64 protein-coding genes and 1 tRNA gene (2 of these 65 cut by a window edge) are annotated in these 56,219 nt (G+C 31.0%); 32 read left to right on the forward strand and 33 right to left on the reverse strand.

All coding sequences use genetic code 11. The annotated features are described in order from the left end of the window. Positions 1–111: the end of an aldo/keto reductase gene (locus PMT9312_RS00265; protein WP_036924439.1), read on the forward strand. 852 nt of this gene lie to the left of the window's left edge; only the last 111 of its 963 coding nucleotides appear in the window; the start codon falls outside the window, past its left edge; it ends in the stop codon at positions 109–111. A gap of 8 nt (positions 112–119) precedes the next feature. Here the strand turns inward: PMT9312_RS00265 and PMT9312_RS09650 are convergent, their stop codons facing one another. After that, positions 120–257, reverse strand: a complete 138-nt coding sequence (locus tag PMT9312_RS09650) for a hypothetical protein (RefSeq protein WP_193741842.1) — start codon at positions 255–257, stop codon at positions 120–122. A gap of 480 nt (positions 258–737) precedes the next feature. On the opposite strand from PMT9312_RS09650, the gene PMT9312_RS00270 reads away from it, so the two are divergent. Continuing rightward, positions 738–1,862, forward strand: coding sequence for a THUMP domain-containing class I SAM-dependent RNA methyltransferase (locus PMT9312_RS00270; RefSeq protein WP_011375619.1), 1,125 nt, complete (start codon positions 738–740; stop codon positions 1,860–1,862). Between the two features lies 1 nt (position 1,863). Here the strand turns inward: PMT9312_RS00270 and PMT9312_RS00275 are convergent, their stop codons facing one another. Continuing rightward, on the reverse strand, positions 1,864–2,250 hold the full coding sequence (locus PMT9312_RS00275) for a phage holin family protein (RefSeq protein WP_011375620.1): 387 nt from the start codon (positions 2,248–2,250) through the stop codon (positions 1,864–1,866). 1 nt (position 2,251) lies between these two features. After that, a complete protein-coding gene (locus PMT9312_RS00280) occupies positions 2,252–2,713 on the reverse strand; it encodes a DUF883 C-terminal domain-containing protein (RefSeq protein ID WP_011375621.1) in 462 nt (153 codons plus the stop codon). Positions 2,714–2,901: 188 nt separating this feature from the next. On the opposite strand from PMT9312_RS00280, the gene PMT9312_RS09555 reads away from it, so the two are divergent. From PMT9312_RS09555 to PMT9312_RS00295, 4 genes are all read left to right on the forward strand, one after another. Then, complete coding sequence (locus PMT9312_RS09555; RefSeq protein ID WP_002806908.1) at positions 2,902–3,039, forward strand: hypothetical protein; 138 nt, start codon at positions 2,902–2,904, stop codon at positions 3,037–3,039. 79 nt (positions 3,040–3,118) lie between these two features. After that, entirely contained in the window at positions 3,119–3,481 is a 363-nt protein-coding gene (locus PMT9312_RS00285; protein WP_011375622.1) for a hypothetical protein, read from the forward strand. Positions 3,482–3,557: 76 nt separating this feature from the next. After that, a complete protein-coding gene (gene smc, locus PMT9312_RS00290; RefSeq protein ID WP_011375623.1) occupies positions 3,558–7,148 on the forward strand; it encodes a chromosome segregation protein SMC in 3,591 nt (1,196 codons plus the stop codon). 45 nt (positions 7,149–7,193) lie between these two features. After that, positions 7,194–8,243, forward strand: coding sequence for a PRC-barrel domain-containing protein (locus PMT9312_RS00295; protein WP_011375624.1), 1,050 nt, complete (start codon positions 7,194–7,196; stop codon positions 8,241–8,243). A gap of 3 nt (positions 8,244–8,246) precedes the next feature. Here PMT9312_RS00295 and PMT9312_RS00300 read toward each other — a convergent pair whose 3' ends face one another. Continuing rightward, positions 8,247–9,512 (reverse strand): hypothetical protein, encoded by a 1,266-nt coding sequence (locus PMT9312_RS00300; RefSeq protein WP_011375625.1) that lies wholly within the window; start codon positions 9,510–9,512, stop codon positions 8,247–8,249. Positions 9,513–9,537: 25 nt separating this feature from the next. Beyond that, positions 9,538–9,619: transfer RNA gene (locus tag PMT9312_RS00305), tRNA-Leu, on the reverse strand. 262 nt (positions 9,620–9,881) lie between these two features. Here PMT9312_RS00305 and accC point away from each other — a divergent pair. Beyond that, positions 9,882–11,228 carry an acetyl-CoA carboxylase biotin carboxylase subunit gene (gene accC, locus PMT9312_RS00310; protein ID WP_011375626.1) on the forward strand — a complete coding sequence of 449 codons (1,347 nt, stop codon included), beginning with the start codon at positions 9,882–9,884 and terminating at the stop codon, positions 11,226–11,228. An 18-nt stretch (positions 11,229–11,246) separates the two neighbouring features. Here the strand turns inward: accC and PMT9312_RS00315 are convergent, their stop codons facing one another. Further along, positions 11,247–11,552 carry a YggT family protein gene (locus PMT9312_RS00315; RefSeq protein ID WP_036924477.1) on the reverse strand — a complete coding sequence of 102 codons (306 nt, stop codon included), beginning with the start codon at positions 11,550–11,552 and terminating at the stop codon, positions 11,247–11,249. 90 nt (positions 11,553–11,642) lie between these two features. Here PMT9312_RS00315 and psbX point away from each other — a divergent pair, with 90 nt between their 5' ends. Both psbX and PMT9312_RS00325 read left to right on the forward strand, forming a co-directional pair. Further along, positions 11,643–11,828: a photosystem II reaction center X protein gene (psbX, locus tag PMT9312_RS00320; protein WP_011375628.1), complete on the forward strand. Its 186-nt coding sequence runs from the start codon at positions 11,643–11,645 to the stop codon at positions 11,826–11,828. A gap of 80 nt (positions 11,829–11,908) precedes the next feature. Then, entirely contained in the window at positions 11,909–12,835 is a 927-nt protein-coding gene (locus PMT9312_RS00325; RefSeq protein WP_011375629.1) for a Ycf66 family protein, read from the forward strand. Here PMT9312_RS00325 and PMT9312_RS00330 read toward each other — a convergent pair whose 3' ends face one another. The 5 genes from PMT9312_RS00330 to def are packed head-to-tail and all read right to left on the reverse strand — an operon-like array spanning position 12,836 to position 16,422. Further along, positions 12,836–13,111 carry a chlorophyll a/b-binding protein gene (locus PMT9312_RS00330; RefSeq protein WP_011375630.1) on the reverse strand — a complete coding sequence of 92 codons (276 nt, stop codon included), beginning with the start codon at positions 13,109–13,111 and terminating at the stop codon, positions 12,836–12,838. An 8-nt stretch (positions 13,112–13,119) separates the two neighbouring features. Beyond that, the gene (locus tag PMT9312_RS00335) at positions 13,120–15,102 is read right to left on the reverse strand and encodes an ABC transporter ATP-binding protein/permease (RefSeq protein WP_011375631.1); all 1,983 of its coding nucleotides are present in this window, start codon (positions 15,100–15,102) and stop codon (positions 13,120–13,122) included. Positions 15,103–15,144: 42 nt separating this feature from the next. After that, complete coding sequence (locus PMT9312_RS00340) at positions 15,145–15,423, reverse strand: hypothetical protein (protein WP_011375632.1); 279 nt, start codon at positions 15,421–15,423, stop codon at positions 15,145–15,147. A gap of 47 nt (positions 15,424–15,470) precedes the next feature. Further along, a complete protein-coding gene (locus PMT9312_RS00345) occupies positions 15,471–15,812 on the reverse strand; it encodes a histidine triad nucleotide-binding protein (protein ID WP_011375633.1) in 342 nt (113 codons plus the stop codon). Between the two features lie 4 nt (positions 15,813–15,816). Further along, positions 15,817–16,422: a peptide deformylase gene (def, locus tag PMT9312_RS00350; RefSeq protein ID WP_011375634.1), complete on the reverse strand. Its 606-nt coding sequence runs from the start codon at positions 16,420–16,422 to the stop codon at positions 15,817–15,819. 81 nt (positions 16,423–16,503) lie between these two features. On the opposite strand from def, the gene PMT9312_RS00355 reads away from it, so the two are divergent. Next, positions 16,504–18,429 (forward strand): alpha/beta hydrolase family protein, encoded by a 1,926-nt coding sequence (locus PMT9312_RS00355; RefSeq protein WP_011375635.1) that lies wholly within the window; start codon positions 16,504–16,506, stop codon positions 18,427–18,429. Here PMT9312_RS00355 and PMT9312_RS00360 read toward each other — a convergent pair. From PMT9312_RS00360 to sufB, 4 genes are read right to left on the reverse strand one after another with little or no spacing between them, the layout of a single operon-like run. After that, positions 18,426–19,679, reverse strand: a complete 1,254-nt coding sequence (locus tag PMT9312_RS00360) for an aminotransferase class V-fold PLP-dependent enzyme (protein ID WP_011375636.1) — start codon at positions 19,677–19,679, stop codon at positions 18,426–18,428. The genes PMT9312_RS00355 and PMT9312_RS00360 overlap by 4 nt on opposite strands. Then, positions 19,679–20,896, reverse strand: coding sequence for a SufD family Fe-S cluster assembly protein (locus tag PMT9312_RS00365; RefSeq protein WP_011375637.1), 1,218 nt, complete (start codon positions 20,894–20,896; stop codon positions 19,679–19,681). Before PMT9312_RS00365 ends, PMT9312_RS00360 begins: the two co-directional genes overlap by 1 nt. Before the next feature lies 1 nt (position 20,897). Beyond that, positions 20,898–21,683: a Fe-S cluster assembly ATPase SufC gene (sufC, locus tag PMT9312_RS00370; RefSeq protein ID WP_011375638.1), complete on the reverse strand. Its 786-nt coding sequence runs from the start codon at positions 21,681–21,683 to the stop codon at positions 20,898–20,900. 21 nt (positions 21,684–21,704) lie between these two features. Further along, positions 21,705–23,147, reverse strand: a complete 1,443-nt coding sequence (sufB, locus tag PMT9312_RS00375; RefSeq protein ID WP_011375639.1) for a Fe-S cluster assembly protein SufB — start codon at positions 23,145–23,147, stop codon at positions 21,705–21,707. Positions 23,148–23,243: 96 nt separating this feature from the next. Between sufB and PMT9312_RS00380 the strand changes: the two genes are divergently transcribed. From PMT9312_RS00380 to PMT9312_RS00400, 5 genes are all read left to right on the forward strand, one after another. After that, positions 23,244–23,597, forward strand: coding sequence for a hypothetical protein (locus PMT9312_RS00380; RefSeq protein WP_011375640.1), 354 nt, complete (start codon positions 23,244–23,246; stop codon positions 23,595–23,597). Between the two features lie 270 nt (positions 23,598–23,867). Continuing rightward, complete coding sequence (locus tag PMT9312_RS00385) at positions 23,868–24,968, forward strand: DUF4912 domain-containing protein (protein ID WP_011375641.1); 1,101 nt, start codon at positions 23,868–23,870, stop codon at positions 24,966–24,968. Positions 24,969–24,980: 12 nt separating this feature from the next. Next, on the forward strand, positions 24,981–25,151 hold the full coding sequence (locus PMT9312_RS09560) for a hypothetical protein (protein ID WP_011375642.1): 171 nt from the start codon (positions 24,981–24,983) through the stop codon (positions 25,149–25,151). A gap of 32 nt (positions 25,152–25,183) precedes the next feature. Further along, positions 25,184–26,821 carry an alpha-D-glucose phosphate-specific phosphoglucomutase gene (locus PMT9312_RS00395; protein ID WP_011375643.1) on the forward strand — a complete coding sequence of 546 codons (1,638 nt, stop codon included), beginning with the start codon at positions 25,184–25,186 and terminating at the stop codon, positions 26,819–26,821. Positions 26,822–26,853: 32 nt separating this feature from the next. Further along, the gene (locus tag PMT9312_RS00400; protein ID WP_011375644.1) at positions 26,854–28,143 is read left to right on the forward strand and encodes an AAA family ATPase; all 1,290 of its coding nucleotides are present in this window, start codon (positions 26,854–26,856) and stop codon (positions 28,141–28,143) included. On the opposite strand, the gene PMT9312_RS00405 is transcribed toward PMT9312_RS00400, so the two are convergent. Further along, positions 28,140–28,796 carry a 4'-phosphopantetheinyl transferase family protein gene (locus tag PMT9312_RS00405; RefSeq protein WP_011375645.1) on the reverse strand — a complete coding sequence of 219 codons (657 nt, stop codon included), beginning with the start codon at positions 28,794–28,796 and terminating at the stop codon, positions 28,140–28,142. The genes PMT9312_RS00400 and PMT9312_RS00405 overlap by 4 nt on opposite strands. Between PMT9312_RS00405 and bcp the strand changes: the two genes are divergently transcribed. Next, entirely contained in the window at positions 28,796–29,263 is a 468-nt protein-coding gene (gene bcp, locus PMT9312_RS00410; protein ID WP_011375646.1) for a thioredoxin-dependent thiol peroxidase, read from the forward strand. The two genes, PMT9312_RS00405 and bcp, sit on opposite strands and share 1 nt — an antisense overlap. 3 nt (positions 29,264–29,266) lie before the next feature. Here bcp and PMT9312_RS00415 read toward each other — a convergent pair whose 3' ends face one another. Then, on the reverse strand, positions 29,267–29,950 hold the full coding sequence (locus PMT9312_RS00415) for a type III pantothenate kinase (RefSeq protein ID WP_011375647.1): 684 nt from the start codon (positions 29,948–29,950) through the stop codon (positions 29,267–29,269). A gap of 15 nt (positions 29,951–29,965) precedes the next feature. Then, on the reverse strand, positions 29,966–30,691 hold the full coding sequence (locus tag PMT9312_RS00420; RefSeq protein WP_011375648.1) for a phosphoadenylyl-sulfate reductase: 726 nt from the start codon (positions 30,689–30,691) through the stop codon (positions 29,966–29,968). 95 nt (positions 30,692–30,786) lie between these two features. Here PMT9312_RS00420 and PMT9312_RS00425 point away from each other — a divergent pair, with 95 nt between their 5' ends. Genes PMT9312_RS00425 through PMT9312_RS00440 form a run of 4 tightly spaced genes read left to right on the forward strand, consistent with a single transcriptional unit; the run spans position 30,787 to position 35,970 of the window. After that, the gene (locus PMT9312_RS00425) at positions 30,787–31,980 is read left to right on the forward strand and encodes an NAD(P)/FAD-dependent oxidoreductase (protein ID WP_036924436.1); all 1,194 of its coding nucleotides are present in this window, start codon (positions 30,787–30,789) and stop codon (positions 31,978–31,980) included. 49 nt (positions 31,981–32,029) lie between these two features. Next, the gene (locus PMT9312_RS00430) at positions 32,030–33,838 is read left to right on the forward strand and encodes an SLC13 family permease (RefSeq protein WP_011375650.1); all 1,809 of its coding nucleotides are present in this window, start codon (positions 32,030–32,032) and stop codon (positions 33,836–33,838) included. A 5-nt stretch (positions 33,839–33,843) separates the two neighbouring features. Continuing rightward, positions 33,844–35,247, forward strand: coding sequence for a TrkH family potassium uptake protein (locus PMT9312_RS00435; protein WP_011375651.1), 1,404 nt, complete (start codon positions 33,844–33,846; stop codon positions 35,245–35,247). An 18-nt stretch (positions 35,248–35,265) separates the two neighbouring features. After that, the gene (locus PMT9312_RS00440) at positions 35,266–35,970 is read left to right on the forward strand and encodes a potassium channel family protein (RefSeq protein WP_011375652.1); all 705 of its coding nucleotides are present in this window, start codon (positions 35,266–35,268) and stop codon (positions 35,968–35,970) included. Between the two features lie 6 nt (positions 35,971–35,976). On the opposite strand, the gene PMT9312_RS00445 is transcribed toward PMT9312_RS00440, so the two are convergent. Continuing rightward, complete coding sequence (locus PMT9312_RS00445) at positions 35,977–36,279, reverse strand: ribbon-helix-helix domain-containing protein (protein WP_011375653.1); 303 nt, start codon at positions 36,277–36,279, stop codon at positions 35,977–35,979. A 125-nt stretch (positions 36,280–36,404) separates the two neighbouring features. Here PMT9312_RS00445 and PMT9312_RS00450 point away from each other — a divergent pair, with 125 nt between their 5' ends. Together PMT9312_RS00450 and PMT9312_RS00455 are read left to right on the forward strand one after the other, a co-directional pair. Beyond that, the gene (locus tag PMT9312_RS00450; protein ID WP_011375654.1) at positions 36,405–36,743 is read left to right on the forward strand and encodes a hypothetical protein; all 339 of its coding nucleotides are present in this window, start codon (positions 36,405–36,407) and stop codon (positions 36,741–36,743) included. A 35-nt stretch (positions 36,744–36,778) separates the two neighbouring features. Then, positions 36,779–37,009: a hypothetical protein gene (locus PMT9312_RS00455; RefSeq protein WP_011375655.1), complete on the forward strand. Its 231-nt coding sequence runs from the start codon at positions 36,779–36,781 to the stop codon at positions 37,007–37,009. On the opposite strand, the gene PMT9312_RS09655 is transcribed toward PMT9312_RS00455, so the two are convergent. Further along, on the reverse strand, positions 36,987–37,163 hold the full coding sequence (locus tag PMT9312_RS09655) for a hypothetical protein (RefSeq protein WP_011375656.1): 177 nt from the start codon (positions 37,161–37,163) through the stop codon (positions 36,987–36,989). The genes PMT9312_RS00455 and PMT9312_RS09655 overlap by 23 nt on opposite strands. Positions 37,164–37,235: 72 nt before the next feature. Between PMT9312_RS09655 and abc-f the strand changes: the two genes are divergently transcribed. Then, complete coding sequence (gene abc-f / locus PMT9312_RS00460; protein ID WP_011375657.1) at positions 37,236–38,846, forward strand: ribosomal protection-like ABC-F family protein; 1,611 nt, start codon at positions 37,236–37,238, stop codon at positions 38,844–38,846. A 163-nt stretch (positions 38,847–39,009) separates the two neighbouring features. Further along, complete coding sequence (locus PMT9312_RS09660; protein ID WP_193741841.1) at positions 39,010–39,153, forward strand: hypothetical protein; 144 nt, start codon at positions 39,010–39,012, stop codon at positions 39,151–39,153. Positions 39,154–39,158: 5 nt separating this feature from the next. Here the strand turns inward: PMT9312_RS09660 and PMT9312_RS00465 are convergent, their stop codons facing one another. Further along, on the reverse strand, positions 39,159–40,280 hold the full coding sequence (locus tag PMT9312_RS00465) for a trypsin-like peptidase domain-containing protein (RefSeq protein ID WP_011375658.1): 1,122 nt from the start codon (positions 40,278–40,280) through the stop codon (positions 39,159–39,161). 175 nt (positions 40,281–40,455) lie between these two features. On the opposite strand from PMT9312_RS00465, the gene PMT9312_RS00470 reads away from it, so the two are divergent. From PMT9312_RS00470 to PMT9312_RS00480, 3 genes are all read left to right on the forward strand, one after another. Beyond that, the gene (locus PMT9312_RS00470; protein ID WP_011375659.1) at positions 40,456–40,719 is read left to right on the forward strand and encodes a DUF2973 domain-containing protein; all 264 of its coding nucleotides are present in this window, start codon (positions 40,456–40,458) and stop codon (positions 40,717–40,719) included. A gap of 27 nt (positions 40,720–40,746) precedes the next feature. Beyond that, the gene (locus tag PMT9312_RS00475) at positions 40,747–41,130 is read left to right on the forward strand and encodes a hypothetical protein (protein WP_036924475.1); all 384 of its coding nucleotides are present in this window, start codon (positions 40,747–40,749) and stop codon (positions 41,128–41,130) included. A gap of 65 nt (positions 41,131–41,195) precedes the next feature. Beyond that, a complete protein-coding gene (locus PMT9312_RS00480) occupies positions 41,196–41,342 on the forward strand; it encodes a high light inducible protein (protein WP_011375661.1) in 147 nt (48 codons plus the stop codon). Positions 41,343–41,346: 4 nt separating this feature from the next. Here the strand turns inward: PMT9312_RS00480 and PMT9312_RS00485 are convergent, their stop codons facing one another. The 5 genes from PMT9312_RS00485 to PMT9312_RS00505 form a co-directional block, all read right to left on the reverse strand. Further along, on the reverse strand, positions 41,347–41,646 hold the full coding sequence (locus tag PMT9312_RS00485; protein WP_011375662.1) for a hypothetical protein: 300 nt from the start codon (positions 41,644–41,646) through the stop codon (positions 41,347–41,349). A gap of 1 nt (position 41,647) precedes the next feature. Beyond that, on the reverse strand, positions 41,648–42,568 hold the full coding sequence (locus PMT9312_RS00490) for a YihY/virulence factor BrkB family protein (RefSeq protein WP_011375663.1): 921 nt from the start codon (positions 42,566–42,568) through the stop codon (positions 41,648–41,650). Between the two features lie 89 nt (positions 42,569–42,657). Next, a complete protein-coding gene (locus PMT9312_RS00495; protein WP_011375664.1) occupies positions 42,658–43,458 on the reverse strand; it encodes an inositol monophosphatase family protein in 801 nt (266 codons plus the stop codon). Next, the gene (locus tag PMT9312_RS00500) at positions 43,455–44,888 is read right to left on the reverse strand and encodes a TolC family protein (RefSeq protein WP_011375665.1); all 1,434 of its coding nucleotides are present in this window, start codon (positions 44,886–44,888) and stop codon (positions 43,455–43,457) included. The genes PMT9312_RS00495 and PMT9312_RS00500 overlap by 4 nt, the downstream gene beginning before the upstream one ends. Then, complete coding sequence (locus tag PMT9312_RS00505) at positions 44,881–46,293, reverse strand: TIGR03279 family radical SAM protein (RefSeq protein WP_011375666.1); 1,413 nt, start codon at positions 46,291–46,293, stop codon at positions 44,881–44,883. Before PMT9312_RS00505 ends, PMT9312_RS00500 begins: the two co-directional genes overlap by 8 nt. A gap of 187 nt (positions 46,294–46,480) precedes the next feature. On the opposite strand from PMT9312_RS00505, the gene PMT9312_RS00510 reads away from it, so the two are divergent. Both PMT9312_RS00510 and nadB read left to right on the forward strand, forming a co-directional pair. Next, positions 46,481–47,248: a DUF3120 domain-containing protein gene (locus PMT9312_RS00510; RefSeq protein ID WP_036924432.1), complete on the forward strand. Its 768-nt coding sequence runs from the start codon at positions 46,481–46,483 to the stop codon at positions 47,246–47,248. Further along, positions 47,248–48,915 carry an L-aspartate oxidase gene (gene nadB / locus PMT9312_RS00515; RefSeq protein WP_011375668.1) on the forward strand — a complete coding sequence of 556 codons (1,668 nt, stop codon included), beginning with the start codon at positions 47,248–47,250 and terminating at the stop codon, positions 48,913–48,915. Before PMT9312_RS00510 ends, nadB begins: the two co-directional genes overlap by 1 nt. On the opposite strand, the gene PMT9312_RS00520 is transcribed toward nadB, so the two are convergent. After that, complete coding sequence (locus tag PMT9312_RS00520; protein ID WP_011375669.1) at positions 48,905–49,840, reverse strand: vitamin K epoxide reductase family protein; 936 nt, start codon at positions 49,838–49,840, stop codon at positions 48,905–48,907. The genes nadB and PMT9312_RS00520 overlap by 11 nt on opposite strands. Before the next feature lie 101 nt (positions 49,841–49,941). On the opposite strand from PMT9312_RS00520, the gene rimO reads away from it, so the two are divergent. After that, entirely contained in the window at positions 49,942–51,306 is a 1,365-nt protein-coding gene (rimO, locus tag PMT9312_RS00525; RefSeq protein ID WP_036924474.1) for a 30S ribosomal protein S12 methylthiotransferase RimO, read from the forward strand. Positions 51,307–51,311: 5 nt separating this feature from the next. Here rimO and PMT9312_RS00530 read toward each other — a convergent pair whose 3' ends face one another. The 5 genes from PMT9312_RS00530 to PMT9312_RS00550 form a co-directional block, all read right to left on the reverse strand. Next, positions 51,312–51,404, reverse strand: coding sequence for a cytochrome b6-f complex subunit PetL (locus PMT9312_RS00530; protein WP_011375671.1), 93 nt, complete (start codon positions 51,402–51,404; stop codon positions 51,312–51,314). Positions 51,405–51,468: 64 nt separating this feature from the next. Next, positions 51,469–51,855 carry a DUF4346 domain-containing protein gene (locus PMT9312_RS00535; RefSeq protein ID WP_011375672.1) on the reverse strand — a complete coding sequence of 129 codons (387 nt, stop codon included), beginning with the start codon at positions 51,853–51,855 and terminating at the stop codon, positions 51,469–51,471. A 61-nt stretch (positions 51,856–51,916) separates the two neighbouring features. Further along, entirely contained in the window at positions 51,917–53,071 is a 1,155-nt protein-coding gene (locus PMT9312_RS00540; RefSeq protein WP_011375673.1) for a GNAT family N-acetyltransferase, read from the reverse strand. A 17-nt stretch (positions 53,072–53,088) separates the two neighbouring features. Next, entirely contained in the window at positions 53,089–53,739 is a 651-nt protein-coding gene (locus PMT9312_RS00545; RefSeq protein ID WP_011375674.1) for a RibD family protein, read from the reverse strand. Continuing rightward, positions 53,736–54,662, reverse strand: a complete 927-nt coding sequence (locus tag PMT9312_RS00550; protein ID WP_011375675.1) for a 6-pyruvoyl trahydropterin synthase family protein — start codon at positions 54,660–54,662, stop codon at positions 53,736–53,738. Before PMT9312_RS00550 ends, PMT9312_RS00545 begins: the two co-directional genes overlap by 4 nt. A gap of 50 nt (positions 54,663–54,712) precedes the next feature. Here PMT9312_RS00550 and PMT9312_RS00555 point away from each other — a divergent pair, with 50 nt between their 5' ends. Beyond that, a complete protein-coding gene (locus tag PMT9312_RS00555; protein WP_011375676.1) occupies positions 54,713–55,270 on the forward strand; it encodes a shikimate kinase in 558 nt (185 codons plus the stop codon). Here the strand turns inward: PMT9312_RS00555 and PMT9312_RS00560 are convergent. Beyond that, positions 55,267–55,524, reverse strand: a complete 258-nt coding sequence (locus PMT9312_RS00560; protein ID WP_011375677.1) for a chlororespiratory reduction protein 7 — start codon at positions 55,522–55,524, stop codon at positions 55,267–55,269. The genes PMT9312_RS00555 and PMT9312_RS00560 overlap by 4 nt on opposite strands. Here PMT9312_RS00560 and PMT9312_RS00565 point away from each other — a divergent pair. Continuing rightward, a protein-coding gene (locus tag PMT9312_RS00565; RefSeq protein ID WP_011375678.1) for a DUF6816 family protein crosses the window boundary here: on the forward strand, positions 55,523–56,219 show its 5' portion. The gene runs 14 nt beyond the window's last position; 697 of the gene's 711 nt are visible here — the first part of the coding sequence; its start codon is at positions 55,523–55,525; its stop codon lies off the right edge, out of view. The two genes, PMT9312_RS00560 and PMT9312_RS00565, sit on opposite strands and share 2 nt — an antisense overlap.

Consider the following 56,219-nt stretch of genomic DNA (forward strand, 5'->3'; position numbering starts at 1 on the left):
GTATCGAATGTTTTTAACTGGAATTTAAATAAAGATGAATTTAAAGAACTTCAGGAGGTTTCAGAAAATTGCTTAAAAAAAATGCCTAAAAATCCTTTTTCAAGTATTTAATTAAATTTTCAGGTAGCTATCTTTTTATTTTTTTTGATTTGACAATTACTATTCCATAGTTCAGTAGGAAATTTTTCACCAGTGAATCTAATAACTTTAGGTTTGAGATTTGTTAATAAGTCATTTAAGTTTTTATTAGGTTCCATTTTCAAGATTAGAGTTTTTAATAAGATAAATCAATTCAAACTAATCTTCTCACTAATTTATACTTATAAAATTAAAAAATTTTGTTTAATACAATCAATTGCAGCAATATTTACAAAATAATAAATTATCTACTACAAATTCTTAGTTATTTAAAAAAGTGGAGTCCTTCCAGACTCCGCGTATCATTTGGTTGATAAGGCTGATATCACCCCATCTCCTTAAGGATCAAGCGGCAACTAGTGCTGTTTGACGGGAGAAACTAACGATTTTGTTAGCGTTTGTGTTTTTGCTCTAACCGAGCCGGCTTCAGTCACCTTCCTTATGCCCCGTCGAAACCATTACAACCCCAAAAAGTGGAGTTGAGCGGAATCGAACCGCTGTCCGAAACATCGGTTGAGATCACCTAGTCCAATTGGACATTTATATTCTGACAGGCAAAATGAGTATTGAATAGTTTTTTTATTAAGTTTTTATCGTATATGAAGGTAGTTGCATCCGCTCCACAGGGACTTGAGAAATATTTAGCTGAAGAAATTTCAAATTTAGGTGGCTTTAATATTAATACTTATAAAAGATTTATTAATTTTGAATGTGATTATGAAACTTTTTATAGAGTTCATTTCTATTCCAGATTAGCTTTTCGCTTTTATAGAGAAATTGCAAGTTTTAATTGCTACGATAAACAATCTTTATATGAGGGTGTTAGAGATTCATTTAATTGGTTAGATTGGTTGCACTATAAAAAAACGTTTAATGTTCAAGTAACTGGGAGAACATCTTCTTTAAGTCATACACATTTTTCTGCTCTTGAAGTTAAAAATTCTATAACTGATTTGCAACAGGCAGTTTGGAATAAAAGATCAAATATTTCTTTAGATGATCCTGATTTTATAATTCATCTTCATTTAAATAATAATAAAGCAATTATTAGTCTTCAAAGTAGTTTGGAAAGCTTACACAAGCGCGGTTATAGACCCGCAGTTGGAAATGCACCATTAAAAGAAAATTTAGCTTCTGGATTGATAAATATGACTCAATGGAATGGCAAAGTCCCTTTAATTGACATTATGTGCGGCTCAGGAACTTTTTTAATTGAGGCAGTTAACCAATTTATTGAAGTTCCTATAAATATTCATCAAGTATATCTTTTTGAGAATTGGTTGGACTTTAGGAAAGATATTTATCTTAATGAAAAAAATAAGGCAAAAAATAAAATTATAAATTATGAAAAATTACCAAAAATTATAGGCTGCGAAATTAATAAAAAGGTTTTTGAGCAGGCGAAAGTAAACATATCATTGGCAGGACTCGAAAATTATATTGAACTTATAAATAATGATTTTTTAGAACTCCAGTTAAAATTTACACCTGGGATAATTATATGTAATCCTCCATATGGCAAAAAATTGGGCGATGAAAATGAATTAATTTGTTTATATGAACAAATGGGTACTTTCCTAAAGAATAACTTTTCAGGCTGGGAATTTTGGCTGCTAAGTGGAAATCCAAAACTAACAAAATATTTGAAAATGAAATCTTCATTGAAAATTCCTGTTAGTAATGGGGGGATTGATTGCAGATGGATAAAGTATTTAATAAGGTAATTTATTTTTTGCCTAAAACGGCTTTTGTTGTCTTGCCTAAACCCTCCAATGTTTGAGGAAGATAAGGTCCTTTGGCTAATTTTCCTCCAAGCTTCAAACTTAAACCTGCAAGAAATAAATCGATAAAAATTATAAGTAATAAATTATATTCTGTATTCCAGTTATTATAGTTCTTTAGAAAAAGATAAAAAATAATATGGATGCACATTAGAACTAATAATAGTAAGGTCAATCCAATTGCCAAAAATATTCCACCACTAATTAATCTTCTTTTCTCTCTATCTACTTCTTGAAGAGCTATTTTTACATGCAAATCCATCACTGAACTTGCGATAGCTGAAATTCTGGAAGCTGTATTTGCAAAGTTTTTATTTTTTGGTTTTTCCATATTATTTTCTGCCACTGTTTAGAAGAGTTCCTATTAGTAAACCAATACCAGCGGCAATAGCAATAGATAATATTGGTTTTTTTCTAATTGGACTTTCTATTTTTGGTCTAAGTGTATTGTTCAGTTCCTCTAGTAACTCTTCTAATTGACTTTCTATAGGTTCAATTTTTTCTGATATCTCCCAATTGTTTTCTCGGATTGAATCAATGATTTCAAATAGTTGGCGTTTGATTCCAATTGCTGAGGTTCCACTATGGCTAGCTATTACTTCAACTAAATCATCAATACTTCCTTTTGTGGCTTCAATGGTTTGCTGAGCAATGGTAGGCCATTTTTCTTTTATTAAAGGTATTAAACTGTCAATTTTTTCAAGTAACCATTTCTCAGAGATAACTTCTTTCTCAGGAAGTTCAGAGTCATCTTCTTTTTCTTCTACTTCTTTGGGAGGATGGTAAGTCTCCATTATTTAGGCTTATTTATTTTAAGATTAGACCCTATTTTCTTAATTTGGAACCCTTATCTAAAGATTTGTGCAATTTATATAGAATAAAAACATATAAATGTTTATTTACATTTTATTTATCTACTCTGTTCTGCAAGAAGGTTTTGTTAAGCTATTACTGAATTTATTAAATTAGTTTAAATTTCATCATGGATATCACATTTGCATCATTAATTTTTGCATCTCGCACAATCCCTACAGATTTTGGATTAGTAGCGGCAGCAATCGCTGGAGCTGGAAGTTTGCTATTCATTGCTTTAAGATTTGTCCCTGATGCAAGTAATTAAATGCCAGGAATGATCTTAAATAAGATATATTTCTCAACTTTCTTTTGAAAATAGATTCGATTGATTTATCAACTAGATAATGAATAAATGGGTTTTGCTTGAACATACAGTTTATTCTGCTAACTCTTTAGATATTCATTACGATTTTCTTGTTGAAAATGGAATAGATTGTTTAACTTGGAAATTTTTAAAACTACCTTTTTTAAATCAAGCTTCTATAGAAATTTTTAAACAGCCGAATCATAGACTTGTATGGCTATCCAGGGTAGAACATGAACTGTCTGCAAATCGAGGATTGGTAAAAAGAATCGACCATGGAATATTTAAAAACGTTTCTGATAAATTGGACTCTGAATGTTTTCGATTCATTTTGGACGGAGAACTTCTTTATGGTTTGTTTGAAATTTCGGGTAATTCTTGTAGATTGAGCAAAAATAATTAATATTCATTTATAAATAATCGTAAAATTACTATTGAGAATTTTTGCAAATTAGTTATTCTTATTTAGCTATTGAGACTTGAGATTGGTACATATCAATCAGGTCGAGTTTGAAAATTTTAAATCTTTTGGGGGAAGTGTAAAAATTCCTCTTGAAGAAGGTTTTACAGTGGTTACCGGCCCTAACGGTTCTGGGAAAAGTAATATTTTAGATGGCATTTTATTCTGTTTAGGTTTAGCTAATAGTAGAGGAATGAGGGCAGAAAGATTACCTGATCTAATAAATAATTCCAAAGTTAAAGAAGGCAAGTCATCCGAAACATTTGTATCGGTAAAATTTAATATTCAAGATTGGTCTCCCAGAGAGGACCTTCCGCCCTTGGAATTAGAAGAAGAAGAAATTGCTCTTAAGAAAGGTCAAAAAGAATGGGTAGTTTCTAGAAAATTAAGGCTTATGCCGGGTGGTTCTTATGCTTCGACTTATACTTCTGATGGAAAACAATGTACCTTGCAACAAATACAGAGAATATTAAGGGACATTAGTGTTGATCCTGAGGGAAGCAATGTTGTTATGCAGGGTGATGTAACAAGAATAGTATCAATGAATAACAAGGAGAGGAGAAATCTTATTGATGAATTAGCAGGAGTCGCACTGTTTGATACAAGAATAGAACAAACTAATGCAAAATTAAATGATGTTTTCGAAAGACAAGAAAGGTGTGAAATTTTAGAAAATGAATTGCAATCTAGTAAAAATAAGCTTGAAAAAGAATGTGAAAAAGCAAAGCGATACAAAGAGTTAAAGGCAAAACTTCTTCAAATAACCGAATTAGAGAAAGTTCTTATTTTTGATAAACAAGTGAAGCATGTTGAATCTATAGAGAAAAAAGAAACTGAAATTGAAAAAAACAAAATATTATTTAATGAACAAAAAGAATCTATTAATAAAGAAATATCAGTTTTAGAAGGTGCTCTGAAAATTCTGGTTGCTGAGCTTAAGGAGAAAGGAGAGGATACCTTGATAAAGGTCAATTCTGATATTGGAAGTATTAATTCTAGCTTGAGAGAACTTGATAGGGTATCAAGTTTGAATAAAGAAGAGGGTATTAAATTACAAAAGCAGAGAGATGAAATTGCAATATCTAAGAGGAATATCGAGTCAGAAAAGATGAGACAAGAAAATTTTGATGAGAATTTTTTAAATAAATTGAACTTGCAAATTGATGATCTGACATTAAAACACAAATTATCCAGAAAAAAACTTTCTGATGCAGCGGGAGAATCTGGAGAATTCTCAAAACAAAGTATCAAATTAAATGCTGAGCTTGAAAGTATAAAAAATAAAATTAATCCTTTGGAAATAAAAAAAAGGAAAGTTGAAGAAGAAACGATCCAAAATAATATTCAAAAAGATGCAATATCTTCTCAGATCGATGCTTTAGCTTTAGAAAAGCAGAAACTTTTAGAGGGAAATCAAATAAAAAAAGAGACATCCGAGATAAATAAAAATAATTTAGCAAGTAACAGCTTGGAAATTAATTCTTTAAAAAATGAAATTGATTTATTAAATAAAACTAAACTAAGGCTAAACAACGAGCAATTAAGGCTTGAAAAGGATTTATCTAGATTTGAAAGCAGAAAGGAAGCTTTAAATGAATCTAGAGGTTCATACGCTCTAAGAATTCTTTTAGAAGCAGGATTAGAGGGTATACATGGTTATGTAGCTCAACTTGGAGAGGTTAGTGAGAAAAATAGATATGCATTAGAAATTGCTGCTGGAAATAGACTAGGACAAATTGTTGTTGACAATGATCATATTGCAGCTAAAGCTATTGAAATTCTTAAAAAGAAGAAAGCGGGAAGATTAACTTTTTTACCTTTAAATAGAATTAAAAGTCAAAAGAAGAATTATGCAATTTCAAGATTTGAAAATAATAGAGAGCATGGATTCATTGATAAAGCCATTAATTTAATTACTTTTGATGAAGTTTATTCAGATGTTTTTAGATATGTTTTTGGAGATACATTGGTTTTCTCAGACTTAGCCTCAGCTAGATTATCTAAACAAAAAAATAGGTTGGTTACTTTAAGTGGTGAACTATTAGAAGCAAGTGGAGCTATTACAGGGGGCAGTAAGTTAAATAAAGATTTAGCTTATAGATTTGGAATTAATAATGATCTTGATGACTCTAGCCCTATAAAAGAAAGATTATTGGTTATTGAAGAAGCCTTAAGGGAGTCAAATAATGATTTAATTATAAAAAATAATAGACTCAATAAATTAAATTCTAACCGCAGTCATATAATTGAGGATTGTGCTTCATTTAACAAAGAAATTGAAGTGAATAAAAATTCTGTTGAAGTTGTCATGAAAAGAATTCAGGATTTCAAATTGAGTTTAAATAAACTTGATAGTGCTAATAATTTATTAGTTGAGGAGTTAGATAGTTTAAAAAATGAATTGAAGCCTCATCATGATAAGTTTGATCAATTGCAAATCATTCTTAAGGAGAATTATGAAAAAAATCAAAAATCATCATTAATAGCTTTTAATAACGATTTTAATAATCTTGATAAAAAACTTGAATTACATATTAAGGAGAGAGATACATTACTAGATAAGAAGAATCAATTTGCTTTAAATAAAGAGCGTATCAATAATTCATTAAAAATAACTTTATTACAAGAAAAAAACTTGCAGGAATCTATCAAAGAACTTGCAATTGCTCATAGTGAATGGATAGAAAAAAGAGATAAATTTAAAAAAGAGCTTTTAGTTCTCAATAATCAAAAAAATTCCCTAGAGAAGGATTTAGGTTTTTTGAGAAGAAAAAGAGATGAATTAAACTCTTCAATTTCAAATAAAAGGCAAGAATATAATAACTATCTATTGAAGCTTGAATATCTTGAAAGGGATATGCATTCTCTGAAAGAAGAGATGAGGAGCGAGAAAATAAAATTAGAAAATTATAAAAAAGATCTACCTAATCCTTTCCCAAAGCTTGAAGAATATGAAGAGAAGAGTCTTGAATCTGTTCAATCAGAAATCTCGATTATAAATGCAAAACTACAAAGCTTAGAACCTGTTAATATGCTGGCTCTTGATGAACTAGAAGAATTAATTGAGCGATTAAATGGTTTACGAGAAAAATTAGCAATCCTATCTAATGAAAGATCTGAATTATTGCTGAGAATAGAAACTGTATCGACTATGCGTCAGGAGGCTTTTATGCAAGCATTTTTAGAAGTTGATAAACACTTTAGAGAAATTTTCGCAAATTTATCTGATGGAGATGGTTTCCTTCAACTTGAAAATACTAATTCTCCTTTGGAAGGAGGATTAACTTTAGTTGCACATCCTAAGGGAAAAAATGTCAGAAGATTAGCCTCTATGTCAGGTGGTGAAAAATCATTAACTGCTTTAAGTTTTTTATTTGCGTTGCAAAAGTATAAACCTTCCCCTTTTTATGCATTAGATGAGGTTGATAGTTTTTTAGATGGTATCAATGTTGAAAGGTTGTCAAAATTAATATCTAATCAGTCATCAAATGCACAATTTATAGTCGTAAGTCATAGAAGGCCTATGATTAGTGCGTCTGAACGAACAATTGGTGTTGCGCAGGCACGAGGTGCTAATACTCAAGTTGTTGGGTTACCAAATGCTGCATAAACACACTTTTTTAAATTTATACGTCAGAATGATAAAAAGGTATTTATGAGTTTGTCTAACACATCTGCTAATAAGAATCGCCCTAATTCTGTTCCTAGCGAACGTTTATGGTTAAGGTCAGAATTAATGGGGACACAAGTTATAACTACTGATACTGGGAGGCGTTTAGGCGTAGTTGGTGAAGTTGTTGTTGATATTGACAGAAGGGAGGTGGTCGCTTTGGGACTAAGAGATAATCCACTTACAAGATTTTTACCAGGTTTGCCAAAATGGATGCCCTTAGAAAGTATAAAGCAAGTTGGAGATGTGATATTAGTTGACTCTCTAGATTCTTTGAGTGAAAGTTTTTCTCCAGAAAGATATGGAAAGGTAATTAATTGTCAGGTAATTACAGAGTCTGGACAACTTTTAGGTAGAGTTCTTGGGTTTTCGTTTGATATCGAGACAGGGGATTTAATTTCTCTTGTTATGGGTGCAGTAGGTGTTCCACTTTTAGGTGAGGGAGTTTTAAGTACTTGGGAAATTCCTGTTGAGGAAATTGTAAGTAGTGGTACGGATAGGATTATTGTTTATGAAGGGGCTGAAGAGAAATTGAACCAATTAAGTAGTGGATTACTTGAGAAACTTGGAGTCGGAGGTTCTTCATGGGATGAAAGGGAAGCAAATGGATACTCAGCAAATCTTGTCCCAGTTGAGAATCAGTTATTGTCAGGTTTGGAATCAGAAAAGCAAAACAATTTGGTTGAGGAATATGAAGAAGTTGTTGAACAAGATGATTATGAAGATGATTATGAAGATGAAGATGAACTTGAATATGTTGAAATAAAGGGTTCTTCAGAGGAAATCAATAACAGAAAAAAGTTATATATGGATAATGATTATTCTGATCAGATTGAGAATCAAAATAGTTTTAATCAAATAGATGAAGAAAAGAATATTGATTTTATGCAAAAGAAACAATCAACTACAAATTTAGCTTCAAAAAGACCAATTCAAAATGCAAAAGAAACTTTGGATATTGAACCACTAGATGCACAAAATTTAGTTAAAGATAATAAAAAGTCAGAAAAGTTTGAAATTGATGACCCTTGGTAATTTTCAAAGTTTTTTTATTGAATTAACAATTATAGAAGTAAGTTTTTCAGCAGCACCTTTATCGCCTCTCTCTTTGTGTAAATTATTACTAATACTTTTTAATTGATCCCTATTTTTAATAAGAAATAATACTTCTCTTGCAATTTTTCTGGGCGAAATATTTCCTATCCTTTCAGGGACAATCATTCTTTTAGCTTTAATATTTGGCCAAGCAAAAAACTTCTTTTTTTTAACATAAAAATATTGAATTATAAAAGTTAGGAATCTATTTATGAATGAAATTTTCCCGATTACTCCAAAAATACCATCCCAGGCATTCATCATATTTAAATGTTGAGTTGGTAGAACAACTAACATTGGAAGAGCAATTGCTGCTAATTCTGCAGTATTTGCTCCTACAGTTGTAATCGCAAGATCACATTCTTTCAATATTTCATAGCAAGGATGTTTCTTAATTAGATAAATTTTTGTATTTTTTGATGTTTCAATTACATAATCAAACCAGGAGTCTTTGATGTTTTTAATTTTTTTAATTTTTGATGAGTAATATTTCGCAATTGGATTGTTCTCACTTTGAAAAAATAAATATTCACTTTTATTAGTGGTTGGAGCCATGGGAATTATAAAATTTATATTTTGATTTTCTTCAGCTACATGATCTGCAATTTCTAAGAAGAAAGGAATTCCAACAGAGAGTTTTGCTTTTTTAGAACCAGGCAACAATGCAATATAGTGTTTTTCTTTATTTTTTAATGATATTTCATTATTAAGTTTGATATCTGCCATTAAATCGCCAATGATTTGACATTTATATTTATATCTTTTAGGAATTAACTCTTTTACTTTTAAATTCATGGCAGCAATTTTGTTAGTCCATTGAGGCCATCGCGCAATCCATTCAGCATATGTGATATTTAAATAACCTAATCTTTTAGCTAGTAAAATGCTCCAAAATTGATCTCCACCAAGGAAAATAACTACCCCTTTTTTTGGCCAATTAGCAAAAGAACTTGGCTTTATTAATAATTTCCAAAAACTTTTGGATTTTGTAATTAATTCGAATTTATTCCATGAATTTGCAACTAAATATTCTTTACCAGTCGCATTTGGGCAAGGAACAAGAACTAATCTAAGAGTTAAATCGAGTGTATCGTCATCACATAGAGTTTTATTTATTTTATTAAGCTCATCCACTAGAGGATTTACCCATGTAGCTAATTCACCAGGACCATTAGAAACTATAACTACTGCAACTGATTTTTTTTTCATTGCAGTTTAACCATAATACATTAAATGCGGACGGCGAGACTTGAACTCGCAAGGCCTAAGCCACACGCTCCTTAGACGTGCGCGTCTACCAATTCCGCCACGTCCGCAAAGGGTTTTCAAGCACCCGCGGGTACCTAAACCTTAAAGATATAATACATTATTGACTGAAATAAGGATGTAGTTCTAAAAGAGAATTTTTGTATATGATGAATTATTTTTCTATTGCATAAAAAAAATATTTATACATATATAACGTTCTAGGTTGTATTGTAAAAAATGTCCTCTGATAACTAAAAAAATTTTGTTAAATACTTTGGCAAAGAATTTTTTATTTTAAGTCATTTTCATTTCTTCAATTTAATTTTCATAATGGTTGAAAAAGTTTTAATTGCTAATCGTGGAGAAATAGCTTTACGAATTGTCAGAAGTTGTAGAGAACTAGGTATTGCAACAGTTGCAGTTTTTAGCACCGTAGATAAAAAAGCATTGCACGTTCAGCTTGCTGATGAAGCGGTGTGCGTTGGAGACTCGTTAAGTAATAAGAGTTATTTAAATATTCCAAATATACTTGCTGCTGCTACATCGAGAGGAGTTGATGCTATTCATCCTGGTTATGGATTTCTTGCTGAAAATGATAAATTTGCTGAGATGTGTAACGATCACGGCATAGTTTTTATTGGTCCATCTCCTAATGCTATTAGATCTATGGGAGATAAATCTACAGCTAAAGAAACTATGGAAGCAGTAGGAGTTCCAACAGTACCAGGTAGTAAAGGCTTGTTATCAAATGTTGATGAGGCTTATAAATTGGCAGATGATATTGGCTATCCGGTAATTATCAAAGCGACTGCTGGAGGAGGTGGAAGAGGTATGAGGCTGGTTGAAAATGCTGATAATCTTGAAAAAATGTTTAAAGCAGCTCAGGGTGAAGCAGAAGCAGCTTTTGGTAATGATGGTTTATATATGGAGAAATTTATAAAGAAGCCAAGACATGTAGAAATTCAAATTTTGGCGGATAGGTCGGGAAATGTTGTTCATTTAGGAGAGCGAGATTGTTCAGTTCAAAGAAGACATCAGAAGTTATTGGAAGAGTCTCCTAGCCCTGCAATTAACACTGAACTTAGAAAAAAAATGGGAAATGCAGCTATTGCTGCTGCAAAAAGTATCGGTTACGAAGGAGCTGGTACGGTTGAATTTTTAGTTGATGATGATAATTTTTATTTCATGGAAATGAATACTAGGATTCAAGTTGAACATCCTGTTACTGAAATGGTTACAGGAGTTGATTTAATAGCTGAGCAAATTAAAATCGCAAGCGGAGTAAACTTGGAATTTAATCAGGATGATATCAATTTAAACGGTCATGCCATTGAATGTAGAATCAACGCTGAAGATCCTTCTCATAATTTCCGACCATCACCTGGAAAAATAACTGGTTGGCTTCCTCCTGGCGGCCCTGGTGTAAGGGTGGATAGTCATGTTTATACTGGCTATGAAATACCTCCATTCTATGACTCATTAATTGGTAAATTAATAGTCTGGGGAAAAGATCGTAATACTGCAATTAAACGTATGAATAGGGCTTTAAATGAATGCGCGGTAACCGGCATTCCTACAACAATTAACTTTCATCTAACTTTACTGAATAAAGCTAAATTTAAGGAAGGTAAGATACATACTAAATATGTAGAAGAAGAATTATTGCCAAATTACTGAGGAATAATTAAATAATTACTATGAAATGTGTGTATGCAATGCAAGTTTTATAAGACCTTGTTGACCCACTAAAATCTCTCTTAAAAAGCTTATAATTCCAATCCAGATTACAGGTCCCACATCAACTCCTCCTATAGGGGGAATTAATTTTCTTGTTAAATTCAGAATAGAGCTTGATGGTATTGAAACTAATAACCATAAACCTTTACTTAAATCAATTTTTGGGTACCAAGTAAGAATTAATCTTATTAAAAAAATTACAGTTAGATATGATAGAGAGATTCCTAAGCTAACATCTAAAATTTGGAGAGATTCTACAAGCAAGGAAATCACAATTATTTAACTCATCTTAATAAATAACCCATTGAAACGTATTTAATTCGTATTATAAATTGAGAATTTAATATTTAACCAGTGTTTCAAATCTCAAATTTATTACTAGCTGCAGATTTTTCTTCTGAAGTTGCAAATAATTCCGCAGTTGGAATGATAGGTAGTTTTATTGCCGCCGCTTTACTTATCGTTATTCCAGCTACTGCATTTTTGATTTTTGTTAGTCAGAAAGATTCCCTCAATCGTACATCTACTGGAAGACGCTAGTTTTTGTAGAAGTTTTAAGTACACTATATATATAGGGTGATTTAATTTCCCCTTTAAAAAATAAATTTTGGAGAAAGAATGTGGTCAATGCTAGTCTCAATTGGGCCAGTATTGTTGGTATAGTTCTCGCTGTAGGTGGAGGAGGCCTTTATTTTTTAAGGTCTTTTAAACCTGCATTAGCAAGAGATTATGATGTTTTCTTCGCAGCAATAGGACTTTTGTGCGGAGGGATATTATTTTTTCAAGGCTGGAGATTAGATCCTATTCTTCAGTTTGGTCAGTTTTTGTTAGCAGGAACCACAGTTTTTTTTGCATATGAAAGTGTGCGATTAAGGGGAGTTGCTACTGATCAAGCAAGAAGATCATCTTATTTTGATGATGATCCTATTTCTGATGTGCCCAGAAATTCTAGAGGTCGATTTAATGACGAATACGATAGGTTTGAGGAAGCTGAAAGACCATCAAGAAGATTTAACCCTCAAGAAGATGAATTTGAAGATGAATATATGGATGGGAGATCTCTTAGAAGAAATGTTTCAAGAGCCATTCCTGCTTCTGCTGCAAGTAGAAGCAGGCCATCTAAAAGAGAAGCAAATCAGTTTGAAAATGACGAACCTATAAGAAGAAGAAAGACTCCTGGAGATACAAATAGTAATCAATCAGAAAGAAATAACTTTGGTGAAAGAAGAAACTTATCTCGTAATGAAGTTAAAACAGGATCAAGACCCAGAATAAATCGGACAGTATCTAGGCAAGATAATAGTTCTACACCTGATAATTCTTCTCAATCAAGAAAGAAACCTTCAAGATCTCCTATTAGGCAGCAAACTTCAACAGAGCTAGTAGAAGATGCTTCATTCAAAGATGTTAATCAAGTCAAAAAAACTCGAGAGTCTCGGAGAGTCAGCTCTTCAGCGAGATCAAGTGCAAAAAATCAAAATGGTAGATATACCGTTGGAAAAAATAAAAAGAAACCTAGAGATAACAGTTCTAGATTTGATGATTAATTATAAGATTCCTGCCCATTTTAAAAACGATTGTTGACTAAATAATTCAATTAGTATTATTGCTAGGAATCCGATCATTGCAAATCTTCCATTAGTTATTTCAGAATAATTACTCCATCCGAATTTATATTCATCTTCAATATCTATTGATTTTTCATCAAATTTAATATCTGCAGTTTGTTCACTTTTGTCATTTTTATCTTTCTTTTTTTCTATAGAACTCTCATTCTCTAAATTAGTGACTTCTGAGTTAGTTTGTTCTTCTTTAGAATTCATTTTTTTTCCTAATCCTTAAAATTATACTTATCAGAAGTCACTAATTTCCAGTCTCCTTGTCCATTTAATTCTAAAATATTTTCATGAAAATCTTTTAAGCTAGGTCTATGTCCAACACTAATAAGAGATAGTTCTCTTTCCTTTAGTAAACCATATAGTTTTTTTTCAGTATCAATATCTAAAGCACTTGTTGCTTCATCAAGTACTGCAAATCTTGGAGAATTTAGTAAAAGTCTTGCAAAAGCTAATCTTTGTTGTTCGCCTAGAGAAAGAATTCTTGGCCAATCTTGTTTGATATCAAGATTAGGATAACGATCCACTAATGTTTTTAAATTTACTTCATGAAGTACAGCAGTAAGATGTTCATCACTAAATTTTTGAACTTCTGTGGGATAACATAATTGTTCCCTTAAAGAACCTAGTAACATATAAGGTTTCTGAGGTATGAATAATAATTCCCCAATTTTTGGTTTTTTTATTACTCCCTGATCTGGTTCCCATAAACCACTAATCATTCTTAGCAAAGATGTTTTTCCACATCCAGAAGGTCCTACAACCAAAAGTGATTGATTATTATTGATGCTCAAATTTAAATTCTTAATAATTTTTTTATCCGAGCCTGGGGGATAAAGGTCAGCATTTTTAATAAGAATTGAGGGATAATCTGAAATAACGTTTTGATTGCTTATAGGGTTAGTTTGACTAATAGATTCGACTTTTGATTGGAATCCTTCTAATCTTCCGATTCCAGCAGTAAATTTTGCAAGTTCTTCTATTTGATTAACAATGAAAAATAACGAACCTTCGACCATGCCAAATGCAAAGCTTGCCTGAATAAAACGCCCATAATCAATATCACCTTTAAAGTAAGGTATTGCCATTATTAAATATGGGAAGAAATTTCCAGCATAATTAATGGATCTTCTCATAACGTCAATTATTACTCTCCATATAATCAGTAAATTAAAGTTTCTTACCACTTCTCCTAATCGCCTTTCAGTTTCATTGCGCTCAGGATTTTCCCCGGCGTAAAAAGCTATTGATTCAGCGTTATCTCTAATATGTACCAAGCCATATCGAAAATCTGCTTCGTATCTGAGTTGATCAAAGTCTATCTTTACAAGATTTTTACCAGCAACTAAAAGGATAGAAGTTGCAAATGCAGCGTAACCAAATAAAGAAAAAGTAAGTGTTGTACTGATACTCCATAAAATAAGAATATTAAGCGAAAATGTGAGTAGTGCATCAAAAACACCTAATGTAAAAGACAGGCTTTGCCCCGTAAAAGCTCGGGTATCATCTGTAATCCTTTGATCAGGATTATCTACATCAGTTTGCTCTTCATCATTGGGATTTAATTGGTAATAAGCTTTATTAGTCATATAATCTTTGACTAAACTTTTTGAAAGCCATTCTCTCCAAATTATTCCCAATTTATATGTAAAAAATATTTGGGAAACACGTATTGGTAGAGCAACAGCAAAACAACAAGCGTAAATCCCCAATATCCGATAAAATCCATCTTCTTGCTTTTCTACCAAAGCATTTGTTAAATCTCTTGCTATAAATCCTATTCCTGCGTTTATTCCGTTTACAGCTAAAAGCATTAATACAATTATCGCAAGGAATAACCAATGTAACCATCTACGGTTTTTTAATTGAAGTCTTAAGCTAAAAAAGCTTCCTGATCCAATTAGAAATAAGGCAGAGAAAAGCAATCCCCAGCTCCCAGCCCAAATTGAATTGATAATACTTACTACACCGCCGAAATACTTTTCAAGAAAAATAGGTTGAAAGTTTTCGAAAAAACTTATTATTCCTGTAAGACCAACAAGCACTATTCCCCCAACACAAAATAAAAGAGATATCAAAAGCCATATGAATTGAAATCCATTACATTGATCTATTGGGAGAAAAAATGGCTGAGATAGTTTCCTTAATTTTTGTAATTGATAAAGTATTTTAGATTTATTTTTAACGGCTTTATTCATTACTCGACAAGTTGTATAAAATAAATTATATCTTTTTGAAGTCTATTGACCAAAACCAATAAATGAAAGTGCCCAGTTAGGTAAATTTAAGTAATTCAAAATTGTTGCATCAAACTCATGTATTTTTGGAAAAAATTTATCTAATCCCCACCATAGTAGAAAAGGTAAATTAAATAAAATTTGTAATTGCCATTTATAAGTTAAAACACTCCAAATTTTTATTAATTTACTCTTGAGTGAGTCATCTAATTCTCCCCAATTTTTTGAGATTAAATTGAATAAATTTTTGGATTCTGTCTTTATGGAATCTGGTGTATTCATTTTTCTTTTTTCTTATTTATAACCGATAAACATTTATTTCGAGAGTATTAACCTGGTGGCCAATTCATTTTTCTTCCAGATAAAAAATGAATATGTAAATGAAAAACTGTTTGTCCCGATTCTGCTCCGGTATTAATTACTGTTCTCCAATTAGTTAAATTTTTTGACTTAGCTATTTTGCTACCTACAAATAGTAAATGCCCTAATAAATTTGCATCTTTTTCAATACACTCTAATAAACTGATAATGGGCTTTTTAGGAATCACTAAAAAATGTACTGGAGCTTGCGCCTGGATATCATTAAATGCAATACAAAACTCATCTTCATAAAGCTTATCGCAGGGGATTTCTTCATTAAGAATTTTTTGAAATATTGTAGTTTCAGTCATTAAATTAAGTTATCGAAATAACGTCTTTTTCGTGAAACCCTTCTTTTATAAGTTCTTTTTTTAAGTCATCCTTTGATGTAACTCTATCAACAAATAATATTCCATTTAAGTGATCCATTTCGTGTTGAATACACCTAGCTAAAAGTCCATCTGCTTTCATTTTACGTGGTCTTCCCATTTCATCTCTAAATTTTAATTTTATAGTTGATGGTCTTACTACATTTAAATATACACCAGGTATGCTCAAGCAGCCTTCTTCGTATGAATTCAGGGTTGTTCCATAGTCTGTAATTTCTGGATTGATTAAGATTAAAGGTTCTGCAGCTGAATCTTCAAAATTTACATCAATCACAAGAAGCTCTTTATTAATACCAATTTGAGGTGCAGCAAGTCCAATTCCTTTGGCCGCATACATGCTTTGAATCATTTCTCTAGTAAGTTTTCTAATCGATTCATCAACCTTAGTTATTCTTTTGGAATTTTGTCTTAAAACATCATCACCAAGTTTATAAATTTCGAGAGATGGCTTACCTGTTTGTTCTTTTGCAATTTTTTCCGAGTTCCCATTTGTTTTTGACTTTTTTGCAAGTTGTGAAAAATGGTTTGCCACGTTAATAAAAAAAAGTTTTTAATGAAGACTTTAGCTATAAAAATACTAGCACTTTAATTTACTTTCTTTATAGTTTTATAAATGAGTAATGATGATAAATTACAAGTTAGACAAAATCTATCTAAAACAAATTCTTTTAAGGAATTAACTATTATTAGGGATACCATTTTTTGGATTGATTTTGTTGGTGAAGGTCAAAATCAAAATGCCATTTTTGCAAGACCATTTTATGAGAAAGATGCATTTCCTCAAAAATTAACTAATAAAAAATATCTTATTAAAAATAATTTTCATGGATATGGTGGTAAATCTTATAAATGCATAGATTTTAAAAATAATTTTTATTTGATTTGGATAGATCAGTTTTCAAAGGCAGTATGGTTTGAAATTTTTAAAAATGCGGGAATAACAGATAAAAGTCAAAACAAATATCTTGAATCAGTTCAAGAACCGCGGCAGCTATCTAAATCAATAGAAGGAAATTTTGATTCTTCATTTGTTATTTCTGAAAAAGATTTTTTGTACGGTATTTGTGAAATAAATAATAGTGATTATTTATTTTCTTTAAACCTAAATAAAAATGAACAAGATATTTATCTAATAAAAAAATTTAAAAATTTTGCCGGCGATTTATCTTCAAATACTTCTGTAAGCTTACTTTCTTGGATAGAGTGGGATTCTCCATATATGCCATGGGAAAAAAATAACCTCTTTTTTGCTCAAATGGACTTAGATGGAGAGATAAAGCAACTAAAAAAGTTCTCAAACGAACTGGTTAATACCAAAAAGAATGTTTCTTTTTTTCAACCTTATTGGATTAGTGAAAAAATTTTAGTATGTTCTGAAGATAGTTCTGGATGGTGGAACTTATTGTTTCTAGATGTTAGTGAAATTGAGAGTATTTTTATTACGAAAAGAATAAAGAGAAATTGGATTGAATATGGAGCACCTCAATGGGTTTCAGGAATTGCATTTTTTTCAGGAACTTTACAAAATTTATTTTGTTTGGCAAAAAAAGAAAATAGTTGGATATTGGAACAATATAAAGATCTTGCATTTTTTAAAAAATTTTCTACTCCTTTTACTGCAGTAAGTGATTTTAGTGTTTTTGAGAAGAAAGTTGTTTTAAAAGGTTTTGGATCTGATTTTTTGGGTAATTTATTTGAAATTGATTTCAAAGAAAAAGTTTCATCAGATTTTTTTGAGGAAATAAATGTTGAACATATAAAGGATTGTTCAAAACCCGAATCATTTTGGTTTAAAGGTTTTGAAGATAAATTAACTCATTCTTTTCTGTATAGGCCGCTTGTTGAAAAATTTAGAAAACCACCTCTCTTGGTTAGAGCTCATAGTGGACCAACTTCATGTTTTGATGGCTCCTATAATGCTGAAGTTCAATATTGGACTGCTCAAGGATTTTTTGTTGCTGAAGTTAATTATGGAGGATCATCTGGGTTTGGGAAAGTGTATAGAGAAAGGTTGAACTATAAGTGGGGAATTGTTGATTCTTATGATTGCAAAGCACTAGCACTTGAATTACTTAAATTAAATCTAGTTGATAGTGAAAAAGTAGTAATTTTTGGTAATAGTGCTGGTGGATTCACCGCTCTAAATTGCTTATCGTATGGGTCTATTTTTACAGCTGCAATTTGTAAATATCCTGTGATAGATCTTAAGGAGATGCATTACAAAACCCATAGGTTTGAAAAAGATTATTTAAATTCTTTGGTAGGAGATTATGAAAAAAACCATGATAAATATATATATAGATCGCCTATAAATCGAATTAACAAAATAAAAAAACCTATCTTATTGTTTCATGGCAAAAAAGATTCAGTTATCTCATATGAACAAACTTTAAAAATTCAAGAGATATTGATTCGGAATAATAAATTTTCAGAAGCTATTTTTTTCGAAAATGAGGGTCATGGTTTTAAAAATATTGAAACTAAGGAATTAGTAATGAAAAAATCTCAGGAATTTTTAAAAAACGCTTTGAATATTTAAGAATACATTTTTAGAAAATTAATAGTCTCTTTCAATTTTTCTAAAAATATATCAATCTCTTCTTTATTGGTTGTGAAATTCATGCTAATCCTAGCCGTTGATTTAATTCCGATATATCTGTGCAGAGGTTGACAGCAATGATGTCCACTTCTGATACAAATTCCTTTCGAATCAAGAATTTCAGCAATATCGTTTGCATGTATATTTTTTATATAAAAAGTAGCAAGTGATGCTCTGTCTGGATCTATCTCTGGAGATGGACCGATAATTTCAATATCTTCTATCTGATTTAATTTTTTAAATAAATATTTAGTAATATTTTTTTCATATTTATGAATATTATTCAATCCAATATTGTTTATGTAATTTATTGCCTCTGCCAGACCTATGGCTTCTGCAATAGCAGGAGTTCCAGCTTCAAATTTATGTGGTAGTTCTGCCCAAGTACTTGTCTCTTCAAAAACATCTTGAATCATTTCGCCACCACCAAAGAGAGGAGGAATCTTTTCTAGAATTTCTTGTCTTGACCAGAGGAAACCAATACCTGTTGGACCACAAAGTTTATGTCCTGAACCCGCTAAAAAGTCTATATCAAGATCAATTACATCCAGTTTTTGATGAGCTAAACTTTGGCATGCATCTATTAGCACTAAAGAACCTTTTTGCTTGGCTAATTTAGTTATCTCTTTGATTGGATTGCAGCAACCTAGTGTGTTGCTTATATGTACGATGCTAACAAGTTTTGTTCTTGATGTTAATTTAGATTTAAAATCATCAATATCTAATTTTCCATTTTTATCTATACCTATAAATTTTAATTTGCATTTATTTTTTGCTGCAACCATTTGCCAAGGCACAATATTGCTATGATGTTCCATTATTGACAAGAGAATTTCATCATTTTCTTTCAAAGAAGATTCACCCCATGATCTAGCTGCGAGATTAATTGCTTCAGTAGCATTTCTTGTAAAAATAATTTCTTTTGTTGAATTCGCTTTTATATATTTACTAATTAAATATCTTGCATTTTCAAACTCTTCTGTTGCTTTAGCACTTAATTGATGCGCACCTCTATGTACATTGGCATTAAAGTTTCTGTAATATTCATCAATTTTTTTTAAGACCTGTATCGGTTTTTGAGTAGTCGCAGCATGGTCTAAATAAATGATTTGCTCATTATTTGTTAAATTCTTATTTAAAAGAGGAAAGTCTTTCTTGGTTATTTCAGGAAAATTTTGAATCGTTTCCATTAATTCTCATTTAAAAGTTTATCAAGCAAATCCCATCTGTCTTTTACAACGGGAATAAATGAAATTATTTCTTGAAAGTAAGAACTTAATTGTAGTTTACTGGCTTCTTTTAATGTGATACCTCTTGCTCTCATATAAAAAAGTTCTTCTTCATTTAATTGTGAAATTGTAGCTCCATGTTTGCATTTGACATCATCAGCAATTATTTCTAATTGAGGTTTGGTATCTATTTGTGCGAGATTTGATAAAAGTAAATTTCTGCTTAATTGAGAAGCATCAGTTTTCTGGGCAATTTTTGGAACAATAATTGAACCCTCAAATATTGCATGTGATTTATCGTCAGCAAGAGATTTGTTGATTTGATCTAAAAATCCATTTGGACCATTAAAGTATATTTTTGTATGAGTAGAAATTTGTTCATCGTTTTTTGTTACTTGCATACCTTTGATATTGGTTTTAGCATTTCCTGCAGATTGTTTTATATGAATTTCAAATCTTGCATAATTAAATTTGAAATGTAAAGAACCTAAGTTGTATTTACTATTTTTTTGTTGAATTACATTGAGAGAATTAACTAGATTTGATTTGTTTTCACCATATGACACAACACCATGAGTTACAGAACTATTTTCTTCTAAAAAAAAGAATGTTGATTGAGATAATGCAGAGTTTTCTACACCAAGATTTACTTGTAATAATTCAATATCACAATTTTTTTCTAAAAATATTACTAGGGTTTTTGCCTTTAAAGAATTACTTGATGCATGACTAAAGATTTCAATAGGAGGAATTTTGGATCCGTTTATTTTTAATCCCAAGATATTCTTGTCACAACTTAAAGAAAGATTTAGGAGGTCACTCCAATGTTCATTTTGATCAAAACAAGATATCTGTTGCTTTATGAATTTATCTAATTTATCTTTACTCAATTGCTGTATTGAATAATTTTTTTCTATCAATGAAATTTGGCTATTCTCACCAATTGTTAATCTAATAATATTTTGAGAACTATAAGGATATGATATAAGAGATTTTTGATCTTTTTCATTGACTGAGTAGTCTAAGAAGTTTGATAATTTTGATTTGTTTGATAGTCTCCATATTTCACTTTTAGGATTAGGGAGAGGGTTTGATTGTAATTTATGAAGACAGATTTTTTGTATTTCTGTTGGATTATCAATTAATTTATTGGTTTTTATTTTTTCAATAATTTCCATTTTACGTCTCTTTTACAAAGTTATCAGTCCATTCATAACCTTTGCGTTCAAGCTCTAAAGCAAGATCACTGCCGCCAGTTTTTATGATTTGTCCATCTGCCATAACGTGGACATAATTTGGTTCTATTTCATCTAATAATCTTTGATAGTGAGTAATTAATATAATTCCAGTTTGTGCATTAGATATTTTTTTAATTCCTGATGCGACAATTCTAAGAGCGTCAATGTCTAGACCAGAATCGGTCTCATCTAAAATTGCTATCTTCGGCTCAAGTAAAGCCATTTGCAGAATTTCGTTTCTTTTCTTTTCACCTCCGGAAAATCCTTGATTTACGCTTCTTGATAAGAATGCGTTATCCATTTTTACCAGTTCCAACTTTTCTTTAACTAATTCTTCAAAATCAAAAGTATCTAATTCTTCTTTATTAAGGAATTTTCTTCTAGCATTTGTTGAAACTCTAAGAAACTCGAGATTACTAACGCCTGGAATTTCTATTGGATATTGGAAACCAAGGAAAATTCCTGATTGAGCTCTTTCTTCAGGTTCGAGAGAGTTAATATTTTCACCTGATAATTTTATGTCGCCATTTGTAATGTTATATAAGGGATGTCCTGCAATAATTTTTGAAAGAGTACTTTTACCACATCCATTTCTTCCCATAATGGCATGGATTTCTCCAGGGTAGACAGTAATTGAAACCCCCTTCAAAATTGGAAGATTATCAGTAGATGCAAAGAGATTTCGAACTTCTAAAATTGGATCTGATTCTTTCATGTTACTTTGCATTTCACTTTAGAAATTGATTAATTAACCTACTGAGCCCTCGAGTTTAAGAGCCAGTAACTTATCTGCTTCAGCAGCAAATTCCATAGGTAATTGATTAAATACATCTCTGCAGAAACCACTGACCATCATAGATATTGCCTCTTCAAATTCTATACCTCTGCTCTGGAGATAAAAAAGTTGATCTTCAGAGATTCTACATGTGCTTGCTTCATGCTCAATTTCCGAATTGGGTTGTTGAGATTTTATATAAGGAAATGTATTTGCAGAAGCTTGATCCCCTATTAACATTGAATCACATTGGCTGTAATTTCTTGATCCAATTGCTTTTGTACCCATTTTGACAAGGCCTCTATAGCTATTGATTGAATTGCCTGCACTTATTCCTTTGCTAACAATAGTTGATTTGGTTTTGGGACCAATATGGATCATTTTTGTGCCTGTATCTGCTTGTTGAAGATTATTTGTGAGTGCTACTGAATAAAATTCCCCTACAGATTCTTCGCCTAAAAGAAGACAACTTGGATATTTCCAGGTAATTGCAGAACCTGTTTCAACCTGAGACCAACTAATTTTACTTCTCTTACCTAAACATTTTCCTCTTTTAGTGACAAAATTAAAAATTCCGCCAACACCTTTTTCATCACCAGCATACCAATTTTGTACCGTTGAATACTTTATTGCGGCATCGTCTAGGGCTATTAGTTCTACTACTGCAGCATGTAGGGTATTTGTATCAAACATTGGGGCTGTACAGCCTTCTAGATAGCTTACAGAACTTGATTCTTCGGCAATTATTAGTGTTCTCTCGAATTGTCCAGAATCACCACTATTAATTCTAAAGTAGGAAGATAGGTCCATAGGACAGGTCACGCCTTTTGGGATATAAACAAAAGAACCATCACTAAAAACAGCAGAATTTAGTGCTGCAAAATAATTATCACCAGCTGGAACTACTGTACCTAAATATTTTTCAATCAAATCTGAGTGATTTTTTACTGCTTCACTGATTGAGCAAAATATAACTCCATGTTCGGCAAGTTCCTCTCTAAATGTTGTAGCTATAGAAACACTATCAAACACAGCATCTACTGCTACATTCGTGAGTTTTTTTTGCTCAGTAAGAGGTATTCCTAATTTGTCAAAAGTCTCAAGAAGTTTGGGATCAACTTCATCCAAACTAGAAATCTTTTCTTTTTGTTTGGGAGCAGAATAATAAATTATATCTTGATAATTGATCTCTTTATATCCTAATTCTGCCCAATTAGGTTCCTCCATTTTTTGCCATTTTTTAAAAGCTTTTAATCTAAAATCAAGAAGATATTTTGGCTCTTCTTTTTTTTCTGAAATTAGTCTGATGATATCTTCATTCAATCCCTTTGCAATTTTTTCAGTTTCAATATCTGTAACGAAACCATATTTGTATGGCTCCTTTACTACATCTTTAACTAAATTTTCGTTAACCATGTTATCAAAAATAACTTATTACAATTAGCTTTATATACTTTAAACGAAAGATACCCCTAATATTGAGTTTTTTCCCTTTATTAAAACTAAAAATTAATGTCTAAACATCTTGATCCCTTTTCAAACTCTTTAAACAAGCAAACTATTCAAGAAATTGATAATTTGGATCTACCAATTAAGCAGAAACATCATGTAAGAATACTTGCTCATTGCCTCCAGATTTTTAAAATTATAACTGAAGATAATAGTTCTGAATTATGTGATAAAAATCCTCTAAGAGAATGGTGTGATAATCAATCCAAAAAATTTGATGATAAAAAATTTAGTGATCTGTTTTATGAGCAATTAGAATCAACTGCAAAAAAGTTAAATACTTTTTCACAAAGAATAGGTAAAAATATTCAGGACTTAGAGATAGATGATTTAGTACTTCTAGTTGAACAAAGTTAGAAATCTCCTTAAATTGATCCCGAAGAAAAAATATATTTTTGTTGAGTCGTTAACAAAATTAGGTAATAAAATTTAAAAAAAAAGAAAATTAATTTACATTCAAACAAATTCTAAAAATTAATTAATCCCTCTATTACCAGTTGTTTTGGGGCGAAATACAAATTTTTAAAATCTTTGAGTAGTCAGAGGATCCTGACGACCGGGCTAAAAGTCACACAATTGCAAAAAAAAAAGAACATACTGATCCCAAACAAAAACGGAGATTTTAAAGTGGCTGATGTGATCAGAAATAAAGATCAATTACTCTCACTAACCCTCAGACAATTACGTCAAGAAGCAAGTAAATTATCAGTACCTCTATACAGTAGGAAAACAAAGGCTGTATTAGTTGACTTAATTCTTAAATATCAAGAAAAATCTCCTACGAAAACAAATATCAGTACATCTCAGCCAAATTCTGCAAATAACTTCGAGTCCAATACCTTTAGCAGTAGTGAAGAAGTTAAAACAAATGTAGTGTTTTTACCCCGGGATCCAGACTGGGCATACGTTTTCTGGCAAATTTCAGATGATGATCGAGAAAAAGCTCAATCTTTGGGAGCAAATAAATTATGTCTACGATTATTTGATGCATCTGGTTTTGATGGAAGTAATCTTAATCAAGGAACACTAAGGGAGATAGCAGTTGATAGCTATAGTACTGAGTGGTACTTACCAATTCCACTTGCAGATAGAGACTATAAGGTTGAATTAGGTTATAAATATGGTTTTAACTGGATGTCATTGGCATTCTCTTCAATAAGTCATGTTCCTGCATCCCATCCATCAGAGCAAATTCTTGACAAATTTGTGCCTTTTAATTTGGATGCTAGTACTGAGTCGATTCCAGAAATTTCAAATCCTGTAGTTCCAGAACAAACCGGTATGCATGAAAGACTATATCAAGCAGCAACTAATATTCCTCGTAGAAGGAAAGTGGGTTCAGAAGAATTTATGGAAAATGTAAATTCAACAAATCTAAATGATAATCTTACTGACTCAGGTGCTGGTAAATGGTCCTCAGGTTTAAATGAATCTGGAAGTGGGATTGTTAAAAATAGATCTTTTTGGCTTGTTGCAGATGCTGAATTAATTGTTTATGGAGCCACTGAACCTTCGGCAAAACTCACAATTGGTGGAGAAGATGTTCCCCTAGCTGCTGATGGAACTTTTAGAATTCAAGTTCCATTTAGAGACGGGACTCAAAAATATGATATTAAAGCGGTTGATGTATCTGGTGAGCAAGAAAAAAGTATATCAATCAAATTTGATAGAACTACTCCACTTGACGATACTAACGAAAAAGATAAAGCTGAGACAGAATGGTTTTAATCACTTAAATTAATGCTGAAAAAAATTGTAGCCTTTACTCCCTTGTTTGGAGCATTAACATTTCCACTTATAGTTCCAATTACAATTTCTAAATTTGGTGTTAACTATGGAATTCTAAGCGCATTATTAATTTCTTCATTATGGTTTATCGCTATGTTAAGAACATCCGAAATGCCTCATTAATTTAGTTAGATTTTTGGAAGTATCTTAAAATTATGACTGAAGTTAGTGTAATAAATATCAATTCTCCCTTCTTAGATCAAAAACCCGGCACCTCTGGTTTAAGAAAAAGCACTTTAAAGTTTCAGCAAAAAAATTATCTAGAAATTTTTATAGAAGCAATTTTACAATCACTGGAAGATTTACAAGTTTCAACATTAGTAGTTGGTGGTGATGGCAGATATGGAAATATTGAAGCAATAGAAAAAATTGTGCAAATATGTGTTGCTCATAAAGTGCAAAAGGTTATTGTTCCAAAATGTGGTTTATTATCTACTCCTGCTACATCACATTTAATTAGAAAAGAGAATGCTATTGGTGGCATTATTCTTTCTGCAAGTCATAATCCTGGAGGGATTGATGGTGACTTTGGAGTCAAGTTGAATATATCTAATGGTGGCCCAGCTCCTGAGATGATTACTAATAAGATATTCAAAGCTTCACAATTACTTACTAGTTATAAAATTTGTAAAATTCAACTACCAAATTTTACTGAATATGGAGCATATTCTTTCGGGGAAACTACCTTAGAAATTATTGATGGATTGAAAGATTATTCTGATTTGATGGAGGAAATTTTTGATTTTGATCAAATTAGTGATTTTTTAAAAAAAGACTTCTCATTAATTTTCGATGCAATGAATGCGGTTACAGGCCCATATGCAACAAATATTTTTGTTGAAAAAATGGGTCTCTCAAATGATTGTGTTATGAATGGTACTCCGTTAAAAGATTTTGGCGGTTTACATCCTGATCCCAATCTTACTTATGCTTCTCATTTAGCTGATTTATTATTAAATAAAAAATCTTATAGTTTTGGTGCTGCTTGCGATGGAGATGGCGATAGGAATATGATTCTGGGAAGTGGATGTTTTGTAAATCCTAGTGATAGCCTGGCAGTGATTACTGCTAACACCAAATGTGTCCCTGGTTATAAAGATGGTATTACAGGTGTAGCACGATCTATGCCAACTAGTTCAGCAGTTGATAACGTTGCGCGTGCATTAAATATCCCTTGTTTCGAGACACCTACTGGGTGGAAATTTTTTGGAAATCTTTTAGATTCTAATTTAATTACATTATGTGGAGAAGAAAGTTTTGGAACAGGTAGTAATCATGTAAGGGAGAAAGATGGATTATGGGCAGTTTTGTATTGGTTACAAGTTTTAGCCGAAAAAAATTGTTCTGTAAGTGATTTGATACAGAGTCATTGGAAACAATTTGGTAGGAATTATTATTCAAGACATGATTATGAGGCAATTCCCTCAAATATTGCTAATCAAATCTTTGGTGATCTAACTTCTAGGCTCGAAAATTTAAAAGGAAGTAATTTTGCTGGTCATTTAGTTCAAGTTGCAGATAACTTTTCATATTTAGATCCTGTGGATGATTCCATAAGTGAAAATCAAGGTTTAAGATTGATTCTTGATGATAATTCACGCATAATTGTACGTCTTTCTGGAACTGGAACTAAGGGTGCAACATTAAGACTCTACTTTGAGAAATTTTTCAATTCTAAACAGAATCTTTCGTTAAATCCTCAAGTCGCTTTGAAACCCCTAATAGATAATTTAGATGATTTGTTAAATATTTCAAAACTTACTCAAATGCAAACTCCTACGGTAATTACATAGACTTTAAAGTAATATTTCTTGATTTAATTTATATGCATTCCGAAAATTTATTTACCAATTATTCTCAAATAGAAAGTAATGCTCCTTTGGCAGATAAGTTGAGACCAAAGAATTTAGACGATTTTTTTGGTCAAAAATCAATCTTAAATGAGAATTCGCTCTTAAGGAGTGCCATATTAAACGATAAGATTAGTAATTTTATTTTTTCTGGCCCTCCTGGTGTGGGGAAAACTACTTTAATTGAAATTATTGCTTTTAATACGCGTTCAAAATTAATTAAATTAAACGCTGTATTATCAAGTATCAAAGAATTAAGAAATGAAATCGCTAATGCAAAAGAAAGATTAATAAATACAAAAAGAAAAACAATTTTATTTATCGATGAGGTGCATAGATTTACATCTGTGCAGCAAGATGCTTTATTACCCTCAATAGAGAATGGAACTATAACTTTTATAGGTGCTACAACTGAAAACCCCTTCTTTGCAGTTAATAAAGCGCTTGTTAGTAGGTCTCGCATTTTTACATTAATTCCTTTAAGTGAAACTGATTTGAAGAAAATTATAAAAAAAGTTATAAGTTACTATGCAAAACTTAAGGAACCAAAAAAGGTTTGTTTAACTCAGGATGCAATAAATCATTTAATTAAATTTTCTGGTGGTGATGCAAGAACACTAATCAATGCATTAGAGATGGCAATAGGAACAACTGATGAAAATGAAGCTGAAGAAATTAATATTAATCTCTCAATTGCAGAGGATGCAATTCAAAAGAAAAATATTGTTTACGATAAAAATGGTCAAAATCATTACGATATAGTAAGTGCATTTATTAAGTCCATTAGAGGTTCTGATCCAGATGCAACTTTATTTTGGCTTGCAAATATGCTGGAAGCTGGCGAAGATCCTAATTTTATTTTTAGAAGACTTCTTATATCTGCCAGTGAAGATATTGGGATTGCTGATCCTAATGCCATAGTAGTTGTACAATCGTGTTGTAATGCTTTTGATAGAGTTGGTTTTCCAGAGGGATTATATTTTTTAACACAAGCTTCCTTGTATTTAGCTATTTCTCCAAAAAGTAATAGTACGAAAAAGATTTTTAAAGCAATTGAAACATTCAAATCTATCAATGCTTATGAAGTTCCAAGTCATTTAAAAAATAATTCTAATAGTTATGTTAATCCTCATAATTATCCAGGAAATTGGGTCGCACAAGAATATCTTCCCATAGCTGTACGAGGTTTAAAAATATGGGAACCAAATAATAATGGATGGGAAAAAATTAAATATGATGAATTGCTTAGAAGAAAAGAAAACTAAAAATTTTTCGAACAACAAATAATCTCAGTATTAAAAGAAGTTTTTTCTTCGTAGGCTAAAGCTATAGTCCAATTATGAAAATTAATTTGAGAATAATGTAAATGTAAGTTTTTCTTATTATGTATTAACTCTTTTGGTTTTTCAAAATATTGCCAATGATTTATGTCTTTAGATAATCTTCCATGATCCCATTTTATTGCTGCTTCAACAGCACACCATTGATTTAAAATCATATTCTTGGTCATATTCTTATTTTGAATTGATTTATTGGTATGAAAAAAATATTTTTCTGCAAATTTTACATGGTTAAAATCTCTATCTTTTCTCTCAATATCTATCCCAATTTTGTTTTTGTGCCAGACTATAGTTACGGCATCTTTGCAATGACTTAAACTTATATTTCCCATGCCAAGAGCTAATTTTGGAGGTTTTCCAGGATGGGCATTTATAGGAATTTCTAGGGGATCTAAATCAAAAAGGGTTGATAGTGATTTTCTTAAATAAGCCCTTGTTTCTAAATAAACCTTTGATCTTAAACCTGATAGTTTTTTCGCAGTTTTAATTTCCTCTATCGTTACGACATCTTGTACTCCTTTAATCTCATAAAACCAAATTTTTGGTATTTTATATTTATACTCATTTAATAATTTCAATGGCTCTTAAGGTTGGTGACAAAGCACCAGAATTTAAATTAAAAGATTCTTTTGACAAAGAAGTCTCTCTTAATGATTTTAAAGGTAAAAGAATAATACTATATTTTTATCCAAAAGATAATACTCCAGGCTGTACTAAAGAAGCCTGCAATTTTAAGGAAAATTGGGATTTACTCCAGAAAAATAATATAGTTGTTCTTGGTATCAGTAAAGATAATGCAGTTTCTCATCAGAAGTTTATAGAAAAATTTAATTTACCTTTTATTCTTTTAACTGATCCTGAACCTTTTAAAGTTTCTTCTGATTATGACAGCTATGGACTTAAGAAATTTATGGGAAAAGAATATATGGGAATGATGAGAAATACATTTTTGATTGATACTGACGGAAAAATTGAAAAAATCTACTTAAAGGTAAAAGCAGCAATAATGGCTGATCATATAATTGCAGACCTCCGATTACAGTAACTGCTAGAGAGATAGGTGGTGCATGATCATTCCTTCCATAACTAAATTAGGGGAATTGATAATATTTGTTTTCTGAGTTTTTAGATATTTTGTAAGGAATTGAGAGTCTCCTCCACAGGTAATCAAGACATCCTTGAGTGGATTAAATGAACTAATAATAACTTCAGTAAGAGAGTTGATTACCCCTTTCAAAATTGCTTCTTCTGTATTCATTAAAAAATCTTTGGTTGGGATATCATATTTTTTGGGAACTTTGAGGTTTTTTGTGTTTTGTTCCATTGATTTTAATTGTGTCAGTAAACCTGGGATAAGTTGACCACCGATGATAGATCCATTTGGATTTAATTTTGTTATTGATAATATTGTTCCAAAATCTGCAATTAGCAAATCTTTTTTTAAAGGGTTTGCAATAATATTTAAAGCTGCAAGAGACGCAAGAGCTCTATCAACTCCAAAATAATCAGGGAGATTTGATAACCTAATATCTTTGGTTTTTATTTCATTTTCCTCTTTCAGCAAAAAATTTGGTAATTTTCCTACAGAAGCCCAAATTAACCTATCTAGATCTATATTTTCTGGAACTTTTTGCTCTTTTTGGGTATGGAAGAATTTAGATTGATTTTTAGAATATTTAGCCCAATGAAGCCTACTATTGCCCACTAATAAAAAATTTGTATCTGAGATCATTTTTTTATGATCAATTTAATTATTAGTGTGTATTCCACACTCTTGTTTAATCCCCCCAAATCTTGTTGCTCTTCCTTTTGTTTTATTACCATCAGGAGTGCTTGAGTGCCAATCACCTACAGTAGAATAACCTTTGCTGAAAAGTGGATGGGCAGGTAAATTATTCTCTTTCATATAATAAAAAATATCTTTATTTGTCCAATTTAATAAAGGCCTTAGAGAAAGTCTTTGACGAATTAGGTCCAAGAATTTCATTTCTTTTCTATTTTCTGTTTGGCTTGATCTAACACCGCTTGCCCAACAGTTAATTTTATATTTTTCTAGACCATTTTCCAAAGGTTTTATCTTTCTCAAATCATGATACTTATCTAAATCACTCGCTTTATTTGTTTCCCAAAGTTTTCCGTGTATAGTCTCCATTCTTGCTGGGGATAATTCACTTTGCAGAACTTCTATTTCTAAAGATAAATCGACAATAAGTTTTTCAGCATAATGGTATGTTTCTGGAGGTAAATAACCTGTATCTATCCAAAATATTTTGATTTTTTTTTGTAGACATAATTTACTGACCATATTTAAAAGGACTGATGACTGTATACCAAAACTTGTTGTAATTGCGAATTGATTATCAAACTCTTTATAACCCCATGTAAGCATTTCTTGAGCAGTCATATCTCTTAGCTCTTGATTATATTTATTTATTAATTCAGGTTGAATATCTTTTTGGATGTTTTCAATCATTCTTAAAGTTGGTTATGAGATGAATGTTATTTCACTTAATTTGAAAATTCTTCGTATTATTTAATAATACATTTATGGATAACAATATTTCGCTAATGAAAGCAATACAAAAACCAATAGTAATAGTTGGAGCAGGTTTCGCAGGTATGACAGCTGCTTTGAATATAAAGAATCTTAATCCTTCCTTACCTGTTATTGTAGTCGATTCTGCATCCAACTTTATATTTAAACCTTTAATGTATGAAGTTTTAAGTAAAGAAATAAGACTTTGGGAAGCCACGCCAAAATTTGCTAATATTTTTTCTGATGCAGGTATAACTTTTTTAAAAAATTGTTTAACAAAGATTTCCTTCAAAGAAAATATACTTGAATTTAGTGACGAATTAAAATTAAGTTTTCAATATCTTGTAATTTGTACAGGTTCTATACCAAATACTTTTTTGATAAAAGGTGTAGAGGAAAATTGTTATTTTTTTAATGATTTTCATGATCTAAATAAAGTAAAATCCTTTTTAAAAGAATCACAAAAAACTTTGCTTCATAAAAAGTTATTCATAGTTGGAGGTGGTCCCTCTGGCATTGAGTTAGCATGCAAAATTAAAGATATATACAAAGATCAATTTGAAATTAATGTGATAGAAAGATCTAATGAAATACTTAGTAGAAACAAAATTTTCAATAGGGAACAAGCAGAGACCGCATTAGAAAAAAGAAAAATCAATGTTCTTTTAAACACCACAGTTAAAGAAGTCTCAGAAACTAGAATTATTATTTCCAGTGAGGATGGGATAACTTCTTTGGATAAAGATATTGTTATTTGGACTGCAGGTGTTAAACCCAACTTGTCTTATTTGCAAACTGATGAAATAACAAAAAAATTTGGAAGAATTTTAGTTAATAATAATTTGCAAATAGAAAACCATAATAACTGTTTTGCTATCGGCGATATTTCGATCATTGCAGGGATGGAGGATCTACCCATAACAGCTCAGGTTGCGATGCAGGAAGGAAATCATCTCGCTAAAAATCTAGAACTATTAATTCAAGGAAAAGATCCTTTACCTTTTGAATTTCAAGATAATGGTGAAATGATTAGCTTAGGAATAGGGGAAGCTTCAATTGCGGGGCTTGGGGTTACTTTATCGGGAAAATTAGCTTTTGAGGCAAGAAGACTTATATATGCTTCCAAGTTGCCTGATATTAATGAAAGTTTAAAATCTGCATATTCATGGATATTCCACAAAAAATCTATTTTTCAGAATTTTCTTAAAAAAGATAATTTCAATTAAACTTTTTTGAAATATTGTTTTTGGGTATATTGAGTTAAATAAGTCTCATATGAATTTAATTGCAGTTGTTAGTAATAATTATTATGCGTTTATAACGGTAGTTGTTTTAATGATGTCAATAATTTTGTTTATCAAAAATACTATTGCGCCAGAATTGACTGGTTTGTTATGTGTTGGAATTTTTATAACTACAGGGGTTCTTTCCCCTGAGAAAGCTTTAGCTGGATTTGGTAGCCCTTCCTTAATAACTCTGATGGGTTTATTTGCAGTTTCCTCTGCATTATTTAAAAGTGGTGCCTTAGACAGAGTAAGAGAATTGATTTCTTCTGAAAGTATTAGAACTCCAAGGAAATTAATTTCATTAATAGCTTTTTTGATTGCTCCAATATCCGGAATTGTACCTAATACTCCAGTAGTAGCATCCTTGTTACCTTTAATTGAAGGTTGGTGCGAGAGGAGAAATATATCACCATCTAAAGTTTTATTACCTCTTTCTTTTGCTACTTTGCTGGGTGGAACTCTGACATTATTAGGTAGCTCAGTCAATCTTCTTGTAAGTGATATTAGTCAGCAATTAGGTTATGGAGCTTTGGAATTATTTAGTTTGACTGCAATTGGAATTCCTGTGTGGCTGATAGGTACAACCTATATGATTATAGTTTCTGATCTGCTTTTACCAGATAGAGGGAGAGATAAGGATTTCATTAAAAATGGCGATATGAATATTTACTTCACTGAAGTTACTATTCCCTCTTCATCAGAATTAGTTGGACAATCTGTTAGAAATAGTAGATTGCAAAGACGATTTGACGTTGATGTTCTTGAGTTGCAACGCAATGGAAAAGTTATTCTTCCTCCTTTGGCAGATAGAAAGATTGAACCGGATGATAGATTAATAATCCGAGTTACAAGAGCTGACTTATTTAGACTGCAGCAGGAACACACAATTTTATTAGGAGAGAATAAAACATCATTTGGAGGAGCTAATGTTTTTTCAGATGATGAAGGTACTAAAACCTTTGAAGCCTTGTTACCAGCTGGCTCAACTTTAGCTGGTGCTAGTTTGAGAGAATTAAGATTTAGGCAGCGGCATAATGCAACAGTTTTGGCATTGAGAAGAGGTCAGCAAACTGTTCAGGAGAGATTAGGCCAAGCTGTTTTAAGGGCAGGAGATGTTTTGTTATTGCAAGCCCCGTTAGATTCCATAAGAGGTTTGCAGGCCAGCAATGATTTGCTTATTTTAGATCAATTCGAAGATGATTTACCTGTCTTGATTAAAAAGCCTATATCGATTGCAATTGCAATAGGAATGGTGGTTTTGCCTTCGTTGACTAATATTCCATTAGTAGGTTCAGTTCTTTTGGCAGTTATTGCAATGGTTGCTTTTGGATGTTTAAGACCTGCAGAAATACAAAAATCAATTAGGTTGGACGTTATTTTATTATTGGGATCTTTATCATGTTTTAGTGTTGCTATGCAAGTCACAGGATTAGCAGATTTAATAGCAGTTAATCTTAATTTTGCTCTTAATGGAATGCCTCTTTATTTTGCACTAGTCGTAATTTTTGTATCTACAGTTATTCTTACCCAATTTATCAGTAATGCTGCTTCGGTTGCTTTGATTTTGCCTGTTGCTATTGAATTCTCAAGTGTTTTAGGCATTTCACCTAGCGCTTTAATAATGCTTGTTCTATTCGGAGCAAGTCAATCTTTCTTGACACCAATGGGTTATCAAACAAATTTAATGGTTTACGGTCCTGGAAGATATAGATTTTTTGACATCGCAAAATACGGAGCTGGATTAACACTTATAATGTCTTTTACAGTGCCAGCATTGATAATTTTAAATTTCAGATAAATAACGTGAAATTCACAAGTAATGTTTATAAGTTAAAAGATGCTTACAGAAAACTATCTGTACCTCAATTTACTATTGTTACGGGATTGTTTATTATTTTTTTTGGAACTTTGATTTTGAGTTCTCCATTATGTTCATCTTCAAATGTTGGTTTGTGGGAAGCATTTTTTACATCTACTTCTGCTATAACAGTTACTGGATTAACCATAATAGATATTGGTGTTGATTTAAATTTCTTTGGCCAAGTATTCTTGGCTTTTATGCTTTTATCAGGTGGTCTAGGATTAATGGCTATTACGACATTTTTACAAGGTTTTGTTGTAAAGGGCACAAAGTTAAAAACTAGATTAGATAAAGGAAAGACTCTAGATGAATTTGGAGTTGGAGGAATTGGTCGAACTTTTCAAAGTATTGCTATCACTGCAACTTGTATCATATCTTTTGGCGCAATTGTCTTATATTCTTTTGGATTTGTAGATATTCAAAATAATTGGGAAAGACTTTGGTCTTCTATCTTTCACAGCATATCTGCATATAACAATGCAGGTTTTTCTTTATGGTCTAATAGTCTCCAAGACTATAGAACAAATTTTTTGGTTAATATTGTGTTTATTTTTCTCATTGTCATGGGTGGACTGGGATGGAGGGTTATTGATGATATTTGGAGTAATAAAAAAAATCTTTCATATAAAAAATTGAGCCTTCATTCCAGATTAGTTATTAGGACAACTTTGTCTCTAATATTATTCGGATCATTAGGATTCTTTCTCACTGAATCATTGCTAAATAGTCAATTTTTTAATGATTTGAATTTGTTTGAAAGGTTATTATCATCAATCTTTGAAACAGTGAGTGCAAGAACCGCAGGCTTTACAAATTATCCGATCTCCTTGAACTCTATCTCAGATACTGGTCTATTATTATTAATGACGCTTATGTTTATTGGAGCAAGCACTGGAGGTACTGGTGGAGGGATAAAAACAACTACATTTATTGCTTTAATGGCTGCAACTAGATCAACTTTAAGAGGTCAGAAAGATGTAATTATTAGCAATAGATTAATTTCAGATAAAGTTATTCTAAAGGCAGTTGGAATCACTGTTGGTTCTTTGCTTTTCGTTCTTTTAATGGCAATGCTGCTCAGTACAACTAATACGTTTGTTAAAAAAGAATCTTTCACATTCCTAGAAATTTTGTTCACTTGCATATCTGCATTTGCAACAGTTGGCTTTGATATTGGTTTAACTGCAAAATTAAATCATTTTGGCCAATTTATTCTTATTGTCGGTATGTTTGTGGGCAGACTTGGTATCCTTTTGCTACTAAGTGCACTTTGGCAGGCTCTTTACAAGAGTAGAATAGATAGACAAAAGAGAATTGGCTATCCTAGGGCTGATCTTTATGTTTAGGATTGACTGAGTTTTATTATGGCTGATTGGTGGCAGTGGTCTCAAAAGAAAGAAAATGAAGCCCTCACTTTTGCAGTTGTTGGCGTTGGAAGATTTGGAACTGCTGTTTGTAGAGAACTTTTAAGTAATGGTGCAGATGTTTTGGCTGCAGATTTTTCGGAAAAAGCTATTGATGATTTGAGACAATTGGAACCTTCGATAGAAGCTAGAGTTGTAGATTGTACTGATGAAGAGTCTATGAAGGAATCTGGAATACTTGAAATGAATACTGTTGTAGTTGGTATAAGTGAACCTATTGAAGCAAGTATAACTACAACACTTATTGCCAAGGATAGTGAAGGTAGCAAAGTGAAAAGAGTAATAGCAAGGGCTACGAGTGACTTGCACGAAAAAATGTTAAAAAGGGTTGGTGCAGACAAAGTTGTTTTCCCTTCCAGAATGCAAGGAGAAAGATTAGGTTTAGAACTAGTTAGACCAAATCTAATTGAAAGATTGGAACTAGATAACCAAACTGGGATAGATGAAATAACTGTTCCAGAGGAATTTATTGGAAGATCTTTAAGAGATTTAAATTTGAGAAAAAATTATTTAGTCAATGTTCTCGCTGCAGGACCAGCTGAAGAGTTAACAGTTAATCCGCCAGCAAAATATATTTTGGAAAGAGGAAATATTTTGGTAGTTATGGGAAAAACTGTAGACTTACAGAAATTGCCTCAGAATTAATTATTTTTAATCAGATTTTTTATAGTATCGAATCCTTTGAGAAGCTCTTTTAAATCTTTTGACGCTTTGCTTTTCAAGTTCGTCTCTAAATTTATCGGTATTTAAATTATTTTCTGAGAAAAGTGATTTGTCCTCTTTTTCAAAGTATTTTTTTATTCCTTCTTGTATTAATACTTTTGCCATATTACTAACTGTCCTAGATTCATTACTGGCTAAAATAGTCAGCTGATCACATATTAATTCTGGAAGAACTACTTGAATTCTAGGGGATTTCGGCTTCCCATTTGTGGAGTTTTGACGGGTAGCCATGAGGCAAAGTGTATAACTGTTACTTATTAGTATACACAGTTAGTCAAGGATACTATCTTTGTGTATATTATTAGTAAGGAAACATATGTCCGTATCAACTAATTGTTTTTAGTTTTTTTTGCCCCATGAAAAATTCAACAAAAATTGATTCACCCAAAAGGTCTATAATTGATAAAAAGAAAAAAAGATTAGTTAATTCTGATTCTCACGATAATGAAAATAGTGATGTTTTGGTATCAGCTGTAATTAGTCCATATTTGTTAACTCATCTTCACCATATTCTTCAACAGTCTGAGTATTATGCTCAAAAGGATGGTAGAAAATCTCACGCAGCTAACTTTGCAAAACTAAGAAAGGTTTTATGTTTAGATGCAAGAAGTATGGTAGATGCATCAGCAAAAGAAATAAAAGATCCGGAAAATGATTTATCTATTAATAAATATAATGAACAAAATGTAGCTTGAAGTAATAATCTATTAATAAATAGATCTTAAAAAACATGTCCAGTAATGCTGAAAAGCTCTATAAGTTAATAGCAAATGACTCCAAAAAGAAACAAAGTTTGTTTTTGACAGCCTTAACTAATCCCAAAAAAGCCTTAGATAAAATATGTGATATTGGCAACGAATTAAATATTTCTGTCACCAAAGAAGAGGTTATAGAATATTTGAGTACTATTGACGACGAGGCAACTAAAATGTGGCTAGTTAAGGCTCGAGGAGGTCTTTAGGAAAAGGTTTAGAATAATTATTGTTTTGATTCGTAATAGGTTTTATTCTTTTGTTGTAGCCACCTCCACCAGCTAGAGTCCAAAAAAACCAATAACTTGGAATTGCAAGAGCTGCAGCTATGAAAATTACTACAATTTGTTCTATTCGTTTCATGATCCAATTTTATTCCACAAAATATTTTTTAGTAAATAAGCCTCAGAATTTGTAAATTCTATTTTTAAAACAGTGATTAGATTTGAAGGTGTAAGCAAAATTTATTCTACAGATATTGTTTTAAAAAATATTAATTGGGAGATTAAGAAAGGAGAAAAAGTTGGTTTAGTTGGTTCCAATGGTGCAGGTAAATCAACCCAATTTAAGATTTTAATTGGAGAGGAAGATCAAACAAGTGGAACGATCATCAAAGAGGGAAATCCTAAAATTGCACATTTAAAACAGGAGTTAGATTGTAACTTGAATTGTTCAGTGAGAGAGGAATTAGAAAGTTCTTTCAAAGATATACAAATTGTTGCCATTAAACTTTTAGAAATTGAGAATAAAATGAAATCATTAGATTTCAAAAAGAATTCCGATGAACTGGAAACATTAGTCAATCAACTCGCAAAATATCAAGCAAAATTTGAAGTCTTAGGTGGCTATAAAATGCAATCTGATGTAGACAAAATATTACCAAAACTAGGCTTTTCTATCGAAGATGCTGATAAATTAGTTGGTAATTTTTCAGGTGGTTGGCAGATGAAAGTTGCACTAGGAAAAATAATTTTACAAAAACCTGATTTACTTTTACTTGATGAACCAACAAATCATTTAGATTTAGATACTATTTTCTGGCTGGAAGAATATTTATCTTCGCTTAAGATTGCAATTATTATTATTAGCCATGATAGGTTTTTTTTAGACAAATTATGTAAAAAAATAATTTTTATAGATAGAGGAATAGCTGAAATATATAATGGTAACTATTCTTTTTTTGTGGAACAGAAATCTTTAAATGAAGAATCACAAAATAAAGCATATCAATTACAACAAAAAGAAATTGAGATGCAGAAGAAGTATATAGATAGATTTAGAGCTAGTGCAACTAGAAGTTCTCAAGCAAAGAGTAGAGAAAAACAATTAAAAAAGATTTCTAAAATTGAAGCGCCCATAGCAAAAGCAAAAAGTCCTGCTTTTAATTTTCCAGAGTGTCCTCGCTCAGGAAAATTAGTGCTAAATATCAAAAATTTATCTCATAGTTATGAAGACAAAATTCTTTTTTTAGATGTTAATTTAAAGATTTCTTCGGGGGATAAAATAGCAATATTAGGACCTAATGGCTCCGGTAAATCTACATTGCTGAAAATTATTATGGAAAAAATATCCCCTGAAATTGGAGAAATTAATCTTGGTAAACATAATATAATTACTAGCTATTATGAACAGAATCAGGCTGAAGCTCTTTCACTTGAGGAAAGAGTTATTGATTTAATATGTAATAAATCTCCAGAATGGTCTCAAAAAAAAGTAAGAACATTTTTAGGAGGTTTTGGTTTCCAAAAAGAAACTGTTTTTAAATATATTAAACAACTTAGTGGAGGAGAAAAGGCAAGATTAGCATTGGCTCTTATGATCATGAATCCAAGTAATTTTCTTTTATTAGATGAGCCAACTAATCATTTGGATTTGCAATCTAAAGAAAATTTAGAATTAGCAATTAATAATTATAAAGGTTCATTATTAATAATTTCTCATGATCGATATTTTATTTCAAAGGTTGCAAATAGAATTGTAGAAATTAAAGATTCAAAGTTATTTTCATATGATGGTAATTACGAATATTTTTTAGAAAAAAAATGAAAATCACAAAAGATTAGTAATTAATAAATATTTATTTTTGCAGAAAGTTTGAATACTTTTAAAAAAGTTTACATTTAGCTAGGCAAGATCACTCATTTATCTTTACATAGTTTACTGTTCTTGTTTAATCTTAAAAATACAAAAATAATTTTTAATAATTTAAATGAAAAATTATGATTTTCAAGAAAAACTGTTTCCAATTTCTGATCCTATTGAAAGTTATTTCGAATGCATTTCAACCTGTGATATAAAAGATGGTAATTGTATTTCTAGATGTGTGGAAATACTTAAAGAGAATGACGTTTGAAACTTTTAGTTATTTTGTAGATTAGTAATATCAGTTGGTATTACTTTTAACATAATAAATTTATTTCTACGTTTCAATAATATTTTTATTTGTTTATTAATACCATTTTTAGTTATTTGGTTAATAACATCTGAAACTTTCTGAATATTTTTATTACCCACTTTTATGATTATGTCATTTACTTTGATTCCACTCTTTTCAGCTGGACTATTTGGTACTACATAACCAACTTTTACGGAACTATTATTTGTTTCAGAATTACTGTCATCTATTAGGCTTATACCAATCATAGGATGTATTACTTTTCCATTATTTATTAGCTGATATGCAATTTCCTTGGCTTTATTAATTGGGATTGCGAAACTTAAACCTGCTCCTGGACCTGATCTGATCAAGGTATTAATACCAATTACTTCTCCATTACTATTCAGTAGTGGACCTCCTGAATTTCCGGGATTGATAGCAGCATCAGTTTGAATTAACTCAAGTTTTTTATCGTATATTCCTAGTTGAGTGACGTTTCTTTTTATATTGCTGATAATACCAAGTGTAACTGTGTTTTCCAGTCCGAATGGATTTCCTACTGCGATTGCCCAATCACCAACTTTAATTTTTGCTGAATCGCCCAACTTTGCTTTTGGCCAAGGCCCTTTCCCTTCAATCTTGAGCACAGCTAAATCAGTAAAAAAGTCTTGCCCTATGAGTTTTGCTTTTAATTTTTCCCCATTGGTTAAACCAACAATTACCTTATCCGATTCATTTACAACATGAGCATTAGTCATTACAAGTCCGTCTGCGAATATAAACCCACTTCCTTGGTTTTGCTCTATCCTTGGCTGATTATCGTTAGGTAAGTCTAATCCAAAAAATCTTTCAAAATATGGGTCTATAAATAGTTGAGAATTTTTTGGAAACTTTCTTTTTTTAATATATCTTTGAGTATCAATTGTCACAACAGAAGAACCAGTTTTTTCTACAGCTTTAGTTATGAATGATTTGTGTGAATACGTATTATTTTCATTAAATCTTGGATTAGTTAATGGTCCAGATATTATATTTGAAGGACATATAATACCAATTGTGATTGCTGAGGAGAATAATAACTTCTTGTGTCTGTAAAGTTTCAATTTTGATTTTTTTATATTCTATGAATGAATTAAATACACATTATTTATGTAGTTTTAATATAACTACTAAAAAAAATTTATATAGTTCAGAGAAAAATTTATTAACTCAAAATAGCTAATTTTCTTTTTTTCGGGCTATGATATTAATCATATATCCAATTGATTTATAAGTTTGATGTCCATTTTATTTCCAATTATATATTCTGCAGCCTTAACTTATTTAGTTTGGAAAGCTTTTAAAGTGATGTCGAATGGTTGGGGTATCTCTGGGACAGAGAAAAAACGTTTCAGTAATTCTAACCTTCAACAAAAAAAGTACACAATACATCCAGAACTATTAGATAAATCAGGAAACATAACTGAAGAGGAATTATTAACAGTAAGATTTTCAAATGATAATGACTCTACCCTAGAAGAAAAGGGTTCAAAAACTGATTAATTGAATTCAAAATTTAAGGTAAAAAAATTGGAATTAAGAACAAAAATTGTCTCAGCGGTCATAAGATCTCTTAAGTTGCCACCAAGGTTTAGATTAAAAATGGTTAAAGAAGATCCTGTTAGGCTTGAACTAAGCCTAACTCCTTCTTATGGTAAAAATCCAATTATTGTTGGTATAGTAGAGTCTTTAGACTTAGTCGCTCGAAGAGATAGAGAAGGTAGATTACCCAGAGATCTTCAAGGAACTTGGGATTGGACCGTAAGACATGGAAAAGTAAGTACTGGAGGGTGGAATCCTATGCTAAAGGAAGCCTTGCAAACAATGTTTGAAACAGGACTGCCCGCAATTGTTTATGAGGAATTAACTGGAGATGAGTATCGACCAGTTGATGGTGTGAGACATATTAAATAATTAATTATTTTTCATAAATCCTTCCTCAAAACGTTAAAATAGTTAGAAAGACGATTTAGTTAATTATGAACGATGAAAATCAACCAAGATTTGGATTTGTAAATTTTGCTGAAACTTGGAATGGCCGTATGGCAATGATGGGCATTCTGATTGGTCTTGGTACTGAATTAATTACTGGTCAAAGTATCCTTAGACAAATTGGAATAGGTTAAATTCTTATTTAATTTCTTCTGCCTTAACTTCAATAGTACTTTCACTAGGTTTTTTATCTAATTCATTTCTATTACTAATATCCTTTAAATCTGAATCAAAATTACTAAATGTATTAATTTTTGAATTGTAAAAGTTGAATCCTATAAAAACTAAAATTAATAATAAAAGAGGAATAAGAAATAACAGCAGTAGTATGTTTCCTAGAAAGCTTATTAAAAAGTTAATCCCAAAAATAGGAATAACTATAAGTATGATTAAAGAATAAGTAAGGAGAGTTTTATTGACTTTAAGAAAATAATTCATACTATTTATTATGTCTTATTCTTCTTTTATTTACTAATGACATACTAGCAATAACTACACTCCAGCACTGTCCAAAATATAAAATCACACCTAAAAGCCAGACCCATAAAGTAAGTACGAGAAAACCTCCAATAAAACCATATGCTTGAAATCTTGCGCCAAGAGAAAGAATACTTTTACTAACTGCCAAATTCAAAGTAGTTAGTCCAATTCCAATAAGAATAGATCCTGGCAAAAGTGGTTTTAAAGGGACTTTTCTGCTAGGCAATAGGGCTTGTAATAAAAGAGCCATTAAAGAAAAGCCAATTAGTGGGATTGCAAATTGACCAACTTGTAAAAGGGGTAACTTTAGCAATAAATCAGAAATTAGATTATTAGATTTTGAGAGATTTTCTAAAACGTTACTTGGTATCATCCTAAGATTTGCACTAATCTGATCTAATACCATTAAGAATCCTATAAAGAATACTATTAAAAAAGCTTCAATTCTATTGCGGAGAAACCTCGAAGCTTGCTCTCTCCATGCAGCATTTACTTTTTTAGAAGGAAGTTCGTCTTCCCATAGCCTATCTGAACCTCTTTGTAGAGATAAATATGCATTTCCTGCTGTAAATAGCAAGAACATAGCTCCTAGAATACCTGCTCCAAAACCTTGATCAATCAAATTAAATAATGTAGTTTCTACTAATTCAACTACCGAAGGAGGTAAAACCTGAGCAGCAACAGAAATTATTTGTTGATCTAATCCCTCCTGTTTGCCTAGGAACCATGATGCTATGGAAAGAGAAATTAAAAGAATCGGAAAAAATGATTGTAGTGTGTAGTAAGCAAATGCAGCACTTAAATCAATACAATCAGATTTGCTCCATCTCTCACATGCTCCCCAAAAACTTTTTAGTACCCATGCTAAGCTGCGCTGCATATTGATTTTCTTCAAATATTTATCTTATGTATTTTGCTTATTGTATCTAATTACAAAATATTTCAAGCAATTATTTCTTAATGAAGCAACTATTTTTCTAATAATAAATTACCCCATGGCTTTAAGATTTTGATTTTTTCTAAAGATCTACAAGCAATTAATGGAAAATTAACACTGCTCAAGTTTTGTCCTGAAACTAAATTTAAAGGATCTGTTTCTAACCACTCTATAGAACAATTAAGTTCTTCTAATAACAACCAGGCAGCTGCAATATCCCATATCTTGGGGGTTGATTCTATTGCTCCAAAAGTTTGACCCATCGCTACACTTGTTAGATTTAAGCTCGATACACCTAAGAGTCTAATTTTGCCAGGAAATATTGAGTTTGGTTTTTTCTGGAGAATTTTTATAGATCTACTACATAAAGAAACGCATTCACTATTATGATTATTGTTGTTAGGGTCTATTTTTTGGTTATTTAACCAAACACCTTTACCTTTAATAGATACAAACTTTTTTTTCAACGTAGGGATTATTAAAAAAGAAGATTGAGGTTTACCATCCACAAACCTTGCGACTGATATAGACCAGTATGGAATACCTGCAGCAAAATTTGTTGTCCCATCAAGTGGATCAACCACCCAATATGCTTTTGTATTGGGAATGGACTTACCCCCTTCTTCACTAAGGACTCCCTCATCTGGAGCGATTGAAGCTAGAGAATCTACAATTGTTTTGTCACTCCATAAGTCACAACTTGTTATTAATGACCCGTCTGCTTTATTGCTGGCACTAATATTTCCAAAATCTTTTATTTGACGTTGACTAACTATTTCAAATAGAGAATCTAATTCACTTAGTTGCTTATTAGTTAAAGTTGTTGGATTCATCTTGAAATATTGCAAATAGATTCGCTATCTTTAATTTTATTATTATTGTTATCCAAACAACTTTTACTTATTTCAAGAAAAGTTAATCTTTCTAATTCATCTAAATTCAAATTGTAATTATATAGAGCATTAATATTTTTTGCTTTTGCATTACTTAATTCATTTTGCCTTACAAGTACATCTTTGAGAGTTGATATGCCAACATCATATCTAAGTCTAGAAAGTCTTACAGACTCTTTACTAGATTCAATTTCTTTAAGAGAAGAAATTATTTTCTGTTCATTTAATTTGAGATTCAAATAGGCTTTACTAATATTTGTGGTCAAAACATTTTTTAGATTTTTATAAGTATATTCCTCAGATTCTGCATCTGCTATTTTTGATTTGTAAGAGTTCTTATTCTGTCCGCCATTAAAAATATTCCATGCAAAATTTAAACTTATTGTATTTGTATAGTTAGATCCAGATTTTTCAGAGTCAATATTACTGGAAAGAGAGTCCCCCTTTGAAAAAGTACTTGCTAAAGTGTTGCTGATATAAATTTTTGGCTTATTTTGAGATAAAAAACTTTGTGCTTGACTCTTTTTAATAGATTGTTGAAGAAGGATGTTTTTCAAAGAAAGATTTTGATCTAAACCTTCATTAATATTTTTATTTAATCTATGATTCCAGAAACCTATTAGATTTTGCTCTTTATTAGTTTCAAAATCCCCATTTATGTTAAGAATCTCTTTGAGAGAAATTGTATTAATTTCATGTTCTATTTTCTTTTCATTAAGAGATTGTTTATCTCGAGATAATTGAGCTTCTGCTTCAAGAACTTCAAATTTTGTACCAATTCCAGCATCTAACTTTGCTAAAGCGTTATCTAAACTTGTATTTGATAAATTAAGTGTAAATTTTTTATTTTGAATATCTTGATATGACTTTTGGTATTTGTGGTACCTTATCCTTGCTTCTTGAATTAAATCTTTTTTCTTAATCTCATAATTATTTTCTGCAATTTTGTAATTTTCTTTCGCAATTTTGATTTCCGGTCCTCTAAGGGGATCAATTAAATTCCATTTGATATTTAGAGAGGGATTAGCACTATATTGTGATGTTTTTAAAGTCGTTGAATTGCTACTGTGTTTTTTGCCTGCGACATATTTTGGCAATCCATTTGCTTGAAAATCTAAGGATGGATATCTTTGAGCAATTTGACTGGAAAGATTAAAGCTTGCAGAGGTAACTAGATTTTTTAATGATCTTAACTCTTGATTATTTAAGACAATTTCTTCTATTTCTTGATAACTAATAAAAGGCTTGTTTGGTTTTTCTTCTAAAACACTATCAATATAATCTTTGGTTTCGCTAGATAGTACATTGATGGAATTTATACATAGAGCGAGAGGCAAAAATAAGATCGGATTTATTACTCTTCTAAGCATGTTTTATAGTATCAGTGTTATTCGATTGACCAACCAAAGTATTAATAATATCATTTGAATCATCAAGAACGTGAATTTTGGTCTTTAATTGATTTTCCACGTCTTTAATATTTTTATCATCTAAAAATAAATCAGTATTAAGTTTTAACATAATTGATGGTATGTAAATAGCTTCTCCTAAATCCTTATTTTTCAAACCGTCAATTAGATCTTCTCCAGTAAGAAGACCAGTTACAACTTGCTCTTGTCCCCAATAAATACTTGGTAAACCATATAAATTAATTTTCAAACCATCTATTAAGTTTAATTTTTTAACTGTAGGAATTAAGGCTTCATAAACTAATTTACCAACAATCCAACTAACTTTCTTTGGCTGTTTTACTTTTTGAGGGAGGTTGTTAGATTTCTCACTTAATATCTTGAGAAAGCCTCTAATTGATCCTACTCCATTAGATTCTTGAGGCATATTTTCATAGGTTTTGTAACTAGGCAAATTTCTACCAGCTATTAAATACCATTCGTCTGCTAGCCAACAAAAACGAGTCCCAAGCCTAATTTGTAGAGAGGCTTGAATTCTCTCTACTTGTTTAATAGTTTTTATTGCGTATTCTGGTCTTATTGATTTTAATCCATCATTTTCAGGTCTAAACTTTGTAAGCCCTACAGGAACTATTGCAACTGAAAGTACTGTTTGAAAATTTTTTTTGTAGAATTCAGCAAGTTCAAAAATTGATTTCTCAAGAATCTCTCCATCATTTATATCTGGACATACAACAATTTGAGCATGTAGTTGAATTGAGTTTCTTTCAAACCATGAAATTTGGTCAAGAATCATTCCTGCTTTTTTATTTTTTAATAATTTTTCTCGAGTAGCAGGATCAGTTGCATGAACAGAAATAAAAAGCGGGGATAGCTTTTGGGTAGCAATTCTTTTCCAGTCTTCTTTCTTTAAATTCGTAAGAGTTAGATAAGAGCCATATAGGAAACTTAATCTATAATCATCATCTTTTACGTAAAGACTTTTTCTTTTTCCGCTTGGTTGTTGATCTATAAAACAAAATGGACATCTATTATTACATTGCTTAATTGAATCAAATAATGCATCTTTAAAATTAATGCCCAAATTCGCGTCTTGATCTTTTTCAATACTTATATTATGAATTTCAAGATTTTTATCTAAAACTGATATTTCTAAAATTTCTTCACTAATTAGAATTTGATAATCAATTAAATCTCTTGGTTTTTTTCCATTAATACTAATTATGGAATCACCTGATTCAAATCCTATTTCTTGAGCAATAGAATTAGCTTCAATACTTTCAATTTCGGCAGGATTTATTTTATAAGTAATATTGGGAACCAAAAGATCATTAGAATCTTCTTTGTAATTAATTTCCTGCCACACAATTAAATTCCAAATATTCTTCTTTATTTTTATTCTAAACTTATTTTTGTCTCAAAGTGTATTAAATACTTTTAAAATACCAAATATACTTGTGAGATTAAGGGCCTTTTATTTATTAAAATATGTCATTCGCAGTTTTTTAAACCACGATTTAAATTATTTAAAATAACCCAATAATTTTTATTCATTGAAAGATTTAATTACAAAAAATTTAGAAGTGAAAGATAAATTTAACTATGAAGTGAATAAAAAAGTTTATTCATACGAAAATACTTTTTTATCAAGGTCAATTTCTTTAAGATTATGGTCTTCTTTTTTTGTAGTTTTACCTATATTTGTTCAAGCTCCTTGGGTTAGATTAGAACCAATTAGTGCTCTTTGTTTTACTTTTGTTATTCTCTTAGGGGCATTTGTTTTGAATCAGAAAGAATCAAATAAATGGTTTATTGTTAGTTCATTATTAATTGGTGTATCAGGGAGTTGGCTTGGTGGGTGTTTGTTCTGGGGATGGTTAAGTCCATTTCCTATCCTCCACATTCCTGTTGAAGCTGTAGTTCTACCATTAGCTTTAATTGGATTTGGCACTAATTGGAAAATTGGTTCTAGTTTTTATATATCATCCCTATTTGGAACCGCAGTTACTGACATTACAATATTTTTAATCGGAATAATGGATCAATGGAGGCAGGTCATTACAGCAGATTCTGAAACTGCACCACTGATTCTCCAAAAAACCTCAGAGAATCTTATCCATATAAAATCATTATCTATTATTGTTTTTGTTGCACTTATACTTTGGTTTATTTCGAAAGAAATTTTTGATGCAGCGAATATTAATACTATTAATGGTAAAGCACTCTTAGTTTCTAGTTATGTAATTCAAACTACATTAATTGTTGATGGAATTTTTATTTTTTTAGCAATTCTGCAACCAAATTTTAGTGGATTGGTTTAATGTTAAGGCCTCCATTTTCGCACGAACCGATTCCATTAAATAATTGGGATGTCATTGTTATAGGTGCTGGAGCTGCAGGACTTATGACTTGTCTTGAGTTACCTGCAAATTTAAAAGTGCTACTTTTAAATAGAAACACAAGCAAGGTATCTTCTAGTAGATGGGCTCAAGGAGGAATAGCATCTGTTGTTAGACAGGACGATTCATTCGATCTTCATGCTGATGATACTTTAAAAGCAGGAGATGGACTATGTGATTTTCAAGCGGTAGAAATGCTGGTTAAAGAAGCCCCTGGTTGTGTTGACAGGTTGCAGAATTTAGGGATGATTTTTGATCAAAGTTTTGATCAACTAGCTACTACTTTAGAAGCGGCCCATTCTCGCAGAAGAGTCTTGCATGTTAAAGATCGTACTGGAAGAGCATTAGTTGAAGTTCTAGAAGATCATATTGAAAATAAAAAAAATATTCTTCACTGTAGGGGTGTAAGAGTAACTGAACTTCTTATTGAAAATGAAGAATGCAAGGGAGTTCAGGTTCTTGATGGAGCTAATTTGTATTGGATTAAATCGAGAGCTGTTGTTTTAGCTACAGGTGGAGGTGGGCATTTATTTACTAATACAACCAATCCCGCGCAATCCTCTGGAGAAGGGATCGCTCTTGCATGGAAAGCAGGTGCTGCTATTGAAGATTTAGAGTTTGTTCAATTTCATCCAACCGCTTTAAAATTCTATGGCGCCCCTTGTTTCTTAATATCTGAGGCACTTAGAGGAGAAGGCGCAATATTAATCGATAAAAATGGTGAAAGCCCAGTTAAAAATCTTAAAAATCGTGATTTAGCTACTAGAGATCAGGTAAGTAGAGCAATTATGAAGAATATGTATGACAATAATGTGGATCATGTTGGCTTAGATCTTCGTTACATTGATCCAGAAAAACTTGTAGAGCGATTTCCCACAATTTTAAGTAGATGTCAGGATTATGGCGTTAATCCTTTAAATGAGATTATTCCTGTCGCTCCAGCAGCTCATTATTGGATGGGAGGCGTTAAAACTGATTTAAGTGCATCTTCTACAAGAAAAGGATTATATGCTGTAGGAGAAGTTGCTTCTACAGGTGTGCATGGTGCGAATAGATTGGCAAGTAATTCACTAATGGAATGCCTCGTTTTTGCGAGAAAACTGTCTTCAATTGTTCTGAGTGATCCTCCTAAATTCGCAAAATTTGATAGATCATTCCAAGAGTTCGATATTAAAGACCCGAAAGAAGATCAAATTTCTCAAATTGCAGAAAAAATTGATGAATTAAGAAAACTATGTTGGTCAAATCTAGGTGTATCTCGAAATAAAGTAAATATGAGTAAATTTCTCGATACTATTCAAGATGATATGGCTCAATTACAAAAAAATTCCTTACTAAATAGTCTTGAAAAAATAAATTTTGATCAAGAAATTAGACTTAGTGAACCTAATAGAAGGGCACTTAATCTTTTACTTGATTTAAAGAATAGACAAATAACAACTATAACTTTATTAAAAGCTTGTCTTTTTAGAGAAGAAAGCAGAGGAGGTCATTATAGAGATGATTTTCCAAATAAAGATAAAAATTGGGTATGCCATACTAGACAACTGTTAGATAAAGAAATTCATAAAAGATTTATTAAAAATTAGAATCTCCTTGATAGCCAGTCGTTATCGCTAAATCATTCAGGTCGAGAGTACCGCTAATAATTTCTCCATTTATTTCCCAAGAAGGAAATCCACTAATTCCTTTGGTTTGGCATAGCTCATATTGATTGTCTTTCCCATCACTAGCACATTCCACTACTTTTAATTCTTTAACTGCCTCCTTACCAAATAGTTGTTTCTGATCATGGCAATGCGGGCACCAATAGGCACTATACATAACAATATTGTTTTCTCTCAAGAATTTTGCAAATAGCACCTTCTGGGGAGAGCTTGAAGTAGTAATTAGCGGTGATAAATTGTCAGTGGGACTTGAAACATCAATAGCATTTGAAGGGTCAACGTTAGTTGACCATATTAAGCCACCTACGAGGACACTTAGGAATACTACAAAACCTCTAAAGATCATAGGTTCTCTACTTTCAAACTTTGCTCCAATCATAGAAATTATAAAGATAGAAAACGATAAAATTGCTGAAAGTATACAAAAAAAGCAATATGCTTGAATCTTAAAAAACATTATATTAATTAACAAAAAGCTAAATGTAGATGAGGCACAAGAGATTAGAAATATTAACCACCATAAAAACTTGTTTAGCTTTTCTTTTGGGGAAATTAAATTAAGTGAAAGTATTATTGTGATAACTAATATTGATAAATAAGTTATCAATCCTGCTAATGAAAGAGGTATATTAATTTGATTATTCGCAAATAAAGTACCCCAAGGACTATTTAAAACTGTTTCACAACCATTTTGTGTCCCTGGGCATGAAAGAGAAGTAAATAATCCCCAGTTTTTTAAAGTAATTGAACCTGTGTCAACTATGCCTATAGTGCTAAGAATAGAGATTAAAATTTTTGGCCATTTTAGATCCTTTTTATTTCTACTTTTTAAAGTCTTAAGCGCCATAAAAAATGAAAGTTTGTTATTTACATGATCTGTCCTAATATTATCTTGGCATGAGAGTTATAAACGGAATGCCGTTTGAATTTTTTAATTTTTTAAAGTTTGTGAAACAAAATAATCTAAATGTTAAAGAAAAAAAATTCTCTAAAGTTGCTTTTAGTCATGTTGGTTGTGAGAAAAATCTAGTCGATACTCAACATATGCAAGGCTTATTAGATAAAGATGGTTATGAAGTTGAAAGTAATATAAACGATGCAAATATTGTTGTTGTCAATACTTGTAGTTTTATTGAAACAGCTAGAGAAGAATCAATTAGGAAAATTCTAGAATACACAAATCAAGGAAAAGAAGTAATTGTTGCAGGCTGTATGGCTCAGCATTTTAAAGAAGAACTTCTAAAAGAAATACCCGAAATAAAAGGTTTGGTTGGAACTGGAGATTATCAAAAGATAGCCAAGGTTTTAGATAGAGTAGAAAAAGGGGAAATCGTTAATGAAGTTTCAAAAATACCTGAATTTATTGCAGATGAGGAAATACCTCGTTTTGTAGATAAAAACAAATTCGTTGCTTATCTTCGTATTGCTGAAGGCTGCAACTATAATTGCGCTTTTTGTATTATTCCTAAGTTGAGAGGTCCTCAAAGAAGTAGGACAATAGAATCTATAGTTTCAGAAGCCAAAAGTCTTGCAAAGCAGGGTATTAAAGAAATCATATTAATTAGTCAAATTACAACTAATTACGGAAAAGATATTTATGGAAAACCATCATTAGCCAAACTTTTGAATGAGCTTTCTAAAGTTCCAATTCCTTGGATAAGGATACATTATGCGTATCCAACGGGTTTAACTGATGAAGTTATTAGAGCTTTCAAAGATTCAAAGAATATAGTGCCTTACTTTGATTTGCCACTTCAACATAGTCATCCAGATGTGTTGAAGAGTATGAACAGACCTTGGCAGGCTTCTTTGAATGAATCAATTTTGGAGAAAATTAGAGAAGAAATTCCATCTGCTGTATTAAGAACTAGTCTCATTGTTGGTTTCCCAGGAGAAAAAAAAGAACATTTTGAACATCTTCTCGAATTTTTGGATAGGCACAAATTTGATCATGTGGGAGTGTTTATTTTTTCTCCTGAGGAAGGAACTGCAGCTTTTGATTTACCAAATAAAGTATCCCCAGAGGTTGCAGCGGCAAGAAAAGATAACGTTATTTCAGTGCAGCAAAATATCTCTAAAGATAAAAATCAGTCATATGTTGGCTCAAAAATGAAGATTTTGGTGGAAAAAATATCAGATAATAACGAATTAATAGGTCGGTCCTACAATTTCGCGCCTGAAATTGACGGAAATGTGATTTTATCTATTAGTGCTAATAATTATTTGAGAAATTATATTGGTAAATTTGTTGAAGCAAATATTTCTTTTGCGGATGAATATGATTTGTATGGAGAGACTATTAAAATTTTGTAGTTTTTTTAAATTAATTTAACTGCTCTTAAGAGCTTATCTAATGCGAAAGCAGCTCCAAAACCAAAACCAATAAATGCAAAATAGAAAATGATGTTCATTAATTTTTTTATTTTTATTTAATTTAACATCAGATGAAAAGATTAGATTTTTTCGTTTAATTTCTTAATCTTGGATATAAGGTAATTTTTTGTATAAACATTCTTCTGCTTTTTGTAGTTCCCTTCCTAAATATAGAGCATGATCGAATTTGGTTATTAAGTCATTTCTTTCTTCAGTGATCAATATTCCAAGTTGTTTCGCACTAATACCTTCAAAAACTTCATTACTAACTCTTTTATTTTGAGAGTCGCATTTAATTGGTTCATTTGTTTCTGGGTCAAGCGCATATCCGTCATCATTAATATTATTTAGAAAGTGCTCTAAAATTATTTTATTTTCTTCTAAATCTACTTTTATAATAAAATAACCGTTTGGATCTAAGTCTATATATCGGTTGGATAGATTATTATCAATCTTTATTTTTTCATCGAAACTTTTACTAGAATCCATTCTTAGAAGTTAATAAAAAACTATATTACTAATATAATCTTTGTGACAGCCAAATAATTTTTTATTTGAAGGGTATAGATTTGTTTTCAAAATCAATTTCCATTTCGGTTTGTTTATTAACTTCATTTAGCCAAGGATAAATTATATTTCCCATATTTTTGTCAAACCACTTATGCAAGCTAATGGTGTTTTTTGCAAAGAATCCCCTCCGCCTTTTATGTTTACCACCCGCTCCTGGATCAAACAAATGGATACTATTTTTTATTGCCCATTCAATTGGCTGGTAGTAGCATAATTCAAAATGTAAATTAGATATTTCTTCTTGACTACCCCAATATCTACCCCATAAGTTGTTTTTATTTTTAACGCACATCGACATAGCAAAAATATCCTTTGAATCATTTCTTGATGCGCTAAAAAGTAAAAGATTTTTTTTATTATCAACAATTTTTTCGAAAAATGTAGATGTCAGATATTTACTTCCCCAGACTCCCCATCTTAAACAATGCTGTTCATAAAAATTATGCATTTTTTTGAGGATTTCTTGGTTGATATCATCTTCATCAAGAATTTCTACTTTAATATCTTGTTTAGTAATTGATTTCCTCTCTTTTTTTATATTTTTTCTCTGATTAGAGTTAAATCTAGAAAGAAAATCATCAAACGTTTTTTCTCCATTACTCCTCCATTCACTGCTGGAATTTATCCATTCATGGTATCCCAAAGATTTAAGATGTGTGCCCCAATTTTCATCAATATATAAAAAATTACAACTTAAAATTTTGTTTGTAATCGCAAAGCTTTCGATATGGTTTATAAGTAAATTTGTAATTTCTTTCTTATCTTTATTTTTTTTATAAAGAAATTGATATCCATTTACAGGACTATAAGGACTCATTCCAATTAATTTAGGGTAATAATTTAAATTCAGCTCTTGAGCCAATCTTGCAAATGATTGGTCAAAAATGAATTCTCCATAGCTATGATTTTTTAAAAAAAGTGGAGCAATTCCTAATATTTCTTCATTTTTATAAGCAACAAAATAAAGAGGCTGCCAACCAGTTTCTCTCGAAACACTTTTTGATATTTCAAGGTTTTTAAGCCAAGTCCATTCATAAAATGGATTATTGATTTCATTTGCTAATTCATTCCATATCTCTTTGGAGATTTCTTTAATTGACAATTTGACTTCAACTTTATGTATTTTTTGGTTCATTTATTATTGAATCTATTTCAAATTTTTTTGTAATGCACATGGATTTCATTATGCATTAAATTTTTAATTGATTTTATTTCCCATAGTCTTTTGAGATTAAAAATCTCATTTGTTTGTTTTGGAGGGATCCATGTATATCTACCTCCAATAATTCGTGGAATTATTGTAATTTTTATATCTGTTATTAGATCCTCTTTTATAAATGAATTTATAAGTTTTGCACCTCCTAAAAGAGCTAGATCATTTATCCCTTGCTTTTTGAGTGAAATTAAAGTTTTCCCCCATGAATGTTCGAAAAAGAGTTGTTTCTCGAAGTCATTCTTCGACAAATTATCAACTTTACTTGAGCTTATTAGCCATCTTCTAATTGGTTGACGAAAGTATTTCCAATTACTATTAAATTTTTTGCTATTTGAAGCAACTATAGAAATTGGTTGGCTTTTTGATATTTTTACTTCGTTATTATCATTGAGATTTTTAATTAGGTAAGTTGATTGATGAGCTAATAAAGTACCTAAACCGAAAATGGTGGCGTCAACCATTGATAAGTTTTGATTTAACATTTTTTTATCTTCTTCGCTTCCAAGATGCGATTCTCCACCTTCAGGAAATGCAATTCTTCCATCAAGACTAGATGCTATAACAATTATTACTCTTGGGATACTCAAGTTTGTGTGACTAAACTATTTTCAAATTTCAACTGCAATGAATTGGTTAACTTTTGATCAACATAAATTTCTGCAGCATTATTTGGGCTCTCTTGGAGTCTTATTTTGTGTAATGTTGCACCAAGGTTATGTATTGGTTTTTTAAGAATGTCAGAAATATATAAAGCTATATTTTCAGCAGTTGGAACACAACTATGGAAAAATTCGATATCTTTATTGAGAAAAGTATGATCTAGTTGTTCAACAACCAAATCATTAATTATCTCTTGGAGGGCAGATAAGTCGCAAACCATTCCTGTTCTTTTATCAATGTCTCCTTTTACAGTTATATCGACAAGATAGTTGTGACCATGTCCATTAACTCTGGCACATTTCCCATAGATTTTTTTATTTTCATCAAATGATATCTCTTCTTTTGCAAGTCTATGAGCGGCTGCAAAATGAGTTTGTACTGTTAAAAATGCTTCCATGTTTTTTCCAAAATAATCTGCCCATAAATTTGGGTTTTCATAAAGCCTTAGACTTGTAAGAGGTAAATCATCCTTTAGACGACTCCAAATGACCTTTACTAATGCTTCAGTTGTGGGAAGTAAACCCTCTTGATTATTAACATTAAATTCAGGCCAGACATCATTTAAAAAACGAAAATCTAATTGTCCAGTAACCTTATCTTTAATAGAGTGTTTTACATCAGAGAGATTAAGTACCATTCCATCAGAGTCTAGTTCTCCACCCATTGAAACAATAAGTTCATAATTATGACCATGACCTGGTGCAATACTGCACTTTCCAAAAAGAGATAAATTTTCTTCTGGGCTTTTTTCAGGAAGCCAATAACGGTGACTAGAACTAAAGCAGGCACGCCGAGTTATGACGCATTCACGTCCTTTTCCATGTAATGGTTTGGATTGTGTAGAAGTCATACCTGTCTGCGATAATACTATCTTAAGGTTTTAAATACGCTTTTGTCTTTATGGAACAATCCATTATCGAAAAAACAGTTAAGGTTATCAAGGGTAGAAGCATATTTTTAATCGGTATGATGGGTTGTGGTAAGTCACAAACTGGTTTGAAACTGGCTGAATTATTGAAGTATAAATACATTGATTTAGATTCATTAATAGAGAAGTTGGCCAAAAAATCTATCAATCAAATTTTTAACGATGAAGGAGAAGATAATTTTCGTGAATTAGAAACAAGCTGCCTTAAAGAAACTATCAAAATTCCTTCATTAGTAATATCAACTGGTGGAGGGATAGTTACTAAATCCGAAAACTGGGGAATATTAAGACAGGGAATAATTGCTTGGATAGATCTCGACAAAGATATCGCAATTGAGAGATTGAAAAATGAAATTGAAAACAGGCCATTACTTCAGGGAAAGAATCTAAATGATTTATATATGAGTATTTTAAAATCCAGAGAAAATTTATATTCTCAAGCCGATTTAAGAATTCAAGTAAAAAATGAAAATATTGAAGAAGTTGCTATAAAAATAATCAATGCGATGCATAAAGAAATAAATAATTAATCTGGTTCAATTCTCACCGCAAACCATTTAATAACGTATCCTAACTTTATTTCTAATTCATAAGTGCTTTCCAATAATTCTTCAAAAAATTCCTGATCAGGATCTTCTATATTTTGATATATTGTTTGTGTCTCAGTCTTACTAAGCCAATTCTTTAACCATAAAATTGCTTCTTGCTTTGATACTATTTTTTCTTTTGAATCTGGCTCTAATAATACATAATGATCTGATGCTCTTATTAGTGGATTTGACATGATTAAAATTCTTCTTGGATTAATTCTGTGCTTGACTTTTCAAGGAATTTTTTTAGAAAGTTCTTTTGCTTTATATGATTCTAACGTACGAGAGTTGTTGGAAAATCGGTTAAATCAATGGCCAGAAATATATTTACCAATTTTTAAATTATCAGATACTTCTAAAGATTTAACTTATCCAAAATGGTTTGAGGGAAGTTGGCTTGTTACCTCTCAAGATATAATTAATGATTTAGAAGAGCCAGTGATTTATAAAGTGAATTTCTTTAAGAATGATTCAGATTTAATTGTTGGTAATCGTGCAAAAAATTCTGAGTCTATTGGAAAAGCAATATTTGGTGACAGCTTAATCAAGGTTGTAAATGATCCCCAATCAATTAATAATCAAATTACTTATTTAAAAGATGATTTATATATTGATTCAAGAATTACAGGGAGAAATCAGATCAAAGATGATGATATTTTTTTCGCAGATGAGCTAGTTATTCAAACAGCGCATAAACCAGGCGCTTCAAGGATAAATCAAGTCGAGACTATTAGTAAATTTCAAAAATGTTCCGAAGAAATATTGGAAGTTAATAATTCAAATAAACCAGCAATTTGCGGAGTGCAATATGTTGCTTCTTATGGTTCAAAAGTTGGTGATCCTTCAGTCCATGCTATAAAAACAAATAAATATAAATTGACTTTTGAAT

The organism is Prochlorococcus marinus str. MIT 9312, from assembly GCF_000012645.1.
GTDB lineage: Bacteria > Cyanobacteriota > Cyanobacteriia > PCC-6307 > Cyanobiaceae > Prochlorococcus_A > Prochlorococcus_A marinus_L.

Bases quoted from the DNA above. Each gene is read 5' to 3' on its own strand.
- PMT9312_RS09655 (WP_011375656.1), bottom strand. From the start codon at position 37,163: ATGAAACGAATAGAACAAATTGTAGTAATTTTCATAGCTGCAGCTCTT.
- PMT9312_RS00540 (WP_011375673.1), bottom strand. From the start codon at position 53,071: ATGAACCAAAAAATACATAAAGTTGAAGTCAAATTGTCAATTAAAGAA.
- nadB (WP_011375668.1), top strand. From the start codon at position 47,248: ATGTTAAGGCCTCCATTTTCGCACGAACCGATTCCATTAAATAATTGG.
- PMT9312_RS00490 (WP_011375663.1), bottom strand. From the start codon at position 42,568: ATGCAGCGCAGCTTAGCATGGGTACTAAAAAGTTTTTGGGGAGCATGT.
- PMT9312_RS00335 (WP_011375631.1), bottom strand. From the start codon at position 15,102: ATGAATAAAGCCGTTAAAAATAAATCTAAAATACTTTATCAATTACAA.
- PMT9312_RS00520 (WP_011375669.1), bottom strand. From the start codon at position 49,840: ATGGCGCTTAAGACTTTAAAAAGTAGAAATAAAAAGGATCTAAAATGG.
- PMT9312_RS00285 (WP_011375622.1), top strand. From the start codon at position 3,119: ATGAATAAATGGGTTTTGCTTGAACATACAGTTTATTCTGCTAACTCT.
- PMT9312_RS00420 (WP_011375648.1), bottom strand. From the start codon at position 30,691: ATGATTGAAAACATCCAAAAAGATATTCAACCTGAATTAATAAATAAA.
- PMT9312_RS09555 (WP_002806908.1), top strand. From the start codon at position 2,902: ATGGATATCACATTTGCATCATTAATTTTTGCATCTCGCACAATCCCT.
- PMT9312_RS00485 (WP_011375662.1), bottom strand. From the start codon at position 41,646: ATGAATTATTTTCTTAAAGTCAATAAAACTCTCCTTACTTATTCTTTA.
- sufC (WP_011375638.1), bottom strand. From the start codon at position 21,683: ATGCAAAGTAACATGAAAGAATCAGATCCAATTTTAGAAGTTCGAAAT.
- PMT9312_RS00495 (WP_011375664.1), bottom strand. From the start codon at position 43,458: ATGAATCCAACAACTTTAACTAATAAGCAACTAAGTGAATTAGATTCT.
- PMT9312_RS00330 (WP_011375630.1), bottom strand. From the start codon at position 13,111: ATGAATTCTAAAGAAGAACAAACTAACTCAGAAGTCACTAATTTAGAG.
- PMT9312_RS00480 (WP_011375661.1), top strand. From the start codon at position 41,196: ATGAACGATGAAAATCAACCAAGATTTGGATTTGTAAATTTTGCTGAA.
- PMT9312_RS00550 (WP_011375675.1), bottom strand. From the start codon at position 54,662: ATGACTTCTACACAATCCAAACCATTACATGGAAAAGGACGTGAATGC.
- PMT9312_RS00340 (WP_011375632.1), bottom strand. From the start codon at position 15,423: ATGAATACACCAGATTCCATAAAGACAGAATCCAAAAATTTATTCAAT.
- PMT9312_RS00300 (WP_011375625.1), bottom strand. From the start codon at position 9,512: ATGAAAAAAAAATCAGTTGCAGTAGTTATAGTTTCTAATGGTCCTGGT.
- PMT9312_RS00530 (WP_011375671.1), bottom strand. From the start codon at position 51,404: ATGAACATCATTTTCTATTTTGCATTTATTGGTTTTGGTTTTGGAGCT.
- PMT9312_RS00470 (WP_011375659.1), top strand. From the start codon at position 40,456: ATGTCCATTTTATTTCCAATTATATATTCTGCAGCCTTAACTTATTTA.
- PMT9312_RS00280 (WP_011375621.1), bottom strand. From the start codon at position 2,713: ATGGAGACTTACCATCCTCCCAAAGAAGTAGAAGAAAAAGAAGATGAC.
- PMT9312_RS00365 (WP_011375637.1), bottom strand. From the start codon at position 20,896: ATGGAAATTATTGAAAAAATAAAAACCAATAAATTAATTGATAATCCA.
- PMT9312_RS00535 (WP_011375672.1), bottom strand. From the start codon at position 51,855: ATGGATTCTAGTAAAAGTTTCGATGAAAAAATAAAGATTGATAATAAT.
- PMT9312_RS00275 (WP_011375620.1), bottom strand. From the start codon at position 2,250: ATGGAAAAACCAAAAAATAAAAACTTTGCAAATACAGCTTCCAGAATT.
- sufB (WP_011375639.1), bottom strand. From the start codon at position 23,147: ATGGTTAACGAAAATTTAGTTAAAGATGTAGTAAAGGAGCCATACAAA.
- PMT9312_RS00445 (WP_011375653.1), bottom strand. From the start codon at position 36,279: ATGGCTACCCGTCAAAACTCCACAAATGGGAAGCCGAAATCCCCTAGA.
- PMT9312_RS00555 (WP_011375676.1), top strand. From the start codon at position 54,713: ATGGAACAATCCATTATCGAAAAAACAGTTAAGGTTATCAAGGGTAGA.
- PMT9312_RS00395 (WP_011375643.1), top strand. From the start codon at position 25,184: ATGACTGAAGTTAGTGTAATAAATATCAATTCTCCCTTCTTAGATCAA.
- PMT9312_RS00415 (WP_011375647.1), bottom strand. From the start codon at position 29,950: ATGATCTCAGATACAAATTTTTTATTAGTGGGCAATAGTAGGCTTCAT.
- bcp (WP_011375646.1), top strand. From the start codon at position 28,796: ATGGCTCTTAAGGTTGGTGACAAAGCACCAGAATTTAAATTAAAAGAT.
- accC (WP_011375626.1), top strand. From the start codon at position 9,882: ATGGTTGAAAAAGTTTTAATTGCTAATCGTGGAGAAATAGCTTTACGA.
- PMT9312_RS00425 (WP_036924436.1), top strand. From the start codon at position 30,787: ATGAAAGCAATACAAAAACCAATAGTAATAGTTGGAGCAGGTTTCGCA.
- PMT9312_RS09650 (WP_193741842.1), bottom strand. From the start codon at position 257: ATGGAACCTAATAAAAACTTAAATGACTTATTAACAAATCTCAAACCT.
- PMT9312_RS00355 (WP_011375635.1), top strand. From the start codon at position 16,504: ATGAGTAATGATGATAAATTACAAGTTAGACAAAATCTATCTAAAACA.
- PMT9312_RS00270 (WP_011375619.1), top strand. From the start codon at position 738: ATGAAGGTAGTTGCATCCGCTCCACAGGGACTTGAGAAATATTTAGCT.
- PMT9312_RS00295 (WP_011375624.1), top strand. From the start codon at position 7,194: ATGAGTTTGTCTAACACATCTGCTAATAAGAATCGCCCTAATTCTGTT.
- PMT9312_RS00400 (WP_011375644.1), top strand. From the start codon at position 26,854: ATGCATTCCGAAAATTTATTTACCAATTATTCTCAAATAGAAAGTAAT.
- PMT9312_RS00430 (WP_011375650.1), top strand. From the start codon at position 32,030: ATGAATTTAATTGCAGTTGTTAGTAATAATTATTATGCGTTTATAACG.
- PMT9312_RS00455 (WP_011375655.1), top strand. From the start codon at position 36,779: ATGTCCAGTAATGCTGAAAAGCTCTATAAGTTAATAGCAAATGACTCC.
- PMT9312_RS00360 (WP_011375636.1), bottom strand. From the start codon at position 19,679: ATGGAAACGATTCAAAATTTTCCTGAAATAACCAAGAAAGACTTTCCT.
- PMT9312_RS00345 (WP_011375633.1), bottom strand. From the start codon at position 15,812: ATGACTGAAACTACAATATTTCAAAAAATTCTTAATGAAGAAATCCCC.
- PMT9312_RS00450 (WP_011375654.1), top strand. From the start codon at position 36,405: ATGAAAAATTCAACAAAAATTGATTCACCCAAAAGGTCTATAATTGAT.
- PMT9312_RS00440 (WP_011375652.1), top strand. From the start codon at position 35,266: ATGGCTGATTGGTGGCAGTGGTCTCAAAAGAAAGAAAATGAAGCCCTC.
- PMT9312_RS00500 (WP_011375665.1), bottom strand. From the start codon at position 44,888: ATGCTTAGAAGAGTAATAAATCCGATCTTATTTTTGCCTCTCGCTCTA.
- PMT9312_RS00560 (WP_011375677.1), bottom strand. From the start codon at position 55,524: ATGTCAAATCCACTAATAAGAGCATCAGATCATTATGTATTATTAGAG.
- PMT9312_RS00380 (WP_011375640.1), top strand. From the start codon at position 23,244: ATGTCTAAACATCTTGATCCCTTTTCAAACTCTTTAAACAAGCAAACT.
- PMT9312_RS09660 (WP_193741841.1), top strand. From the start codon at position 39,010: ATGAAAAATTATGATTTTCAAGAAAAACTGTTTCCAATTTCTGATCCT.
- PMT9312_RS09560 (WP_011375642.1), top strand. From the start codon at position 24,981: ATGCTGAAAAAAATTGTAGCCTTTACTCCCTTGTTTGGAGCATTAACA.